Genomic DNA, 55,906 nt, shown 5'->3' on the forward strand with positions numbered 1-55,906 from the left:
AGCGAGCGCAGGTGCGGGAAGACGCCGTCCTCCAGGCCGGTGAGGAAGACGACCGGGAACTCCAGCCCCTTGGCGGTGTGGAGGGTCATCAGGGTCACGACGCCCTGGTGGTCGGGGTCGTCGGACGGGATCTGGTCAGCGTCCGCGACGAGGGCCACCTGCTCCAGGAAGCCCGCGAGGGTCGGGCGTGCCTCCTCGTCCTCCGCGTCCGCGGCGGCAGCCGCGGTCTCAACCCGCTCGGTGTACTCCCGGGCCACGCTGACCAGCTCCTGAAGGTTCTCCACCCGGCCGGCGTCCTGCGGGTCGAGGCTCTCCTCCAGCTCGGTGAGGTATCCGCTGCGCTGCAGCAGCGCCTCGAGGACCTCCTCGGGCGGCGCGGTCGCGGCGAGCTCACGCGCGGAGTCGAGCAGCGCGACGAAGTCCTTGATGGAGTTGGCCGCCCGCGTGGAGACGCCGATCGCCTCGTCGACGCGGGCCAGCGCGGCGCCGAACGAGATCCGCTCACGGGACGCCAGGGCCTCCACGCACGCCTCGGCCCGCTCGCCGATGCCGCGGCGCGGCGTGTTGAGGATGCGCCTGATGTTCACCGTGTCGTCGGGGTTGGCCACCGCCCGCAGGTACGCCAGCGCGTCGCGGACCTCCTTGCGCTCGTAGAAGCGCACCCCGCCGACCACCTTGTAGGGCAGCCCGAACCGGATGAACACCTCTTCGAAGACGCGGGACTGGGCGTTGGTGCGGTAGAAGACCGCCACGTCGGCGGGGCGGAACCCGTGGTCGTCGCAGAGCCGGTCGACCTCGCGCGCCACCCAGTCGGCCTCGGCGTGCTCGGTGTCGGCGACGTACCCGACGATCTGCTCGCCCGCGCCCTCCTCGCTCCACAACCGCTTCGGCTTGCGCTCGGTGTTGCGGTCGATGACCGCGTTGGCCGCGGACAGGATGGTCTGGGTGGAGCGGTAGTTCTGCTCCAGCAGGATGGTCCGCGCGTCGGGGTAGTCGCGCTCGAACTCCAGGATGTTGCGGATGGTCGCGCCGCGGAACGCGTAGATCGACTGGTCGGCGTCACCGACGACGCACAGCTCGCCGGTCTCCCCCACAAGCTCTTTGATCAGTACGTACTGCGCATGGTTGGTGTCCTGGTACTCGTCGACGAGGACGTGCCGGAAGCGCCGCCGGTAGGCGTCGGCCACCAGCGGGTGCTTCTTGAGCAGGTCGACGGTCCGCATGATCAGGTCGTCGAAGTCGAGCGCCTGCGCCTCACCCAGCCGCTGCTGGTACAGCGCGTACGCCTCGGCCACGGTGCGCTGCTGCGGGCCGGCGGCCTGAGCCGCCGCCGTCTCCGGGTCGATCAGCTCGTTCTTGAGGTTGGACACCTGCGCGGCCAGGCCGCGGGCGGGGAACCGCTTCGGGTCCAGGTCGAGCTCGCGGGCGACCAGCGTCATCAGACGGCGGGAGTCGTCGGCGTCGTAGATGGAGAACGTGCTCTTCAGACCGGCGTGCTCGTGCTCGGCGCGCAGGATCCGGACGCAGGCGGAGTGGAACGTCGACACCCACATCAGGCGGGCGCGGCCGCCGACCAGCGCGGCGACCCGCTCCTTCATCTCGCCGGCGGCCTTGTTGGTGAACGTGATCGCGAGAATCTCACCGGGATGCACGTCGCCGTCCGCGAGCAGGTACGCGATCCGGTTGGTGAGCACCCTCGTCTTGCCCGACCCGGCACCGGCGACGATGAGCAGGGGCGCGCCCCGATGGGTGACGGCAGCCCGCTGCGGCTCATTGAGCCCGTCGAGCAGGTGCTTCGGATCACGGCTGGGGCTCCGGTGGGCGCCGCGCGCGGGGACGTCGGGCTGGGCCGGAACCTGGGGGTACTCAAAGAGGGCATGCATCGCCAGGCGAGTCTATGCCGGGGATGCGACGAAGCCGACGCGACAGGCTCCTGTCGGGTGACCGAATGCCCGAACCTTCCGGATCATGGGAAGGGGGCTGCCTGCCCCGATATGGCCGTGGCATACTCGGCATCGTGAGTTTGCAGGCGCGGTACTACTTTTTTTACGGCTCCGGGAATCCGGCAGCCGTAGGTCGCGCCTGAGCAAGACCTACCGACGCCCCGGGTTCCGAAGCCCGGGGCGTTTTTCGTTCCGGGACGGGCACGGAGCCCATACCGAGAATGGATGACAGAGATGGCAGCGATCACCGTGGACGCAACGAACGACAGCGCCGACGCGCCCGAGACCGAGTCGCCCGACACGCACATCGCGTCCCTGCGTACCCGCATCGACGAGATCGACGAGGCGATCATCCAGCTGTGGCAGGAGCGCGCCGCCCTGTCGCAGGAGGTCGGCAAGACCCGCGTCGCCTCCGGGGGTACCCGCCTCGTCCTCGCCCGCGAGCGGCAGATCCTCGATCGCTTCCGCTCGGTCCTCGGTGAGGACGGCGTCCAGCTCGCCCTGCTCATCCTCCGCGCCGGCCGGGGACCGCTGTAGCGGTTGCGCAGCACCGAACGACACTTGAGCTACCTGGCGTGATCGTTGTGGCCGCCCGCCGGACACGGCGGGGGCCGCGCCCGACGTAGCATCGGTTGCCGTGACCTTTCCCCCATCGGCCCGGCCGCTGCCCGACGTCGAACGCGTGCTGTGTGTTCTCGCCCACCCCGACGACGTCGACTTCGGCTCCGCCGGCACCGTGGCCCGCTGGGTAGAAGAGGGCCTGGACGTGGCGTACCTGCTGGTCACCCGCGGTGACGCCGGCGGCTTCGACGACACGCCGCGGGAGAAGATGCCGGTACTGCGCGAGGCCGAGCAGCGCGCCGCCGCGGCCGCCGTCGGGGTCAAGCAGGTGGAGTTCCTGGACGGGTACGCGGACGGCACGGTCACCCCGTCGCTGCAACTGCGCCGCGACATCACGGCGGCGATCCGCCGGTACCGGCCCGACCGGATCCTGACCAGCTCGCCGCTGCGCCGTTGGGAGCGGCTCGCCGGGCCGAGCCACCCGGACCACCTGGCGGTCGGCGAGGCCACCACCTGCGCCGTGTACCCGGACTCGCGCAACCCGTTCGCCTTCGAAGAGCTGCTGCGCGATCAGAACCTGCAGGCCTGGACGGTGCGCGAGGTGTGGTACTCGGGCGGCCCCGACCCGGACCACGCCGTCGACATCACCGACGTGTTCGACCGCAAGGTGGCCGCCCTGCGGGCGCACGCCTCGCAGGTCAGCCACCTCGACGGGTTCGAGGCCATGCTGCGGGACCGCCACGCCACCATGGCGCGGTCGCTCGGCCTGCCCGAGGGCCGCTACGCCGAGGCGTTCACCATCATCCGTACCGAGTAGGACCTCGTAGATCCTGGACACCCGGCGGGGCCATGACACCGCCAGGTGTCCAGGGTCCCGTTACACCAGGCGACGGTCGGCCGCCCAGCGCGACAGCTCGTACCGGTTGGACATCTGGAGCTTGCGCAGCACGTTCGACACGTGCGTCTCGACCGTCTTGATCGAGATGTACAGCTCCTTGGCGATCTCCTTGTACGCGTACCCGCGCGCCAGCAGCCGCAACACCTCGCGCTCCCGGTTCGTGAGCTGATCCAGCTCCGGGTCGGTGAGCTGCGCCTCGGGGCGGGCCGAGAAGGCGTCCAGCACGAACCCGGCCAGCCGGGGGCTGAACACCGCGTCGCCGTCGGCCACCCGGCGCACCGCCGCGGCCAACTCCTCCGGCGAGATCGTCTTCGTCACGTACCCGCGCGCGCCGGCCCGGATCAGCCCTATCACGTCCTCGGCGGCGTCGGAGACGGACAGTGCGAGGAACCGGATCTGCGGGTGGGTACGCCGCATCGCCTCCAGCACCGCCCGGCCGCCGCCGTCGGGCATGTGCACGTCGAGCAGGACCACGTCCGGCTCGGCCTGCACGATCCGGGTGACGGCCTCGGCGACCGTACCGGCCTCCCCGACCACGTCGACGTGGACGCCGAGCTCCGCCCGGACCCCGGCCCGGAACATCGCGTGGTCGTCGACCAGGAAGACCTTCAGGCGCGCCTGCTCCTGCTCGTTCATGAAACCTTGTCCTTCTCCTCGGCCGGGCTCCATCCGGGAGTCGGCATGAACAGGCGTACCTCGGTGCCGCTGCCCGGCTCGCTGCGAATCTCGGCCCGGCCGCCGTGCCGCTTCATCCGCCCGATGATCGATCCGCGTACGCCGTGCCGGTCTTCATCGACGCCACCGGGGTCGAAGCCGACCCCGCGGTCGCGGACGAACACACTGGCCTGCTCCGGCTCCACCTCGGCGTACAACGACACCGAGGACACCTTGGCATGCCTGCCGGCGTTCACCATCGCCTCGCGGCCCGCGGCGACCAGCGCGCGGATCCGGTCGTCCACGTCCCGGTCGCCCACGACGACCACCTCGACCGCGATCGAGTACGTGTCCTCGACCTCCGCCGCGGCCTCCTCCAGCGCGGCGCCGAAGCGCTCGGCCGGCGAGGCGGTCGACTTGTACAGCCAGCCGCGCAGCGTCCGCTCCTGCGCCCGCGCCAGCCGCAGCACGCTCTTGGGGTCTTCGGCCCCGCGCTGGATCAGCGCGAGCGTGTGCAGCACCTGGTCGTGGATCATCGCGGCGACCTCGGCGCGCTCCTGTTCCCGGATGCGGGCCTCGCGCTCGGTCCGCAGCTGGCCGAACATCCGCCACAGCAGCGGCGCCAGCGCGAGCCCGGCACCGGCCAGCGCCAGCATCGCGAACAGCAGGCCGTTGCCGAGGGCCGACAGCTCCGCGCCGGAGACGACGGCGACGGTACCGACGATGCCGGCGACCACCAGCGCGCCGCCACCGATCAGCCGCAGCAGGAAGCCGCGCCGGTCGCCCTCCTCCAGGACCACCCCGAGCCAGGGTGCCTGCGGCACGGTCGCGGTCCAGCGCTCCCGCCGCTTGGGGTCGGACTGCTGCCAGATGATGCCGACGCCGACCGCCACGATCGCGACCAGCCAGCCGATCACCGATTTCACGCCGTTCATCCCGGACAGCGCCTGTACCAGCAGGATGCCCAGCCCGAGCGCGATGAACGGGATCGCCTGGCGGCGGTCGCGCCGGCTCAGCTGCTGACCGGGCTGAGGCGGCAGCACCGCCCAGAAGGCCGCGTAGAGCAGGGCGCCGAGGCCGCTGAAGCTGGCAAGGACGACGAACGCGACGCGCACCAGGGTCACGGACGCGTTGAGGTGCGCAGCGATACCGGCGGCGACCCCGGCGGCGACCCGGCGGTCGGTGACCCGGTACAGGCGACGGGCCGCGACGGGCGTGGGCATCGGCGACATCCTCAATGAACGGGGTGGGGCTTGTCGATCGTCACACGCCGTGGCCTCCGCTGACCACCGGATCAATCCCTGGCCTGTGAACTCAGGGTCAGGTCAGGGTCGATTCCTGAGGTGACTAAGCCGGTGCCGGCGGCACGATCGTGGCATGACCGAGAAGCCTGCCGGGAACGGGCCAACCGATCCGACCCCCGACGAGACGCCGCAGCACGCCGAAGAGCAGCCGCCGCGGGACGATACGGTACGACTGCCCGACGACACGATGCCGCTGCCCCAGGACACCGCCGAGAGCGCGGCAGGAACGGCCGGGACCGGTGCGGCCGGGAGCGACGATGCCGGCACCGCCCGGAGCGCGGAGCCCGAGCGGCCCGAAAGCGTGCCGCCAGCTGGCAGCGTGCCACCGCCGGGGAGTGTGCCGCCCCCCGGCGGCTTCCCGCCGCCGTCGGGGAGCTTCTTCCCCCCGCCGCAGCCGACCGGTGGAGCCTTCGCGACCAAGTACGGCCTGATCCGCCCGCGGCAGGGCCGCTGGTTCGCCGGCGTGGCCGCCGGGATCGGCCGCGCCACCAACACCGACCCGGTGCTGTGGCGGGTGCTGCTCGGCGTGATGACGCTCTTCGGCGGCATCGGCCTCCTGGTGTACCTGCTCGGCTGGCTGCTCATCCCGGCCGAGGGTGACACCGCCTCGGCGGCGGAGGCGCTGATCGGCCGCGGTCAGTCCAGCACCTCGGCGGCCGTGACCCTGGGCCTCGCGGTACTCGCCGTGATCATGTTCCTCGTCGCCTTCTCGGACAACGTCCGCACCTCCCTGCTGGGCGCGGCAGTCATCCTCGGCGTGGCGGTACTCGTGTCGCGCGGCAGCAACCTCTTCGGCCGCCCGGCGAACACGCCACCGCCGCCGGCGGGTCCGCCGTCACCGGGGCCCGGCGGACCGCTCCCGCCGTTTGCCGCGCCGTCGACCGGCGGCCCGTCGGCCGCGCCGACGACGGTGTTCCCCACGACGTCGTTCCCGGCCGGCGACGCCCCCACCGCGCCGTTCGCCCGTACCACCACCGAGTCCGGTACGACCGAGGCGCCGGCCGGCGGCTACCGGCCACCGTTCGCCCCGCACGGCCCGTACGCGAGCAGCAGCCCGTACGCCCAGTCGATGGGGTACCCGCCGCCGCCCGCAACGCAGTACCCGGGGCTGGGCCAGCCCGTCCCGCCCCCGAAGCCCCCGAAGCCGCCGCGCGAGCGCTCCCGGCTGGGCCGGGTGGTCCTGTCGCTGGTCTGCCTCGCGCTGGGCGTACTGGCGATCCTCGACATCAGCCAGGGTGACTTCCCGGTTGCGGCCTACGTGGCGGTCCCGCTCGGGATCGTCGGGCTCGGCCTGGTCGTCGGCGCCTGGCTCGGCCGGGCCCGCTGGCTGATCCTCCCCGGCCTGGCGTTGACGGTCGCGCTGGTCGTCGTCACCGGCGCGGAGCACTGGAACGCCTCACACGTCGGCATCCCTCGCGGTGACGTGACCTGGGCACCGGTGAACGCGTCCGAGGTGACCCAGACCTACCGGACCGACGCCGGCAACGCGACGCTCGACCTGTCGCACGTCGACTTCCGCGACCACGACCTGGCGGTCGACGTCCGCGCCGACGTCGGCAACCTGGTGGTCATCCTGCCGCCCGCCGTCGACGTGGACGTCACCGCGATCGTCGACGTCGGCAGCGCGAGCGTGCTGGGCCAGAACTGGAGCGGCATGGGCAACAGCAGCCGCTCGGTCAGCGACAACGGCGCGGACGGTCCCGGGGGCGGAAAGCTGCACCTGACGGCGGCCGTCAATCTGGGCAAGTTGGAGGTACAACGATGAAGGCACACCGGACCGACGGGCTGTCGCTCGCCTTCGGCCTCGTATTCCTGGCGGCGGTCGGCTGGTGGTTCTTCGGCCGTACCGTCGACCTGGCCCTCCCCCAGCTCGGCTGGTTCCTGGCCGCCGCTCTGATCATCTTCGGGGTGCTCGGGCTGTTCGGGGCGTTGCGGTCCGACTCCGGGCGCAAGGCGCACCAGGACGCGCGAGGAGACGAGGAGGGTCCTTCACAGTGAGCTGAGCGGCTCAGACCCGGCGCTCCGCCGAACAGGCGAATATGCTGGCCGACGAGACCAGGCACCGATCCGCACCCCGTCGCGGGGTGCGGATCGGTCGGTGATTACTTCAGGAGCCGACCTTGACGCAGTTCCCAGCACTTCCCGTGTCCGGCGGATCGCGGCGCCCGATCCAGGTCGGGCCGCGCGCCGCCCGGGTGCTCGCCGCCGAACTGGCCCGCCACGGCGGCCCCAAGACAGGGCTGCTGGTCGGCGCCGACGCCGGCTCGGCCGCCCTCGCGGCGGCGATCGAGGCCCTGCTGCCCGACGACCGGCTCACGGTCGTCGCGGCCGACCAGACGGCCGCCACCGCGCTCCGTACCCACCTCGCCGGCCAGGGCCGGTGGGTGGAGGAACGGGTACGGGTCGCCGAGTCCCTCGGTGAGGCCGACCCGGCCGACGTGGTGATCCTCGCCGAGGCGCTGTCCGGTACCGCCGAGGAGACCCGGACGCGGCTCGAAGAGCTGGTCAAGACCATGAACTCGGGCGGCGTCCTGTCACTGGTCGTGCCGGCAACCACGCTGCCCAGCGGTGCGGCGGACGAGATCGAGCGGCAGGCGGCGCTGTACGGCGTCGGCCACGACCTGGTGCTGCGCAACATCCCGCCGGTACGCGTGCACCGGCTCCGCTACAGCGCGGCCGACCAGGCGGTGGTGGAGCGGATGCTGCCGGCGTACCGGTCCTCCAGCGTGTCGCTGACCCGGGGGATGAACATCGACTCCAACGGCGTCGCGGCGGCCGGCATCGCGCTCGGCCTGGCCGCGCTCGCCAAGGCCGCCCGGCCCAAGTCCAAGCTGTGGATGGTGCCCGCGCTGGCTGCGGCGCCGGTCGCGGCGTTCTTCCGCGACCCGCAGCGCGACACCCCCGAGGACCCGAAGGCGATCGTGGCCGCCAGCGACGGCAAGGTCCTGTCGGTGGAGCGGCTGCGCGACGAGCGCTTCGGCGACGGCGAGTTCCTGCGGATCGCGGTCTTCCTGTCCGTACTGGACGTGCACGTCAACCGTTCACCGGTGGCCGGGCGGGTGCTCGAGCACTTCGTCGAGGACGGCGGGTACGCGGCCGCCATGAAGGCCGCCGCCGAGCACAACGTCGCCGCCTACACGGTGCTCGACACCGCGTACGGGAAGGTCGTGGTGGCCCAGCGGACCGGGCTGATCGCCCGCCGCATCGTGCAGCGCGCGCCGGTCGGGTCGCTGCTGGCCCGCGGCGAGCGGTTCGGGCTGATCCGCTTCGGCTCGCGTACCGATGTCTACCTGCCCGCCGACCGGGCCACGCCGGAGGTCGGCCCGTCCGACCGGGTCGTCGGCGGGGTGACCGTGATCGCGCGCTGGCGCTGATACGCAAAACCCCTGGGCCGGTCTACGACCGGCCCAGGGGTCCAGGGCTTGGAACAGAACTACGCCGAGCGCTGGCGCAGCCACACCAGCGGGCCGCTGACCAGGTAGGCCATCACGATGCCGGCGAACGTCAACCGGTAGTCGATCAGGGCGCTGACCACCGGCAGCACCAGCAGCCACGGGGGCAGGCGCAGCAGGCGGGCCAGCTTCGCGTACGGGAAGCTGGAGACCATCGCCAGAGCGAGCAGCGCGACCACGCCGACCCGCACCGAGGCCGGGATCGCCGGCTCGATGAGCGTACCGAGGGCCAGCACCGCCGCGACCATGGTCGTCGGCACGCCGCAGAAGAACCTGCCGTCCTTCGGCGAGACGTTGAACCGGGCCAGCCGGATCGCGGCGCACACCGCGACCAGCGCACACGCCGGTACGGCCAGCCAGGCGGGCGCCGACCCGCCGAGCCACGCGTACACGACGACCGGCGCCGCGATGCCGAACGAGCACATGTCGGCCAGGGAGTCCATCTGCGCCCCGAACGGGCTGGAGACGCCCAGCTTGCGGGCGAGCGCACCGTCGAGGCCGTCGAACGCGACGCAGGCGATCAGGCACAGCGCCGCCCACTTCGCGCTGACGCCGTTGACGGCCAGGAAGATGGCCGACATGCCGAGCACAAGGCTGCCGACCGTGCAGGCGTTGACGAGAACGAACCGGATCCGCCGGGCCAGCGTCGGGTCACCGGGCAGGAGCGGGATCGCCAGCCCGTCGGCCGGGGCCGCGCTCGCCGGCGACGACTCCGGGCTCTGCAGCGCAACCGCGGCAGCCGCCGGCACGACGACGGCCGGCGCGACGACGGAAGCGGCCGGCAGGACGACGGAAGCGGCCGGCGCGATGGCCGGGGCTACCGATACGGTCCTCGCCCGGCGACGCAGGCGGACCTGGCCGGTTCGGCGGCCGTCGGCGGCGCGGTGCTCCGGCAGGATGAGCGTCGTCGCGCCCGACGCCGACTCGGTGCGCCGGTGGCCTGGACGGCCGACCAGAAGCACCTGCCGGGCAAGCGAGCCGCTGCGACGCAGCCTGCCGGCCCATCCGCGGCCTGCGGGCCGCGGGCTGTCGATCGTGCGACGCCGACGCCAGGGGGCTTGCGGCACCTAAATCCTCCACTGCAGGAACGGGGTTCCCACCCGTGCGGTTTGCGGCCTACACCATCGCATACGGAAGCGGGAATTGGCGACGCTCGACGCCGGAACTTTCTCCGCTTCTCGCCACACAAGGGGTGAACAGGACAAATCTTCACTACCGATTGTAACGATCTACGCTACCCATGGTCCAGCGTAGCGACCGCCGTCGTTATTCCCGGCCGGTCGCGGGCCGGTCACAGGTCATTGACGGAGATGCTCGCTAATGACCGTTTTTGCAGTTCGTGTCAAACGAAGATCGTCCAACTCCTGCGGCGAAAACCAGGCGGCCTCCGCCGTGGAGCCGCCGGCCCCCTCCGTGACTCGAGGCGGCGTCGGGTCATCGACCATGACTCGATAGTGCACCCGTACGACGTGCCAGTCGATCGGGTAGCCCTCCGGCCCGACGGCGGCCGGGTTGTGGCCGCTCGACAGGCCCAGCAGCCCGGCGATCCGGCCACGCTGGTCGGCCTCCTCGGCCAGCTCCCGCAGCAGTCCGGCGGTGGGGGACTCGCCGAAGTCCGTGCCTCCCCCGGGCAGGTGCCACTCCCCCGCACCGGGATATCCCGGTGCGATCCGGGTCAGCAGGACCCACCCGCTGGCATCGGTGACCAGCCCGTACGCCCCGAACCGCTGCACCGTGTGCGGTGGCGGAGGCGGGCCCTCGACCGCCTGCAGCGGTACGGCCTCGGCCTGCTCGGCGGACACCCACTCGACCCGGCCGGGCAGTTCGCCGCCCGTGATCCGTACGTCGAAGAGCAGCCGGTCGTTGTGCGTCTCCCGGTCCGGCTCCCGGACCACGTCGGTGACCGCCTCGCGCAGCCCGGTCACGGCGACGGTCAGCCCGGTCTCCTCGGCCAGCGCGCGCGTCACCGCGTCGACCGGGTGCTCACCCTGCCGCACGGCCCCACCGGGCAGTTGCAGGACCCCCTCCGGAGTCCGGCACATCAGGATCCGCCCGTCGTCCAGGCAGACCCCGTACGCGCCGACCCGCCGCCCCCGCGTCGTTTCCCCCACGCGGCCGACGCTACCCGGCGACGGCGTGGCGCCGACGCGAACCGGCCACAGCGCCGACTACCCGGCGACGGCGCCCAGCCCGGCCCGGTGCAGCGCCTCGACGGTCACCTCGGTGCACGGCAGGCCGGCCAGCTCGTCGGGGGCGAACCAGCAGGCCCGGTCGGTCGAGCCGCCGGCGTCCAGTACCCGCGGCGGGGTAGGCACCGGCACCTGTACCCGGTAGAAGGCGCGTACCCCGTGCCAGTCGATCGGGTACCCCTCCGGGCCGAGCGACGCGGCGTCCCGGTGGCTCGCCACACCCAGCAGCTCGACCAGGTGACCACGCTGGCCGGTCTCCTCGACCAGCTCCCGCAGCAGGGCGACGCCGGGCTGCTCGCCGTAGTCGGTGCCACCGCCGGGCAGGTGCCAGTTGCCGCCGCCCGGGTACCCCGGCGCGACGCGGGTCAGCAGCACCTGGCCGTCCGGGTCGGTCGCCACCGCGTACGCGGCGAAGCGCTGGGCCCGGTGCAGGCCGTCCGGGCCGGGCACGGCGTAGAACGAGGGCAGCTCCGGCGGCCCGTCCGGGCGCAGGTCGATCGGGGCCGGCGGCAGGTCCAGGGCCATCGCGGTGAACGGGCGCAGCGGCAGCGCGGCGGCCTCCTCCACGCTGAACCAGCGCGCCAGGTCGGTCGGCTGGCCCACCCGATCGCGCAGCGCGCCGCCCCGGATCGACACCTCATAGAGCAGCCGGTCGGTGTGCAGCACGATGCCGCGGCTGGGTAGCGCGCGCATGTCGGCGAGCACGTCGCGCAGCCGGGTGACCGTGACCGACAGGCCGGTCTCGGCGGCGGTCTCGCGCACCACCGTGTCGAGGGGGTGCTCGCCGTGGTCGACCGCACCGCCGGGCAGGGACCAGGCGCCGGGCGTACCGGACCGGGTCGATGCCCGCACGAGAAGGACCCGATCCAACGAATCGGTACATAAGGCGTAGGCCGCGATCTTGCGGAGGGGCTCCAGTGCGGGCGTCACGGCGAAAATTCTGTCCGAAATATGTTACCTATCGGCGACCACTGTCGGATTGCTGACAGTCGCTGGACAGAACGTCTCAGGGGCGGCATCAGGGAGGGGCCAGGGTCGACGATCCGGGGCTCACCCGAGGCGCGACGGGCCGGTCGCAGGGCACCGTAGAGGCATGACTGAGACGTACCGCAAGCTCTACCGCTCCCGTACCGACCGGATGGTCGCCGGCGTCTGCGGCGGCATCGCCGAGTACTCGAACATGGACCCGTCCATCGTCCGGGTGCTGTTCGTGGTCCTCGCGTTCTTCACCGGCGGCGCCGCGCTGCTGGCGTACCCGATCCTGTGGCTGGTCGTACCGGAGCCGCCGCAGCAGCCCGCGGCCTGGACCCCGCCGGCGCCCACCGCCCCGCCGGCCGCCTGACGCGGCCGGGTGGGGTCACTCCCACTCGATGGTGCCCGGGGGTTTGCTGGTGATGTCGAGGACGACCCGGTTGACCTCCGGCACCTCATTGGTGATCCGCGTCGAGATCCGGGCGAGGACGTCGTAGGACAGCCGCGACCAGTCGGCCGTCATGGCGTCCTCGCTCGAGACCGGGCGCAGCACGATCGGGTGCCCGTACGTGCGGCCGTCGCCCTGGACGCCCACGCTGCGCACGTCGGCCAGCAGCACGACCGGGACCTGCCAGATCTGGCGGTCGAGGCCGGCCGCGGTGAGCTCCTCGCGGGCGATCCGGTCGGCGGCGCGCAGCACCTCCAGGCGGTCCCGGGTGACCTCACCGATGATCCGGATCGACAGGCCGGGGCCCGGGAACGGGTGGCGCTGCACGATCTCCTCGGGCAGCCCGAGCGCGGTGCCGATCGCCCGTACCTCGTCCTTGAACAGGGTGCGCAGCGGCTCGATGAGCGTGAACTTCAGGTCCTCGGGCAGCCCGCCGACGTTGTGGTGGCTCTTGATGTTGGCCGTACCGGTGCCGCCGCCGGACTCCACGACGTCCGGGTACAGGGTCCCCTGTACCAGGAACTCGACGTCGTGCTCGGCCGCGACCTCCCGGGCCGCCTGCTCGAAGACGCGGATGAACTCGCGCCCGACGATCTTGCGCTTCTGCTCCGGGTCGGTGACCCCGGCGAGTGCGTCCAGGAACCGGTCGGTCGCGTCGACCACCTTGAGCTTGATGCCGGTGGCGGCCACGTAGTCCTGCTCGACCTGCTCGGCCTCGCCCGCCCGCAGCAGGCCGTGGTCGACGAAGACGCAGGTGAGCTGGTCACCGACGGCCTTGTGGACCAGCGCGGCGGCGACCGCCGAGTCGACCCCGCCGGAGAGCCCGCAGATCACCTGCTTGTCACCGACCTGCTTGCGGATCGCCCTGACCTGCTCGTCGATGATCTCCTCGTTGGTCCACGTCGGCTCGAGCCCCGCGATGCCGGTCAGGAAGCGGCGCAGGATCTCCTGGCCGTGAGGCGTGTGCGCGACCTCCGGGTGGAACTGCACGCCGGCCAGGCGCCGCTCGGTGTCCTCGAACGCCGCGACCCGGGCGCCGGGCGACCCGGCCGTGACGGCGAACCCGGGCGGCGCGGCCGAGACGCTGTCGCCGTGGCTCATCCACACCGACTGGTCGGCGGGCAGGTCGGTGAGCAGTACGCCGCCGTCCTCCGCGACCGTCAGCGGGGTGCCGCCGAACTCGCGCAGCCCGGTGTGGGCGACCTCGCCGCCGAGCGCCCGGGCCATGGCCTGGAAGCCGTAGCAGATGCCGAAGACCGGCACCCCCGTGTCGAACAGGGCCGGGTCCACCTGCGGCGCGCCCTCTTCGTACACGCTCGACGGGCCACCGGAGAGGATGATCGCGGCCGGCTTGCGGGCCATCATCTGCTCCACCGGCATCGAGTGCGGCACCAACTCGGAGTAGACGTTGGCCTCGCGGACGCGACGGGCGATCAACTGGGCGTACTGGGCTCCGAAGTCGACGACGAGAACCGGCGGCGGCGTGCTCATGAGCCGAGCCTATCCGCCGCGGGGCGGGTTCCCCCCGGTCGGGGCGGCTCAGCGGGCCCCCGCAAACGGTCCTGCCCGGTGAGCCTGCACACACCTCTCACGGCGGAGCGTGCTTCGCGGGCGGCGGCGGCGCCGGAGGGGCCGGCTCCGGCGGGGCCGGATCGGGCGGGGCCGGCGGGGCTGTCTGGGCCGGCGCAGGCGGAGCCGGCGGGGGCATCGCCGTGGGCGGCGCGGCCCACGGCGGCACGCTCGCGACCGGCTCGCCCGGGTACGCCTCCTCGTCGTGTACGCCCAGGTCACCGCTTTCGAGGACGTCGTCGGGCAGCCGCAACGCCATCACCCTTCCGAGTACCGAGAGAATCGCGAATGTCAGCAGCGCGTCCCACGCGATGACCGTCACCGCGGCGCCCGCCTGCAGCGCCAACTGGCGGGGGTGGCCGTACAGCGCACCGGCCGCGGCGACCGCGGTCGACCCGTCCGGCCGGAGGTACACCGCCATCGCGGGGTCGGCGAGCAGACCGACCAGCAGGCCGCCGGTCAGGCCCGCGACGCCGTGGGTGTGGAAGACCCCGAGCGTGTCGTCGACCCGGCGGAAGAGGCCCAGCCGGTTGAGCCTGTTCCAGGACAGCCAGACCACGACCGACGCGACGAGGCCGGTGACGAGCGCGCCCCAGCCGTTGACGAAGCCCGCGGCCGGGGTGATCGCCACCAGGCCCGTGATCATGCCGTTGACCGCGCCCAGGAAGGTGGGCTTGCGCTGCGGGCCGGCGGCCATGTCCAGCAGCAGCCAGGTCAGCAGCGCGACGGCGGCGGAGAGGTTGGTGTTGAGGACCGCCGCGGCCGCGTTCGCGCCGCCGAAGTACATGTCGCCGCCGTTGAAGCCGTTCCAACCCAGCCACAGGATGCCGGCGCCGGCGGCCACCATGGGCAGGTTGTTGGGCAGCGGTCGGGCCCGGTCGCCGGCCAGCCGGGGACCGATCACCGCGGCCGCGGTGAAGCCGGTGGTACCGGCGGCCAGGTGGATCACGTACCCGCCGCTGTAGTCGAGCGCGCCGGCGTGGGCCCACCAGCCGCCGCCCCACAGCAGGAACGCGTTGACCGAGTACACCAGGCCCGACCACAGCGGTACGAACACCAGCCACGCCCGGAAGCTCATCCGGCCCAGCACCGACCCCAGGAACAGCAGCGGGGTGATCGCGGCGAACGCGAAGTGGAAGTAGGCGAGCGTGGACTTCGGGTACCGGAAGTCGGGCATCGCGCCGTCGAGCAGAGGGATGTGGGCCCTGCCCTGCATCGACCCGGGGTCGAGGATCGGGCGCGGTACGCCCACGACGTGGCCCAGCACGCCCGGTCCCAGCCGCAGCGGCCGCCCGAACGCCATGCTGAACTCGTAGAGGACCCACGCGACGAGCACCAGCGCGAACCCGGCGAACGCCATGAGCATCGTGTTGACGACCCACTTGCGCTGCACCAGGCCGCCGTACAGGAGCACCAGACCCGGGATGCTCATGAGGCCGACCAGGGTGGCGGCGATCAACTGCCAGGCGTTGTCGCCCGGACTGAGCCAGGCGGGATAGGGATCCACCGGTGCCCCCAGGGTGGATCGGTGGGACTCCCCTGAAGCCTGACTATCGGGTATTTCGGGCGAATTTCGTCCGAGTTACGAACCCTGGCATTCCTGGACACCCTGGGATTCCCGGACCCCGCGACCCCACGGCAAGCGCCGGGTGTCCGCCGGCCGCGAGGATTAGCGCAGCGCGGCCGGTGCGGCCGCCGGTACGGCCGGCTGCCGGGGTGCGACCGGCGCGACCGGCCGGTACTCCGATCCCAGCGGCGGCCGCGGGTCGGCCTCGCCCTTGTTGGGCCACATCGACATCGCCCGCTCGGCCTGGGCGGTGATCGTCAGCGAGGGGTTCACGCCGAGGTTCGCGCTCACCGCCGCACCGTCGACAACATGCAGCCCATCGTGGCCGAAGACGCGATGGTACGGATCGATCACCCCGTGCTCGGCGTCGGCGCCGATCGGCGAACCGCCCAGGATGTGCGCGGTCATCGGGATGTTGAACACCTCGCCCCAGGAGCCGCCGGCCACGCCGTCGATCTCCTCGGCGAGCAGTCGCGTCGCCTCGTTGCCGGCCGGGATCCAGGTCGGGTTGGGCGCGCCGTGGCCCTGCGTGGTGGTCAGCCGCTTGCGCCCCAGCCAGCCCCGCTTGTAGTGGGTCTGCAGCGAGTTGTCCAGCGACTGCATGACCAGCGCGATGACCGTCTTCTCCGACCACTTGCGCACCGACAGCGCCCGTAGGTGCTTGATCGGGCGCGTGAAGAACACCCGCCACCAGCGCAGCATCCGGTGCGGCCCGCCGTCGGTGAGCACGGTCTGCAGCAGCCCCATCGCGTTGGAGCCCTTGCCGTACCGGACCGGCTCGATGTGCGTACTCGCGTCGGGGTGGAACGAGCTGGTGATCGCGACGCCGTCGGTGTAGTCGGCGTCCGTCCGGAACGTCCGGGCGCCCAGGATCGCCTCGGAGTTGGTACGCGTCAGCGCACCCACCCGCGGCGACAGGTTCGGCAGCGCACCGGCCGCCTTCGAGCGGTGCAGCACCCGCTGGGTACCGAGCGCCCCGGCCGCGAAGATCACCTGGTCGGCCTCGAAGGTACGGCGCTTCCAGGACCGCCCGGTGCGGTGGGTGGTGATGACATAGCCCCCCTGCGCAGCCGGGCGCACCACGTCGACCGTGGTCAGCGGGTACACCTCGGCACCGCCCTGCTCGGCCAGGTACAGGTAGTTCTTGACCAGCGTGTTCTTGGCGTTGAACCGGCAGCCGGTCATGCAGGCGCCGCAGTGGATACAGCTGTTGCGGACCGGTCCGGCGCCGCCGAAGTACGGGTCGACGCCGGGCTGCCCGAAGTAGACGCCGACGGGGGTCGGGTGGAACGTGTCCTCCACGCCCATCCGCACGGCCACCCGCTTCATCGCCTCGTCGGCCCGCGTCATGCGGTTGTACGTGACCACCCCGAGCATCCGCTCGGCCTGGTCGTAGTGGGGGGCCAACTCCCGCTCCCAGTCGGTGATGCCGGCCCACTGGGGGTCGCGATAGAACGGCGGCAGCGGCCGGTACAGCGTGTTGGCGTAGACCAGCGAACCGCCGCCGACCCCGGCTCCGGAGAGGACGAGCACGTCGCGGAGCAGGTTGATGCGCTGGATGCCATAGCAGCCCAGCGCCGGGGCCCACAGGAACTGGCGCGAACGCCACGACGTCTTGGGGAACTCGTCGTCGGCGAAGCGGCGGCCGGCCTCCAGCACGGCGACCTTGTACCCCTTCTCGACCAGTCTCAACGCGGACACACTGCCGCCGAAGCCGGAGCCGATAATCACCACGTCGTAACGCATGCCACATAGTTACTCACGAGTCACTTTTATGGAAGACCCCGAGTTTTCCTGGTCACCGCCAAGATCCAGATAGTGGGATCCGGGACGGCTCGGGTCGATCGGTATATCGATGAACTCGTTGGTGTACAGTCGGCCGCGCTCGTCCGGCGGCGTCCATACGGGACGGTCGGTCCTCCCGACGGGGTGCCGCGCGAGCGCGTGCGATTGATCACACCTGGTCGGTACGGGGCCGGCCTCAAATGCCACGCACCGCCCATACCACCACTTCGGTCGATGCCGGGACCGCGAAGTAGGCCCGTATGGGTGAGCCGGGCTGCAGGCCACACCGGTACCGTGCTGCCTGCTCGCCGCTTTGCGCGTGGGCGCAGGCAGGGCCGCTTGTTGCACACCGGCCCGGATCGGGCCTTTCGCGGGGGGATGCGCAGGATGACGGGAGCACACGACCCGACTGGTGCCGAGGGCGGGCCGTCGCCGGCGCCCTCCCCGGCGGGCGCGCACCCGGCCCCGCCGGAACGCCCCGGTCCGTCGGCGCCGCACCTCGCGTACCCGCCGCCCGGCTACCCCTCGGGGCCCTACCCTGCCGCGCCACCGCTGAGCGCGCCGCCGTTCACCGCGCCGCCGCTGAGCGCGCCGCCATTCGCCGCCGCGGTACCCGCGACCGCCGCGCCCGCGCGTCGCGGTCCACTCGCGATCGTCGCGTTCGGACTGATCGTCCTGCTGCTGATCGTCGTCGCCGCCCAGACCTTCGTGCTGATCCGGCTCGACAACCGCCTCGACAGGACCGTCGCGTCGACGACGCGGGCCGACGGGAACAGCAACGGGCGGATCCGGGGGCTGGAAGGCCGGGTCGTCGAGCTCGAGCGGCAGGCCGGCAAGTCGCTCGACGCCGCCGCCGTCGCGGCGCAGGTCTCCCCCAGCGTGTTCCGGGTGATCGCCGGCGACTCCTCGGGTACGGCGTTCGCGATCGGGCGGGAACCCTCCGGCGGCGGCACCGACCTGCTGACGAACTTCCACGTGGTGGAGAGCCTCTACAACAGCGGCGGTCGCGACGTGGCGCTCGAGCGCGACAACAAGCGGTACTCCGCGAAGATCGTCAAGGTGGGCGACGGCGGCAAGGACATCGCGCTGCTGCACACCACCGAGAAGTTCTCGCGGCTGCAGCCGTCGAAGGCCACCATCGCGTCCGGGCAGCCCGTCGTCGTGATCGGGGCCCCGCTCGGCCTCGAGGACACCGTCACCACCGGCGTGGTCAGCGCACTGCGTACCACCGCCGACGGTCCGGTCATCCAGTTCTCTGCGCCGATCAACCCGGGCAACTCCGGCGGCCCGGTCGTCGACGCGCAGAAGCAGGTCGTCGGGATCGCCACGGCGAAGGCGAGCAGGGCCGAGGGCATCGGCCTGGCCATCCCGATCTCCATCGCCTGCGACACGTTCGCCGTCTGCTGACGCGCGCCGCACGTACCCCACCCGCTCCGCTCATCTGCAAACCCCGGTGGACCACCCCCGGCGGGATCCTGGAGGACGAATGACACACCCCGACGGCACTCCGGACGCGGAGCGCCAGCCCAACCCCGGCAGCACGGCCGACGCCACGGTGGCGTTCCCCGAACAGGGTGGCGCTCAGCCGGCCACCCAGGGCCAGTACGGCTGGGTCCCTGCCCAGCCCGCGCCGGCTCAGCCCGCGGCCGCGCCGGCACCCACGGCCACGCCGACGATCGCGGTGCCGGCCCAGCCCGCGGCGCCCGACTCGCCGCTGTACCAGCCCACGGTGGCCGAGCCGACGTACCAGCCCACGGCCGCCGAGACACCGCTGTACCAGCCGTTCTCGGCGCCGCCGGTCTCCGGTACCCCGTACGGGCAGTCGGCGCCCGCCTGGGGGCAGCAGCCCTACCCGACCGGGCCCGCGTTCACCCCGCCGCTGCCCGGCTCCACCACGCCCAGGGCCAAGCGCGGCCCGCTGGTACCGATCCTCGCGGTGCTGTCGGCCGTGCTGTTCCTGAGCACCGCCGGCCTGGGGGTCCTGTTCGCCGTCGAGCACGGCGCGAAGAGCCGGACCGAGAAGACGCTCAGCCAGCGGACCTCGACGCTGGCCGCCAAGAGCTCCGAGCTGGACCGGACCCGCTCCGACCTCCAGCGGGCCAACGACGAGCTGAGCCGGGCCAAGACGGACCTGAGCGGCTCGAAGAACCAGGCCGACGAGCTGAAGCGCCAGAAGGCCGTCATCTCGAAGTGCTTCACCCTGCTGGGCGAGCTGGGACAGGCCGCAGAAGCGGGCGACCGGGCGACCGTGACCAAGAAGCAGGCCGAGGTCCAGACCGCCTGCCGCGAGGCCGACCGGTACCTCGAGTAGCCCGAGAAACGCGAGAGGGGGTACCCGCCGTGGCGGGTACCCCCTCTTTCGTCCGCAGATCTAGCGGTCGAGGACCAGGCCGACCTTCTGGAACTCCTTGAGGTCGCGGTACCCGCACTTGGCCATCGCCCGGCGCAGGCCGCCGAACAGGTTGAGCACACCCTCGGGGTCGTCGGACGGACCGAACAGCACCCGCTCCAGGCTCCCCATCGGCTCCTCCGCGCCGCCGAACGAACCGCGCGGCAGCTTCGGGTGGCTGGCGGCCGAAACCCACCAGGCCCCACCGGCCGGCGCGTTCTCCGAGCGGGTCAGCGGCTCGCCGAGCATCACCGCGTCGGCACCGCAGCCGATCGCCCGCGCGATGTCACCGGAGGTCGTGATGTCACCGTCGGCGATGATGTGCACGTACCGGCCGCCGGTCTCGTCCAGGTAGTCCCGGCGTGCCGCGGCCGCGTCGGCGATCGCGCTCGCCATCGGCACCCGGATGCCGAGCACCCGGTCGGTGGTGGACCACTGGTCCCCGCCGATACCGACGATGACCCCCGCCGCGCCGGTCCGCATGAGGTGCAGCGCGGTCTGGTAGTTGGTGCACCCGCCGACGACGACCGGCAGGTCCAGGTCGGCGATGAACTCCTTGAGGTTGAGCGGCTCGTCGACAGTCGACACGTGCTCGGCCGAGACCAGCGTGCCCTGGATGACCAGGATGTCCACGCCGGCGTCGAGGATCACCGGGGCGAGCGCGAGCGTGTGCTGCGGCGACACGCGTACCGCGACCGTCACGCCGCCGTCGCGGATCTGCTTGACCCGCTCGACGATCAGCTCCGGCTTGATCGGCGCGGAGTACACCTCCTGCAGGCGCCGCGTCGTGGGCTCGTCCCCCTTCAGCCCGGCCAGCTCCTCGAGGACCCGGGTCGGGTCCTCGTAGCGGCACCAGAGCCCCTCCACATTGAGCACGCCGAGGCCGCCGAGGCGGCCGAGCGCGACCGTGGTGGCCGGGCTCATCGTCGCGTCGGACGGGTGCGCCACGCACGGGATTTTGAATTGGTACGCGTCGAGCTGCCACGACGTCGAGACGTCGTCGACGTCCCGGGTACGCCGGGTGGGCACGAGGGCAATGTCGTCGAGGTGGTACCCCCGCTGTGCGGTCTTGCCCAGACCGATCTCGACCGAGTCACGCACTGTGGACTCCAAGTTATGCGCAGAAATGTCAGCGGGAATGGTAGTTGGGAGCCTCGACGGTCATCTGGATGTCGTGCGGGTGGCTCTCCTTGAGTCCCGCCGCGGTGATCCGGATGAGTTCGCCACGCTCGTGCATGGTGGGGATGGTGGTCGCGCCCACGTAGCCCATGGCGGCCCGCAGACCACCCACGAGCTGCTGGGAGACGGCCGACAACAGGCCACGGTACGGCACCTGGCCCTCGATGCCCTCCGGTACGAGCTTGTCGTCGGAGAGCACGTCGTCCTGGAAGTAGCGGTCCTTGGAGTACGACCGGGCCTGTCCCCGCGACTGCATCGCGCCGAGCGAGCCCATGCCCCGGTAGGACTTGTACTGCTTGCCGTTGATGAAGATCAGGTCGCCGGGGCTCTCCTCGCAGCCGGCCAGCAGGCTGCCCAGCATCACGGTGTCGGCGCCGGCCACGATCGCCTTGGCGATGTCCCCGGAGTACTGCATCCCGCCGTCACCGATGACCGGTACGCCGAGCGGGCGGCAGGCCCGGGCGGCCTCCATGATCGCGGTGACCTGCGGAACACCGACACCGGCGACCACCCTGGTGGTACAGATCGAGCCCGGCCCGACGCCGACCTTCACCGCGTCGGCACCCGCCTCGGCCAGGGCCTTGGCACCGGCGTACGTCGCGACGTTGCCGCCGACGATGTCGACGGCGGGCGCCTCCCGCTTGAGGCGGGCGACCATCTCCAGTACCTGCCGGTTGTGGCCGTGGGCGGTGTCGACCATGAGCACGTCGACGCAGGCCTCGATCAGGGTGCGGGCGCGCTTGTACGACTCCTCGCCGACGCCGACGGCCGCGGCGACCCGCAGCCGGCCCGCCTCGTCCTTGGTCGCGTTCGGGAACTGCTCGCTCTTGGTGAAGTCCTTCACCGTGATCAGCCCGCGCAGCGTGCCGGTCTCGTCGACGATCGGCAGCTTCTCCACCTTGTGCTGGCGGAGCAGCCCGAGAGCGGTCGGCTTGTCCACCCCGACCGGGGCGGTGACCAGTGGCATCTTGGTCATGACGTCGCGGACCAGCGCGGTCTTGTCGGTGACGAAGCGCATGTCACGGTTGGTGACGATGCCGACCAGCGCGCCGTCGGTGTCGGTCACCGGTACGCCGGAGATGCGGTAGCGCCCGCACAGCGCGTCCACGTCGCCGATCGTGTCCTCGGGCGAGCAGGTGATCGGGTTGGTGACCATGCCCGCCTCGGAGCGCTTCACGAGGTCGACCTGTTGGGCCTGGTCCTCGATCGCGAGGTTGCGGTGCAGCACACCGATACCACCCTGGCGCGCCATGGCGATCGCCATCCGGGCCTCGGTGACCGTGTCCATCGCGCTGGAGACCAGCGGGATGTGAAGTCGGACATTTCGGGTCAACCGGCTCGAAGTATCGACCTCGCTCGGCACGACGTCGGACTCGGCCGGCAGTAGCAGAACGTCATCGAATGTCAACCCGAGCGGCAACGAACGGCTGTCTAGATCCATGGAGTGATTTCCCAGCTCTCGGTCGGCAGGCGGGTGCATTTATCGTACCCACCGGGCCACCGGCGTCCTGGCGGCGCGTTGCGGTTGGGCCCGCCTCGGCTGCGCTTCCGCGGGGTAAGCCGATCCAGCGAACCTGTGCGGGGGCCGGCACGCGGCCTTGTTCGGGGCTACGGTGAAAGGGTGCAGGACGAGCCCATCGACCCGTTCGCCGGCGACCCCGGCGATCCCAGTGCCGACCTCGACGCGAACGAAGACGGCGAGCCGTTGACCGAGGCGGAACGGCAGGACGTACTGGAGGACCTTGCTGATCTGGAGATCTACCAGGCACTGCTGACCCCGATCGGCGTCCGGGGGCTCGTCATCGAGTGCGAGGACTGCCACGAGCCGCACTACTTCGACTGGGACCTGCTGCGCGCCAACCTTCGTCACCTGCTGACCTCGGGCCGACCCAGGGTGCACGAGCCCGCGTACGACCCCGATCCGGATCACTACGTCACCTGGGAGTACGCCCGCGGCTACGCGGACGGCGTACACGACGCGCTGGCCGACGCCACCGACGACGGCGAGCGCTGACATAGAGCGTTGACGGCGCGCCGGCGGGCCGGTGCCGCTGGAGCGCGCCGTTTAACGGGAGCCGTCGCGGGGTAACGCCCCCGCATGTCAGGACCCGTTAGCTCACCAGGCCGGCGCGGAACGCCGAGGCGACGGCATGAGCCCGGTCGCGCGCGCCCAACTTTCGGAACAGCCGGCGTGCGTGGGTCTTGACGGTGTCCTCCGAGACATACAGGTCCCGGCCGATCTCGGCGTTGCTCTTCCCCTCCGCCATGCCGCGCAGCACCTGCAGCTCACGCTCGGTCAGATCGACCCGCCGGCGGGGTGGCTCGGCCACCGCGTCACCGCGCTGGTGGGGCACCGCCGTCGCGGTACGCAGCGGCATCGCCGCCCCGTTCCCGTCAGCTCCGGGCAGCCCCCTGCCGGGTCCCGCGTTCGACCCGGCGCCGTTCATCGCCACCGGCCGGCTACCGGGGCCGCCGTTCAGCCCGTTGGCGGCCGTCGGCCGCTGGCTGACGGACGGCTGCGTCAGCAGCAACAGCACCGCCTTCGTAACCAACGTCACAGCGTCGGTGTGGTCGGCCCGGATCACCCCCCGGGCGCCGGCCGCGATCGCCGCGGCCGCGTTGCGCGGCTCCTCGATGCCGAAGAAGACGATCGTCGCGCCCGGCGCGGCCAGCAGCGCCCGTCGGGTGAAATCGGCGCTGTCCGGGCGCGCCACCGCCGTATCGACCAGCACAAGCTCCGCGGGCTCCGCGGCGAGCTGTGACACGGCCTCGGTGGCGTTCAAAGCGGTACGAACCGCCGAGCCGACGCCGAGTCTCGACGCCGACGCTCCAATCGCTTGGGCGGCCAAAGGTGTCTTCACACAGACCAGGACCGTACGCAACGTCTCTCCCCTCTCCTTTGAGGGGACCACATATGTGGGCAAATCAGTTCTGCTTTCCCCGGAATCGCCCCTCGCCCCGTACAACGGCGGCAGAGAGCAGAACGCAACGGGGTGGTTTGCAACCCGCGTTTTCGGCAAGTCATCTCAACCGCATGTACGGAAGGAGGGTGCGCATGACGAACGTCGCTCGGCTGCCCGGTCCCATCGCCGATATATGGGATTGGCAGCGCATGGGACTGTGCCGTGGCCGGGACAGCGCCCAGTTCTTCCACCCCGACGGTGAGAGGGGTGCGTCCCGGGGACGCCGGGAGGCTGCCGCGAAGCAGTTGTGCCGCGGCTGCCCGGTACGCGCCGAGTGTGCAGCGCACGCTCTGGCGACCCGCGAACCGTACGGCGTTTGGGGTGGCTTCACCGAGGCCGAACGGCTTCGGCTGCTCGCGACTGGGTGGGAGGACGCGGCCGATCGCCAGCAGGCCCGCGTCGACATAGGCCGACTGGAGGCCCGTCTCGGGCTGCGACCGCCGGCACAGCGGCCGGTCGTACCGGTACCGCCGCCGGCCCGACGGCCGGCCAACAGCCGTGGTCACGGGCCGTCGCGTGACCAGGTCCCGATGCGTGCTCAGCCAGCGGGACGTGGTCAGGCGCCGGGACATGACCAGGCGCCGGGCCGGGGAACGGTGCCCGGACACGCGCCGATACCGGGCCGGGCTCAGCCCCGGCACGTACCCGGCCGGGGTCAGCCGCCCGGTGGTCGTCAGCCCTCGCAGCTACCGCCGCGGACGGTGTTGCCGGTGCCGCGGCCGGGGCTCACACCCCGTCCGGCAGTCGCTCGCTGACGCCCGGCCGGGCGCGCGCTTCAGCTCGCTCCGACTCGTCGATCCAGGAGAAGTGGTAGCCGACATGCCCGATGTCGGGCGCCACTCCTCCTGGATCGGCGGGCCGGGCGGGGTCGACGGGCCGGACACGGTCGACGCGGGACACGGCTCAGGTCACCGTCACGTCGACGTGGTGCCAGCCGGTCGCGCCGTCCGGTTCGGGCGGCCGGCAACGCGGGCGTTTTGACGAGCATGGCCGGCCCGCCCCGAGGGGCGGGCCGGCCGCTGTAATCACCGACCGGTCAGAACCCGGGACCGTGCTGGTGTCCGTGACCGTGGCCCCCGGCCGCCGCCGGCTCGGGCGCGGCGGGCTTCTCCACCACGAGGCTCTCGGTCGTGAGCAGCAGACCCGCGATCGAGGCGGCGTTCGCCACCGCGCTGCGGGTCACCTTCACCGGGTCGACGATGCCGGCCTTGACCAGGTCGACGTACTCGCCCTTCGCGGCGTCGAAGCCGTGGCCCCAGTCCGCGGCGCGTACCCGCTCGACCACGACGTACCCGTCGACGCCGGCGTTCTGGGCGATCCACCGCAGCGGCTCGGCCAGCGCGCGGCGCACGATCTGCACGCCGGCCGCCTCGTCACCGGTCCGGTCGAGGTTGCCGTCCAGCACACCGGTGACCTGTACCAGCGCGGCGCCGCCACCGGGGACGATGCCCTCCTCCACGGCGGCCCTGGTCGCGGAGATCGCGTCCTCGATGCGGTGCTTGCGCTCCTTGAGCTCCACCTCGGTGGCCGCGCCGACCTTGATGACCGCGACGCCGCCGGCGAGCTTCGCGAGTCGCTCGTTCAGCTTCTCGCGGTCCCAGTCGGAGTCGCTCGCCTCGATCTCCTTGCGGAGCTGCTCGACCCGCGCCTGGATGTCGGCGGCGCTGCCGGCACCGTCCACGATCGTCGTGTTGTTGTTGGTGACGACCACGCGGCGGGCCTGGCCGAGCTGCTCCACGCCGATCGAGTCGAGCTTGTACCCGAGTTCGGGCGCGACCAGCTCGCCGCCGGTGAGGATGGCGATGTCCTGCAGCATGGCCTTGCGGCGGTCACCGAACGCCGGCGCCTTGACCGCGACCACCTTGAGGGTCTTGCGGATGGAGTTCACGACCAGGGTCGACAGCGCCTGACCCTCGACATCCTCGGCGATGATCAGCAGCGGCTTGCTGGTCTGGAGGACCTTCTCCAGCAGCGGCAGCAGCTCCTCGATCGCGCTGATCTTCTGGGTCGTGATCAGGATGTACGGGTCTTCGAGGACGGCCTCGCCGGCTTCCGGGTCGGTCTGGAAGTAGGGCGAGATGTAGCCCTTGTCGAACTGCATGCCCTCGGTGACCTCGAGCTCGGTCGCGAGCGTCGAGCCCTCCTCGACCGTGATGACGCCGGTACGGCCGACCTTCTCCATGGCCTCGGCGATCAGGTCGCCGATCGTCGGGTCCTGCGCGGAGATCGTGGCCACCTGGGCGATCTCGTCGCGGCTCGCGACCTCGGCGGCCTTGCCGCGCAGCGCCTCGCCGACGGCGCCGGCCGCCGCGTCGATACCCCGCTTGAGAGCGATCGGGTTGATCCCGGCGGCCACGGCGCGCAGGCCCTCGCGGACCATCGCCTGGGCGAGGACGGTCGCGGTGGTGGTGCCGTCACCCGCGACGTCGTTGGTCTTGGAGGCGACCTCCTTGACCAGCTGTGCGCCGAGGTTCTGGTACGGGTTGGCGAGCTCGACCTCTTTGGCGATCGTCACGCCGTCGTTGGTGATGGTGGGTGTGCCGAACTTCTGCTCAAGGACGACGTTGCGCCCCCTGGGGCCGAGCGTGACCTTGACCGTGTCGGCCAGCGCGTTGACGCCGTGCTCGAGCTGGTGCCGGGCGTCGTCCGCGAAGCTCAGGATCTTCGCCATATGTGGGGTTCCCTTCACGAGCCACCGCCCCGGTGCCGTGCGCGGTCAGCGTCGGCTCCGGGGCGGTGTCCACGGGTGTTAGTGCGTCACTTCTCGATGACAGCGAGGACGTCCCGGGCGGAGAGCACGAGGTACTCCTCGCCGCCCCACTTGACCTCGGTGCCTCCGTACTTGGAGTAGATCACCGTGTCGCCGACCTTCACGTCGACCGGGATCCGGTTGCCCTTGTCGTCGAAACGACCCGGGCCCACAGCGAGGACCGTGCCCTCCTGCGGCTTCTCCTTCGCGGTGTCGGGGATGACGATGCCCGACGCCGTGGTGGTCTCGGCCTCATTCGCCTGGACCAGGATGCGGTCCTCGAGCGGCTTGATCGCAACCTTCGTCGCGGTAGTCACGGGCATACCCTCCTGGGGTATTGAGTTCGTGTCTCGTGCCGCCTGGCGCTTCCGTCGTCGCGGGTGCCGGAAACCCCGGGCTAAGCAGCTGTGTAACTAGCACCCTCACACCGAGAGTGCTAACCGGAGGTTATTCCCCGAGCTAGCACTCCGTCAAGGAGAGTGCCAACGAACCGCTGCCCGGACGGATGTCCCCACGTGGAGGTTACTTAACCATCACCGAGAGTACTGGCCGATGACGGACTTTGTTATCCGGTGCAAGTACGCCGACCCCGGGTAGGGCATCTTCCGCCACGCTCCCGAATAGGACATCGTCGGAGGGAGCCGTCCACAGACGAGGAGGCGATTTTATGCGGGCAACCGTCGGTGACCGACTGCACGTCCACGGGCGTACGGTCGGCGACAGGGACCGGTTCGGGGAAATCATCGAAGTGCGAGGCAGGGACGGCTCTCCGCCGTACCTGGTGCGCTTCCCGGACGGACACGAGAACCTGCTCTACCCCGGTCCGGACTGCGTGGTCGAAACCCGCGAGAACGAGAACGCCTGAGCCGGGGCTCGACACGGCACCGGGCGGTCCGGCCGACCATCGCGGTCGGACCGCCCGGCGTCAACAGCCGAACGACACGACAAGCGACCGGCCGAGCGGCGCGGCCCCCGTGCCCGGCTCCACAATGGCGCGGTGGACTCCGATCAGTTGGCCGCCCTGCTCACCCCCGACGGCGCCGAGGCGCTCCGGGCGGCCATGGAGGTGGCCGACCGCGACCCGCTGGCCGCGTCGTCGGCGCTGCGCTCCCGGTCGATCCCGCCCGAACTGGCCGCCACCGCGCTGACCCAGGCGGTGCTGCGGCGCCGGGCCACCACCAAGTTCGGCGCCGATGCGTCGGCCCTGTACTTCACTCGCGCCGGCCTGGAGCAGGCCACCCGCTCCGAAGTGGCCGCCCGCCGCGCCGCCCGGCTGGCGGCGTCCGGTGCCCGTACGGTCGCCGACCTCGGCTGCGGTATCGGCGCCGACACGATCGCGTTCGCCCGGGCCGGGCTGCGGGTCCTCGCCGTCGACGCCGACCCGGTGACCGCCGCGGTCGCCGCCGCCAACGTGGCCGCGCTGGGGCTGGCCGAGCGGGTGACCGTGGCCGCGCGCACCGCCGAGGAGGTCGCGCTGGACGACGTGGACGCCGTCTTCTGCGACCCGGCCCGGCGTACCACCGCCGGCCGGCGGGTGTTCGACCCGACCGCCTTCTCGCCGCCGTGGGACTTCGTCATCGGGCTCACCGAGCGGGTACCGCGCACGGTGCTCAAGCTTGCGCCCGGCATCGACCACGCGCTCGTACCGGGCGGCGCGGAGGCCGAGTGGGTCTCCGTACGGGGTGACGTCGTCGAGGCCGCGTTCTGGTGCGGTCCGCTGGCCCGGGTTCCGCGCCGGGCCACCCTGCTGCGCGACGGCGAGGTACACGAGCTGACCGGCAGCGGCGAGGAGCGGGCACCGGTCGGTCCGGTGCGGCGCTACCTGTACGACCCGGACGGCGCCGTGGTCCGCGCCCACCTCGTCGCGGAGTTCGCCGCGACCGTGGACGGCACGCTCGCCGACCCCGAGATCGCCTACGTCTACGCCGACAGTCCACTGCCCACCCCGTACGGGCGGTGCCTGGAGGTGTTGGAGGTGCTGCCGTTCTCGCTGAAGCGGCTGCGGTCGGCGCTGCGTACCCGAGGAGTCGGCGCGGTCACGATCGCCAAGCGCGGCTCCGCCGTCGACGTCGAACGGCTGCGCCGCGACCTGCGGCTGTCCGGGGACGCGGAGCTGACCGTCGTGCTCACCCGCGTCGCCGGGGCGCAGACCGCGCTGCTATGCGCCCCGGTGTGAGCCCTGGTGGTGGCGGATCCGGTCGTGCACCTCCCGCCACGCGCCGCAGCCGGCCACCCGCAGCGTGTGCGCCCGCCACGAACGCGGCTCCGGCCGCTGCCCGGTCGCGGCCGGGCGGTGGGTGATCGCCGGCCCCACCGGGGCCAAGGCCGGTCGACCGGAGGGCGCGCTCACCGGCGCGACCGCCGGCCGGCCGGGAGCGGTCGCGATCACGGCCGGCCGGCTACAGCGCGAGTCGGTCCGGTGCACGGTCTCCTTCGCCCAGGCCCGCACCCCGACCAGGAGTAGCGCCGTCGCGGCGACAACGCAGGAAAGCGCCAACGCGTACAGCCGGCGGCTCCGCGTCATGACCAACACCTCCATCGTCGGCCTCACGATAGAAGATCCCGTCGATGTCGACCGTCCCGGGCGGTCAACCGGCCCGGCCGACCCCGGTACCCTGCATTGCGTGGCAGGGCAGGGCACGCCGGCGACCGTACTGCTCGGCCGGCAGAAGGTCGCGCATCAGGTGCACTCGTACCGACATGACCCCCGTAGCGAATCGTATGGCGCGGAGGCCGCCTCTGCTCTCGGCGTGGAGCCGGCGCGGTGCTTCAAGACGCTGGTGGTTACCGTAGACGGCGACCTGACCGTCGCGGTCGTACCGGTGACCGGCTCGCTGGACCTCAAGGCGCTCGCCTCCGCCACCGGCGGTAAGCGCGCCGCCATGGCGGACCCGGCGCTGGCCGAGCGGACGACCGGGTACGTGCGCGGCGGCATCAGCCCGCTCGGTCAGCGCAAGCGGCTGCCCACCGTGGTCGACGCCTCGGCACTGGAGCACGAAACGGTGTACGTGTCAGCCGGCCGCCGCGGGCTGGAGATCGAACTCGCCCCGGCCGAGCTGGTGAGGCTCACCGGCGCCGCCGTGGCGCCCATAGCAGGCTGATCGGGCGAAACACTGCCGTGAGTTCACGTGGTGTCACTGTCTTCTACCACTACTGTCACCTCGAGTTAACCCGGCGACCCTACGTTTCACCTGCCAGAAGGCGTTAACCAAGGAGATCCGATGGCCGAGGTAGTTTCCGCGATCGCGGTGCAGGTCGTCAGCGCCCTGCTCATCTCTCTCATCGCAGCCGCCGCCAAGCGGCTCGTGGGGCAGACCGCCGCCGCCTGACCGTACCGCTCAGCACGATACGCACCACAGACGACGGGTAGATCCGCGCCGCCACCAGGCGGCGCGCCAGCCGTCAGCCGCCTTTCTTCAGCGGTCGACCGGCGTGAAGTCCCAGGAGTGGGCCTTCCGGGCGACGAGATGACCCGGCGGCTCGGGTAGCGCCGCCGGCGTGTTGCGCCACTTCGAGATCATCACGATCCGGCCGTCGGTCGACGAGAACACCTCGGTACCGACGTGCATCGGGTGCGCCTCGAACTCGGGGACGGCCGCCTCGCACACCCAAGACAGCAGGTCGTCGAACCCCTCCGGGTGGGCACGTACCTCCCACATCCGTACGATCACCGCGCTCCCCTCCCCGTCACCGGAACGCCCGGACATTATCCGGTCACCACCGTCAGCGGCATCGCGGAGTCGGCGGGCAGATCCAGCGAGCTCGGCTGGGCACCGGCCGCGACGAGGTGGGAGCCGAGCGCCGCGACCATCGCACCGTTGTCGGTGCACAGCTTCGGCCTCGGTACCCGTACCGTGATCCCGTATTTGGCGGCGCGCTGCTCGGCGACCACGCGCAGCCGCGAGTTGGCCGCCACCCCGCCGCCGATCACGAGCGTCTCCACCCCGGAGGTGCGGCAGGCATCGACCGCCTTGGCCGCGAGCACGTCGCAGACCGCCTCCTGGAAGCTGGCCGCGACGTCGTTCACGGGTACCGGCTCCCCGGCCCGCTGCCGGGCCTCCACCCAGCGCGCGACGGCCGTCTTCAGCCCGGAGAACGAGAAGTCGAACCGGTGCCGCTCCAGATCCCGGGGACCGGTGAGGCCACGCGGGAAGCTGATGCTCGCCGGGTCGCCCTCCCGGGCCGCCCGGTCGATCGGCGGACCGCCGGGGAACGGCAGCCCGAGCAGCCGGGCGACCTTGTCGAACGCCTCCCCCGCCGCGTCGTCGATGGTGTTGCCCAACGGCGTGACGCCACTGGCCAGGTCGTCGACGAGCAGCAGGCTGGAGTGGCCGCCGGAGACCAGCAGCGCGACCGCCGGCTCGGGCAGCGGACCGTGCTCCAGGGTGTCGACGGCGACGTGCGCGGCGAGGTGGTTGACGCCGTAGAGCGGCTTGTCGGCGGCGACGGCGTACGCCTTGGCGGCCGCGACCCCGACCAGCAGCGCGCCGGCCAGGCCGGGCCCGGCGGTCACCGCGATCGCGTCCACGTCGGCGAGGGTGACGCCGGCGGTGTCCAGCGCCCGCTGCATGGTCGGCACCATCGCCTCCAGGTGGGCGCGGCTGGCGACCTCGGGGACGACCCCGCCGAACCGGGCGTGCTCGTCGACGCTGGACGCGATCGCGTCGGCGAGCAGCGTGTGCCCGCGCACGATCCCGACCCCGGTCTCGTCGCAGGAGGTCTCGATGCCGAGAACCAGTGGTTCGGATTTCATGTCGGCTCCTCGCGCAGCATGACCAATGCGTCGGTGTTGCTCGGCTGGTAGTAGCCCTTACGCACCCCGACGGGCTCGAACCCGTAGTCGGCGTACAGCTTCTGGGCCGCCACGTTGTCGACCGCGACCTCCAGCAGCACCCGGTGCGCCCCCCGCTCCCGCGCCCGCGTGAGCAGCGCCTCCAGCAGGACCCGGCCAACGCCCCGGCGCTGCGCGTCCCGGCGTACCGCGATGTTCTGCACCCACGCCTCGTCCGGTGGCGTGACCGCCAGCCCGGCGTAGCCGATGACCCCGTCACCGTCGGTCGCGACGAGGTAGTGGTGGCCCGAGGCCAGCTCGTTCCAGAACATGCTGGCCGTCCAGCGCTCCTCGCCGAACAGGTCCGCCTCGATCGGTAGCAGCTCGTCGATGTGCCACCAGCGCAGCCGCTCGATCTTCACTGGAGTACGGACTTCCGTTGCTGCCCGGGCAGCGTGGCGTCGGGGCGGCGAAGGTACAGCGGGGTGAGCGGCTCGCCCGGTGCCCGGTCGCGGACCCGGTCCGCGGCCAGCGCGGCGAGCGCCTCCGGCACCGGGTAGCGCGGTCCGTCCGCCGCCAGGCCGAGCTCGTACTTCTCGGCGCCCTCCCCGACCGCGCGCCGCGCGCCGGCCGCCGCCGCGCGGGCCGCGACCTCGTCGGGGCGGTCGACGGCCGGGCCGGTGATCCGCTCGCCGTCGGTGTAGACCGCCCAGTACAGCTCCTTGCGCCGGGCGTCGGTGGCGGCCAGCACCGTACCCGGCTGGCCCCAGCCCAGCGCGTCGAGCGAGCAGACGCCGTAGGTCGGGATGCCCAGGCTGTGGCCGAGGGCGGCCGCGGTGACGAGACCGACCCGCAGTCCGGTGAAGGGTCCGGGCCCGAGCCCGGCGACGACCGCCGCCAGTTCGCCCGGCTTGACGCCGGCATCGGCGAGCACGCCCTGGATCGCGGGCGCGAGCAGCTCGCCGTGGGCGCGCGCGTCGACGCTCACCCGGAGCGTCAGGATCTCGACGTCGTCCCGCCGCACCGCGGCGACCGCCGCCGTGACGGCGGGGGTCGCGGAGTCAAGCACCACTACCAGCACGCAGCAACCCTAGTCCGCACCGTGGAGTCAGCGAGCAGCCACCGTCGGGAAGGCGGCCAGCCGGGCCGGCCAGTCGCCGCCGTGCGCCACCAGGTCCACCACCCGTGACTCGTCGTCCCGGCGGTCGATGCGGACCTCCAGGTACGCGTCGACCAACTGCTCGACGAGCCCCTCGCCCCACTCGACCACGGTGACCGCGTCGTCCACCGTCGCGTCCAGGTCAAGATCGTCGACCTCGGCGCGCGGGTCGGGGACGGCGCCCAGCCGGTACGCGTCGACGTGCACCAGCGGCACCCGCCCACCGCGCGCCGGATCGGCCCGGTGCACCCGGGCGATGACGAAGGTCGGGGAGGTGATGTCGCCCCGGACGCCCAGGCCGGCACCGATTCCCTGCACCAGTACGGTCTTGCCGGCGCCCAGCGGCCCGGTCAGCACCACGAGGTCACCGGCGCGCAGCAACCGGGCCAGGCTCTGCCCGTACTCACGCGTGTCCTCGACTCCTGCCAACGCGACTGTCATGCCACCCTCTGCAGAAACGACCCGATTGCCGCGTTGACCTCGTCGGCGTGCTCCAGCAACACCACGTGCCCGCCGTTGGACACGACGACCATCTCGGCGTCGGGCAGCGCCTTGCAGATCTCCTGCGAGTGCGCCAGCGGCGTGAGCACGTCCACGTCGCCGCAGACGACGAGCACCGGCACCTCGCGCAACGCGGCGAGCGCGAGCAGCCGGGCGTGCGTATAGAGCGTACGCAGGTAGCGGGCGATCACCTCGGCGGAGGTCGCCGAGTTCATCGTCTCCACGTACGAGACCAGCGCCGGGCTCGGGCGCTGGGTGCCGAACCCGTATCGCCGGGTCAGCAGCCACGCCAGGTCGGTCCCGGCCCTGCGGGCCCGGTCGACCATCGCCACAGTGATCTTGCCGGCGTTGCGGACCAGCGGCATGAGCGGGTGCCGGAACCTGGCCACCACCTCCGGCAGCCCGAAGGTCACCTGGTCGAGGTTGCCGGCCGAGGTGGAGATCAGAACGACGCCGGCCACCCGCTCGGCGAACAGCCGGGGAGCCTGCTCTGCCAGAGCCATGATCGTCATGCCGCCCATCGAGTGGCCGACGAGCACGATCCGGCCGGTGGGCGCGGTCACCTCGATCACCGACGCCAGCCCGGCGGCGAGCGCCTCCAGGGTGTACTCCCCGTCCTTGAGCCGCCCCGACCGGCCGTGCCCCGGCTGGTCGTAGAAGACCATCCGGTACCTGCCCTCGAAGCCGCGCCGCTGGAAGTGGAACGTGCCCATGTCGAGGCAGAAACCGTGCACGAAGATCACGGTCAGGTCGTCCGGGCCGGTCTCGGACTTCAGTAGCTCCACGTGCAGGTCGATCCCGTCCGGGGTGACGACCGTCAGCTCGTCGTCGTGGGGCAGCTTGCCGAAGGGCTCGTCCGCGAAGGGATCCTCCTGCCGTTGCGTGCGGCGGACCAGCGCCCGCTCGGCGGCCACGCCGGCCGCGATGCCCGCGGCGGCCACCCCGACGATCGCTCCGAAGATCCCGGCGCGCCGCGCAGTCTTCGCTCTAGCCAACCGTGCCCCGCTCCCCGTCGTAGTGTCGCGGCACCCGGGCGCTGCCGAACCGCGTCACGATCTCGTAGTTGATGGTGCCGCACACCCGCGCCCAGTCGTCGGCGGTCGGCTCGCCGTCGTCGCCGGGGCCGAACAGGACCGCCGGATCCCCGGCGGTGACCGGATCGTCGCCGCAGTCGACGACGACCTGGTCCATGCAGACCCGGCCGGCGATGTGGCGCACCCGCCCGCCGATGGCGACCGGCCCGCCGCTGCTCGCCGCGCGGGGCACGCCGTCGGCGTACCCGAACGGAACGACGGCGAGGGTGGTCTCGGTGGGGGTGACGTAGGTGTGGCCGTACGAGACGCCCTGGCCGGCGGCGACCCGCTTGGCGATCATGACGCGGCCCCGCGCGGTCATGGCGGGCCGTAGCCCGAAGTCACGGTCCGGGATCGGGGACAGCCCGTACATCGCGATGCCGGCGCGGACGAGGTCGAAGTGCGCGTCCGGGCGGGTCAGGATGGCCGCGGAGTTGGCGATGTGGCGGACCCGGGGGGTGATCCCGTAGCGCTCCGCCACCGCCAGGGCGGTGTGGAAGTTCGCTAACTGAGCGTCGATCGAGGGGTGGCCCGGCTCGTCGGCGCAGGCGAAGTGGCTCCACACGCCGACCACCTCGACCGCGCCGTCGGCCTGCGCCTTGGCCGCCGACTCGACCAGCGAGGCCCAGTCCGCGGGCAGCGCGCCGCTGCGGCTCAGGCCGGTATCGATCTTGAGGTGCAGCCGGGCCGGGCGGCCCACCCGACGGGCCGCCGCGACCACCTCGGCCAGGCCGGACTGCGACGAGGCAGCCAGGTCGACATCGGCGGCCACCCCGTCGTGCAGGGGCTGGCCGGGGGCGAGTAACCAGGCGAGGACCGGCACGGTGATCCCCGCCGTCCGTAACTGGAGCGCTTCCCAGAGGGTGCATCCGCCGAGCCAGGTCGCCCCGGCCTCGATGGCGGCGCGGGCGACGGGCACCATGCCGTGCCCGTACCCGTCGCCCTTGACCACCGCCATCACGTCGGCAGCCGTGCCGCGCCTGATCAGGGCCAGGTTGTTCCGGACCGCATCAAGATCAACGCGTACCTCCGCCTGCCACATGCCGACCAGAGTAGCGACAGCCGCTGACAAATCCCGCCGACTACGGCTGGTACGAGGCTGCGGGCGCCTCGACGAGCTTGGCGGTGGGGACCGTCACGGTCACCGGCGCGCCGAAGTTGGAGAAGGTGATGTTGTAGAGCATGTCCTTGCCCTGGTCTGCGCCGGGGAACCTCGTGTTGAACTCCGAGACGTACCCCTGGGCGTCGACCTTCGCGGTGAACTCGACCGCGTTCGCCTTGGCGCCCGCGGCCTTGATCAGCCCTTCCAACATCTTCGCGCCACCCGGCGTCGCCGCGGTCACCTTGGCGAGATCGATGGTGCCCTGGTAGGAGTTGGGAGTGGGCGAGGTCACCGTCACGGCACCCTCGAGCATCGCCAGGGCGACGACCGGGTCCGCGACGATCAACATGCCGTGCTCGGCCGGGAACTTGGCGACGACCATGTGCAGGTTCTTGCCACCCAGGTCCTTCACGCCGAGCATGTAGAGGTCCTTCTCGGCGACGACGAGGTGCATCTGCTCCCCGGCGTTGGTGAGGTCGACCGTGCCCATCTTCTTGGTGACGTCGTACGCACCGGTCGTGTCCTCGTCGCCTCCGTCGAGGTTGAACGAGACGTTGACGGCCTTGGTCTTGGTCACGGCGGCGGAGAGCAGTTCGGCGGGCTTCGGTGACGGCGACGCGGCCGGCTTCGCCGTCCCGCCGCTCTTGTCGGCGCTGGACCCGCAGGCGGCCAGCGGCATCAGCAGCGCGGCGGACAGCGCCACGCCCGTAGCGAGCTTGCGAAACATTGGTGTCCTTCAGTTTCCGGGGGTTGGACGGGCAGGCGCCCGACACACTGGGCAGATGCTAGGCGATCTATGTAGCCGAGACCGCCTCGACCCACGGCCCGCGTTCGGATGCACCACATGCCGCTACGTCCGGGCACGGGCCGGAGCGCACCGACCACATAGGACGCTGCCACCGGACCTGACCCGGCGGCGCCGACTACGCCCGGTACGACGCGGCCGGCGCCTCAATGATCTTGGTCTTCGGCACCGCGACCGTCACCGGCGCCCCGAAGTTGGAAAAGCTGATTTTGTACAGCATGTCCGTGCCCTTGTTGGCGCCGGGCAGTTTCGCGATGAACTCCGTGACGTAGCCCTGGGCGTCGACCTTCGCGTTGAACTCGACCGCGTTCGCCTTGGCACCCGCGGCCCTGGTCACCACCTCGACCATCTTCTTGCCGCCGGGCGTGGCCGCGGTCACCTTGGTGAGGTCGATGGTGCCCTGGAAGACGCCGGGGCCGGGCGAGGCGACCGTGACCGCGCCGTCGAGCATCGCCAGGCCGAGGACCGGGTCGGTGAAGACGATCAGGCCGTGCTCGCCGGGGAGCTTCGCGACGACCAGGTGCAGTGTCCTGCCGCTCAGGGCCTTCAGGCCGCTCATGTACATGTCGTTCGCGGTGACGACGAGGTGCATCTTCTCGCCGTTGACATCGCCCTCGACGGTCCCCGTCTTCTTGCTGACGTCGTAGACGCCGCTCATGCCCTCCGTGTCGTCACCCAGCCGGTACGAGACGTTGACGGCCCTGGTCTCGGCCACGGCCGTGGAGAGCAGCTCGGCGGGCCGCTGCGACGGCGACGCGGCCGACTTCGGCTCCGTCCAGGCGGCCTTGGCCGTGCTGGACCCGCAGGCGGCCAGCGGCATCAGGAGCGCGGCGGACAGCGCCGCGGCTGTGGCGAGCTTGCGAAACATGGATGCCCTTCGGTTCCGGATGGACCGGGCAGGCGCCCGGTGCCGGCCGGGCAGGCGCCCGGTGCCGGCCGGGCAGGCGCCCGGCGCAAAGGGCAGATGCTAGGCGGATCTACGCAACAGACACCACCTCGATCGGATGAACGGCGCTATCCGGTACGCCACATCCCGGTGCGGCCGAGCACCGGCCGGAGCGCCCCGACCACATCGGACGCCGTCACCGGACCGGCCTCGGCGGCGTAGCGGCCGGCGAGGCCGTGGGCGTACGCCGCCGCGACCGCCGCCCGCTCCGGCGGCAGGCCGCCCGCCAGCAGTGAACCGAGGAGGCCGGCCAGGACGTCACCGGTGCCGGCGGTGGCGAGCGCCGGCGTCCCGGTCGGGTTGACGTAGGCGCGGCCGTCCGGGGTGGCGACGATGGTGCGGTCGCCCTTGAGCAGGACGACCGCGCCGGTACGCGCGGCCAGCCGCAGCGCCGACCCGACCCGGTCGGCGCCGGGCTCCTCGCCCTCGTTGAGCCGGGCGAACTCCCGGTCGTGCGGGGTGAGTACGGTCGGCGCCCGCCGTTCGCGCAGCTCGTCCACGGAGAGGTCGGTGGCGAGCAGGGTGAGCCCGTCGGCGTCCACGCACACCGGCACCTCCGCCGCCAGCACGGCCCGCAGCTCGCCCGCCGCCCGCTCGTCGGTACCCAGACCGCAGCCGCAGGTCCAGGCCTGTACCCGGCCGGCGTCGGCCACCCGTGGGGTGGGGATGACGGTCGGGTAGTGGAACCGGACCGCGTCCACGGCGGCGCCGGCGTAGCGGACCATGCCGGCCGGCCCCGCGAGGGCACCTCCGGTGGACAGCAACGCCGCGCCGGGGTAGATCGCCGAGCCGGTGGCCACCCCGACCACCCCCCGGGTGTACTTGTCGTCACCCGGCCCCGGCTGCGGCCACCACTCCGCGACGTCGTCGAGGTCGGGTACCCGCAGCGCGGGGTCGTCGCGCAGCCACGGCCCGAGCCCGATGTCGACCAGCTCGACCAGTCCACTGTGTACGGCGCCGTCCCCCACCAGGAGGCCGGGCTTGAGTACGCCGAACGTCACGGTGACGTCGGCGCGGACCGCCTCGCCGGGGACCGCACCGGTGTCGGGGTCGACCCCCGACGGCAGGTCGACCGCGACGACGGCCGGGCGGGCGCCGTCCGCGCCACACGCCCGTACCGCCCGCGCCACGAGCGCCGCCGCGTCCTCGCGCAGGCCGCCGCGACCACCGATGCCGAGGATCCCGTCGACCACCACGTCCACGGTGGACGGCGTCGCGTCGGACACCCGGCCACCGGCCGATTTCAGCGCGGCCAGCCCCTCGGCGTGGGTACGGGCGGGGTTCAGCAGCGCCGCCGTCACTGTCACTCCCCGACGGGCCAGCGCGGCACCCGCGAACAGCGCGTCGCCGCCGTTGTTGCCGGGGCCGACCAGCAGCAGCACCGAGTGGCCGTACCCGCTGCCGTACCGGTCGGCCAGCAGTTCTCCGCAGCGGCGGGCGACCCCGGTCGCGGCCCGCCGCATCAGCGTGCCCGGCGGGAGCGTGGCCATGAGCGCCTCCTCCGCCGCGCGGACGCTCGCCACCCGCCAGGCCGCCCTCATGCGCCTGCTCCCCGCTCGCTCCCCGGCCTCACGCGCCCGCTCCGGGCTCTTCCAACCGCTCCGCGACGACCATCGCGGAGGCGATGCCGCCGTCGTGCGACAGGGAGAGGTGCCAGCGGGTGATGCCCCGCTCCTTGGCCACCGCCGCGACCGTGCCGGAGACGGTCAGCCAGGGCCGGCCGTCGGGGTCGGTGACGATCTCGCAGTCGTGCCAGTGCAGGCCGGCGGGGGCGCCCAGCGCCTTCGCGACCGCCTCCTTGGCGGCGAACCGCGCCGCGAGCGACTCCGGCGAGCGGGGGTTACCCGAGGGGGTCTTCAGCTCGTCGGAGGTGAAGAGCCGGTCCGCGAGCAGTGGCGTACGGGCCAGCGCGCGGGCGAACCGCTCCACGAGGACGACGTCGATGCCGACAGCAACGATCACAGGTACCACCCTGGCATGCCCGCCCGGCTCTTGGACACTCGGCGGGCATATGAACCCACCAAGTGCCCAAGATCGCGGAGGGCACCTACTCGACGGTGACCGACTTCGCGAGGTTGCGGGGCTGGTCGACGTCGTGGCCGCGGGCGGAGGCGATCTCGCACGCGAGTACCTGCAGCGGCACCGTGGTGACCAGCGGCGCGAGCAGCGTCGGCGTCGGCGGCACGACGATCAGGTGGTCGGCGTACCGGGCGACCCCGTCGTCACCCTCCTCGGCGATGACGACGGTACGGGCGCCGCGCGCGCGTACCTCCTGGATGTTGGAGATGACCTTGTCGCGCAGCACGCCCCGGCCGCGCGCCGACGGGACCACGCACACCACCGGGGTGCCCTGGTCGATCAGCGCGATCGGGCCGTGCTTGAGCTCGCCGGCGGCGAACCCCTCGGCGTGCATGTACGCCAGCTCCTTGAGCTTGAGCGCGCCCTCCAGGGCCACCGGGTACCCGACGTGCCGTCCGATGAACAGCACCGACTTGGCCTCGGCGAGGTCGCGGGCCAGTTCGCGGACCGGCTCCATCTGCTCCAGGACGCGGTCCACCTTGGACGGCGTGCCGCGCAGCTGCTCGACGACGGCGGCCACCTCGTCGGCGTACATCACGCCGCGCACCTGGGCCAGGTGCAGGCCGACCAGGTAGCACGCGGCGAGCTGGGTCAGGAACGCCTTGGTGGACGCGACCGCGATCTCCGGCCCGCCGTGGGTGTAGAGCACCGCGTCGGACTCGCGCGGGATGGTCGAGCCGTTGGTGTTGCAGATGGCCAGTACCCGGGCCTTCTGCTGCTTGGCGTGGCGCAGCGCCATCAGCGTGTCCATCGTCTCGCCGGACTGCGAGATCGCCACGACCAGCGTGGAGCGGTCCAGTACCGGGTCGCGGTAGCGGAACTCGCTGGCCAGCTCCACCTCGCACGGGATGCGGGTCCAGTGCTCGATGGCGTACTTGGCGACCATGCCGGCGTGGTAGGCGGTGCCGCAGGCCACGATGAAGACCTTGTCGACGTCGCGCAGGTCCTGGTCGGTGAGGCGGACCTCGTCCAGGGTGATCTCGCCGGTCTCGGCCAGCCGGCCGCGCAGCGTGTCCGCGATCGCCTGCGGCTGCTCGGCGATCTCCTTGAGCATGAAGTAGTCGTAGCCGCCCTTCTCGGCGGCCTTGGCGTCCCAGTCGATGTGGTAGTCGAGGCCCTCGGCGGCGTTGCCCTCGAAGTCCGTGATCTCGATGCCCTCGCCCGTGATCAGGACGACCTGGTCCTGGCCCAGCTCGACCGCCTCACGGGTGTGCTCGATGAACGCGCTGACGTCGCTGGCGAGGTAGTTCTCCCCGACGCCGCGGCCGACGACGAGCGGGGAGTTGCGGCGGGCGCCGACGACCGCGCCGGGCGCCCGTACGTCCACGGCGAGCAGGGTGAACGCGCCCTCGAGCTGCCGGCAGACCCGGCGCATCGCCTCGGCCAGCCGGGCCTCCGCGGTCGCGCCGTCCACCGTGGTCAGCTCCTCGGCCAGCAGGTGGGCCACGCACTCGGTGTCGGTGTCGCTGGCGAACTCGACGCCCCGCGACTCCAGCTCGGCGCGCAGCTTGCCGAAGTTCTCGATGATTCCGTTGTGGATGACCGCCACCCGGCCGTCGGACGAGCGGTGCGGGTGCGCGTTGCGGTCGGTGGGCCCGCCATGGGTGGCCCATCGGGTGTGACCGATCCCCGTGGTGCCCTCGTCGAGGCCGGCGATCGCGTCGTCGGCCAGCGCCTTCTCCAGGTTGGCCAGCTTGCCCGCCCGCTTCTCGGTCAGCAGCTCACCGTTGACGACGGCGACCCCGGCCGAGTCGTAACCGCGGTACTCCAGACGGCGCAGGCCGTCGAGCACGATTCCCAGCGCCGGTCGACAGCCGGCGTAACCCACGATCCCGCACATGGTCGAAGACATTAGCAGGGTTCCGCGCAGAAGCGGTGAGTGAAACAGATACTTTCGATCACGTAACGTGCGTGTTTGACAGGCCGGCGGGGCGGGAGCCCACGCCGGCCTGCGGATATACGGCCGCGGTCAGCTCAGCGAGGTACGGATCGTGGCGCCACCGTCGATGACGAGCGTCTGACCGGTGATCCAGGACGACCGGTCACCGGCGAGGAACCCGATCGCCTCGGCGATGTCCGCCGGCTCGCCGATCCGGGCCAGCGGCAGGTGCGCCTTGAGCTGCTCCTCGTAGTTCTCCCACAGGGCACGGGCCAGGTGGGTACGCACGATGCCCGGCGCCACCGCGTTCACCCGTACCTTCGGTGCCAGCTCGGCGGCGAACTGGCGGGTCAGGTGGATGACCGCCGCCTTCGTGGCGTTGTAGTAGCCGATCCCTGGCTCGGTCAGCAGCCCGCCGACGGACGCCACGTTGACGATCGAGCCGCCGTGCTCGGCCATCGACGCCTTCCACACCAGCTGGGTCCACAGCACGATGCCGAACTGGTTGAGCCGCACGGTCTTCTCGGCCCGCTCCGCGTCCAGGTCGACCAGCGGGCCGAAGTACGGGTTGGTACCGGCGTTGTTGACCAGTACGTCGACCCGGCCGAACCGGGCCATCGCGGCGTCGACGCAGGCCGCGGCCTGATCGGGCTCGGCGGCGTGGGCGGCGTGGGCCAGCACGCCGACGTCCGGGTACGCCCGCGTCAGCTCCGCCGCGACCTCGTCGAGCGCCTCCTGCTTGCGGGAGGTCAGCACGACGTTGCAGCCCTCGGAGGCCAGCAGCTCCGCGGTGGCCTTGCCGATGCCCCGGGACGCCCCGGTCACGATCGCGGTACGGGCGGACTGTTCGGCCATGGCGCCTCCTTGTACGGTGCGGGTCACGCCGAGACGGTACTACCCGTCGGTAGCGTCGGTGCCGACGGCGTCAGGCCGCCGGGCTCGCCTCCCGCACCGCCGCCACGATGAGCTCCGCCGCCTGCTGCGCGGCCTCCTCGGTCGACGCCTCGACCATCACCCGTACCAGCGGCTCGGTGCCGGACGGCCGCAGCAGCACCCGGCCGGTGCCGCCCAGCTCCGCCTCCACCGCCTTCGCCACGTCGAGCACGGACGGCGCGGACGACGCCATCGCGCGGTCGCCCACCCGTACGTTGATCAGCACCTGCGGCAGCCGCCGTACGACCGACGCGAGCTGCGCCAGCGGCTTACCGGTCTCCGCCATGCGCGCCATCAACTGGAGGGCGGTGAGGATCCCGTCGCCGGTGGTGGCGTACTTCGGCAGCACGATGTGTCCGCTCTGCTCACCGCCCAGGGCGAGGCCGCGGGCGCGCAGCTCCTCCAGCACGTACCGGTCGCCGACCTTCGTCTGGGTCAGGTTGATCCCGGCGTCGGCCATCGCGAGCTTCAGGCCGAGATTGCTCATCACCGTGGCCACGAGCGTGTTCTCGGTGAGCGTGCCGGCGTCCCGCATCGCCACGGCGAGGATGCCCATGATCTGGTCGCCGTCCACGTCGTCGCCGTCGGCGGTGACCGCGAGGCACCGGTCGGCGTCGCCGTCGTGCGCGATGCCCAGGTGCGCCCCGTGCTCCAGTACGGCGGCGCGCAGGCCGTCCAGGTGGGTGGAGCCGCAGTTGTCGTTGATGTTGAGACCGTCGGGCTCGGCCGAGATCGCGATGACCTCCGCGCCGGCCTGCTCGTACGCCTCCGGCGCCACCAGCGACGCCGCTCCGTTGGCGCAGTCGACCACGACGCGCAGCCCGTCCAGGCGGTGCGGCACCGACGCGACGAGGTGGTTGATGTAGGCCTCCGGCCCGTCGATCAGGTCGTGCACCCGGCCGACGGCCGCGCCGGTCGGCCGGCGCCACGACCCACCACCACCGCCGCTGACGAGGGCCTCGATCTGGTCCTCCACGTCGTCGGGCAGCTTGTGCCCGCCGGACGCGAAGAGCTTGATCCCGTTGTCGGGCATGGGGTTGTGCGACGCCGACAGCATTACGCCCAGGTCGGCCCGGGTGGCGCCGACGAGGTACGCCACGCCCGGCGTCGGCAGCACATCGACGCGCAGCACGTCGGCACCGGCACTGGCCAGGCCCGCGACCACCGCCGCCTCCAGCATCTCGCCGCTGGCCCGCGGGTCACGCCCGACGATGGCGCGCGGCGGGTGCGTACGGTCCCGCTCGGCGAGGACGTGCGCGGCCGCCTCCGCGATCGACAGCGCGAGCTGCGGGCTCAGGTCCGCGTTGGCGAGACCGCGTACCCCGTCCGTACCAAAGAGCCGACCCATGAACTACCTCCGCCAGAAACGAAACGACCGGGCGCTCCCGAAGGGGTGCGCCCGGTCGTTGTCGAGCATTCGACCGACAAAGAAGGAACGTCAGCGCTTCGAGTACTGAGGCGCCTTGCGGGCCTTCTTCAGACCGTACTTCTTACGCTCGGTCTCGCGCGCGTCACGGGTCAGGAAACCGGCCTTCTTGAGGGCCGGGCGGTCGTCGCTCTCCCACTCGACCAGCGCGCGGGCGATCGCGAGGCGCAGCGCGCCGGCCTGCCCACTGGTGCCGCCACCGCGCAGGTTGGCGTACACGTCGAGGCTCTCGGCCTTCTCGGTCATCACGAGCGGCTCGCGCACCAGCTGCTGGTGCACCTTGCTCGGGAAGTACTTCTCCAGCGGGCGGCCGTTCAGGGTGAACTGGCCGGTGCCCGGCACCAGGCGCACCCGGACGATGGCCTCCTTGCGGCGACCGACGGTCTGGATCGGCCGGTCGGTACGACGCGGCCGGGCGGTCGTGGCGGTCGCGGTGGTCGCGGTGGTCTCGACCGGGGCCTCGGCCGAGGTCTCGACCGGAGTCTCGGTGGCAGCCGGCGCGGCGTCGGCCGGCGAGGGGATGGTGGTCTCGCTCACGTCAGTTCCTTCGCCCGCGCTCACTGCGCGATCTGCTTGATCTCAAACGGCACCGGCTGCTGGGCGGCGTGCGGGTGCTCGGCGCCGGCGTACACCTTGAGCTTGGTGATCAGGCGGTTCGCCAGCTTGTTGTGCGGCAGCATGCCCTTGACGGCCAGCTCGATCGCCCGCTCCGGCCGCTTCGTCAGCAGCTCCTCGTAGCCGATCCGCTTGAGGCCGCCCGGGTAGCCGGAGTGGCGGTAGGCCACCTTGGTCTGCCGCTTGTTACCGGTCAGCGCGACCTTGCCCGCGTTGATGACGATCACAAAGTCGCCGGTGTCCACGTGCGGTGCGAACGTGGGCTTGTGCTTGCCGCGCAGGAGCGTCGCTACATGGCTAGCGAGCCGGCCCAGCACGACGTCAGAAGCGTCGATGATGTGCCACTGACGCTCGATCTCACCCGGCTTCGGGCTGTACGTACGCACAGGTTTACCTTCGTCTCGTCGGTTGCGGGTGTCGGCCCGGCCAAACAGCCGGCGGCGCCACGACTGGAGCGGGCGCACACCTGACCAGCGTACCCGATTCAGGGGACGCCTCAGCCATTGCACAACAGCCGACCACGATACTCGCAGGCGCGGGTTCGGTCAAAACCGCTGCGGATCTCGGGCATCTGGCGGGGGCACAGGCCCGGCAGGTGCCCGAGATCCGCGAAACGGAACGGTCAGGCGCGGTTCATCGTCCAGGTGACGCCGTTCTGACCCGGCGGCGGACCCAGCTTGAGGGTGGTGCTACCGCACTCGTACGTGCCCTCCCTCAGGATCGGCTGCACGTCGACGCTGCCCGCGGTCTGGTCGCCGGCGCCCTTGTAGTCGCCGAGCTTCGCGCGGTCGACGATCTTGCCCTGTACGGGACTGATCATCTCCACCGTCACCGTCACCGCGCTCCAGTCGCTGGTGCCCGCCGGCCGCCAGACGCCGGTCGGCGTCGCGCTGGCCGGTACCTGCACCGCACCCTTGAGCGTGCCCCCGTACCCGAACTGGCCCTTGATCTCGGTGCCAGCCGCGGTGGTACTGAAGATGATCGGCTTCGCGGCGCCGAAGTCCGCGACGAGCTGGCCGTTGGGTGAGACGTCCAGCAGCACGCCCTCGCCCCCGCTCGCCTGCCCCTGCGCCACACCGGCGTTGAAGCTCATGCTGACAGCGGTCGACCTCCACTTACCGACGACGCACTGGTTGGCGACGCCGGGGGTGGCGGACGCACCGGCGGACGCACCGGTGGACGCTCCGGCCGAAGCGCTGGTGGACGGACCGCCCGAGGCGCCCGCCGAACTGGACGCGCCGGGTGTCGCGGTCCCGTTCGACGTGCAGGCGGCCAGCCCGAGCGCCGCCCCGGCCACGACGACGGCAAGTCTGCTTCTCGGCATCGGTTCCCCTCCCTGTATGAATATGCCGCCGTTATACCCCGTCGTCGGAATCCGCGAACCGCGAACTTCGCGCGGCCGCATTAGCAGGCGGGAAACAAAAGGGACGCAGGCCGGAAACCACGCATCGGCACACTGTCGTGGCATGGGGTACGCGCCGGACCTCGAACCGCTGACCGGGTTCACCGTGGCGGTCACGGCCGACCGCCGCCGCGACGAACTGGCCACGCTGCTGCGGCAGCGGGGAGCCCGCGTGGTGCTGGCCCCCGCCCTGCGCATCGTGCCGGGAGTCGACGGCCCGGAACTGCGCCGGGCGACGCTGGCATGTACCTCCGCGCCCCTGGACGCCGTGGTCGTGACCACCGGTACCGGTCTGCGTGACTGGCTGGCGGCGGCCGAGGACTGGGGCCTGGCCGACCCGCTGCGCTCCCGCCTGGCCACCACCCGGCTGGTGGTACGGGGGCCGGCGGCGCGTACGGCCGTACGGGCCGCCGGGCTGCCCGACGCCTGGTCGCCGGCGTCCGACAGCGACGACGACGTGCTCGACCAGCTGCTCTCGGACGGGGTGGCCGGCAAGCGGATCGCGCTGCAGCTGGACGGCGAACCACAGTCCGAGTTCAGCGCGGCGCTGCGGGCCGCCGGGGCGTACGTCATCGAGGTCCCGGTGTACCGGTGGGCGCCGCCGCTGGACCCCGCTCCCCTGCACCGGCTGGTCGACCTGACCGTGAACCGGCTGGTCGACGCGGTGACGTTCACGTCGGCGCCGGCGGTGGGCTCGCTGCTACGCGCGGCCGGACCGGCCGCCGACGCGGCGCTGCACGCCCTGCGTACCGAGGTCGTGGCCGCCTGCCTGGGTCCGCTGACGGCGGCACCGCTGCGCGACCGGCAGGTACCGGTCCTGCAGCCGCCCCGGGCCCGGCTGTCGGACCTGGTACGGACGCTCACCGACGAACTGCCCCGGCGGTCCCGCACACTCTGTGTCGCCGGCACGTCGATCACGCTCCGCGGGCACGCCGCCGTCGTCAACGGCGTACTGCGCCCGCTGGCACCGGCCCCGATGGCGGTCCTGCGTACGCTCGCCGAGCGGCCGGGGCGCGTGCTCTCGCGTACCGCCCTGCTGCGCGCGCTCCCCCGCGGCGCCGACGAGCACGCCGTGGAGATGGCGGTGGCCCGGCTGCGGGCCGGGATCGGCGGCAGCGGGTACGTGCAGACCGTGGTCAAGCGCGGCTACCGCCTGCGCGTCGACTGACGAACCTAGGCCGACCATCCGAAGTGGTCGATCGGGCCGCCGCCGCTGCCCAACCGCCACCGCGCCGCGCCCCAGATCGCGCGGCCGACGAACTCCTTGGCCCGCGTGACCGCGGTGGGTGGGTCGTCACCCGACGCGAGCCGCGCGGCGATCGCCGTGGCGAACGCGGCGCCGCTGCCGTACCGGTTGGGCGCGGTCAGCCGGGGCGCGTGCAGCATGCGTACCGAACCGTCCGCCCACATCGCATCCACCGCCTCGCTACCGACGACGAGGTCGCCCCCGGTGACGACCACGTACCGGGGACCGCCGGCCGCCAACTGGCTGGCCGCCCCGGCCATGTCCGCGGGGGTCGCCACCTGCCAGCCCAGCAGCGCCGAGGCCTCCTCCCGGTTCGGGGTGGCGACCAGGGCGTACGGCAGCAACCGCTCCATCGCGACGGCCAGCCCCTTGCGCTGGCCCTCGGCCGCGGTGAGCACCGGGTCCACGACCAGGTTGGGTAGCGCGCCCGCGCGGGCCCGCGCGGTCACGGCGCCGCACGCGTCCGGGGTGACGAACGCACCCGTCTTGACCGCCCGCGGCGGCACGTCGTCGAGGACCGCCGTCAACTGGGCGCCCACGACGTTGGCCGGGACCGCGTAGAGGTCCTGGATGCCCCTCGTGTTCCGGGCGAAGACCGAGGTCACCACGGACGTGCCGTACACCCGCAGGGCCGACAGCGTACGCAGGTCCCCCTGGATGCCGTCGCCGCCGAGCGAGTCCGAGCCACCGACCGCCAGCACCACCGGGGGTGTCATACCGGTGGTGCTACCCCCGATGCCCTCAGTCCCACACCGGCTCGGGCGTCTCGACCACCTCGCCGTCACCGCGGAACACCACGAACCGGTCGAACGACCGGGTGAACCAGCGGTCGTGGGTGACCGCGATGACCGTACCCTCGAAGCCCTTGAGCCCCTCCTCGAGCGCTTCCGCCGAGGCGAGGTCGAGGTTGTCGGTCGGCTCGTCCAGCAGCAGCAGCGTGGCCCCGGACAGCTCCAGCAGCAGTACCAGGAAGCGGGCCTGCTGGCCGCCGGATAGCGTGTCGAAGCGCTGCTCGGCCTGGGCCGCCAGCTCGTACCGCGACAGGGCCTTCATGGCGCCGTCGCGCGGCAGCCCCGCGCGGTGGTCGTCACCGCGCCACAGGATGTCGACGAGGGCACGGCCGACCAGATCCGGCCGGTCGTGGGTCTGTGAGAAGTGCCCCGGGCGTACCCGCGCACCCAGCCGGGCCTTCCCGGCGTGTGCGACCGGTTCGAGCGGCCGCCCGTCGACCGGCGCGTGGTGGGTGTCGGGCTCGGTGCCGCCGCCGGCCAGCAGGCGGAGGAAGTGCGACTTGCCGGTGCCGTTGGCGCCGAGGACCGCGACCCGGTCGCCGTACCACAGCTCCAGGTCGAACGGGTACGTCAGACCGTCCATCTCCACCTGCTCGCAGACGACCGCGCGCTTGCCGGTGCGGCCGCCGTGCAGCCGCATCCTGATCTCCTGGTCCTTCGGCGGCAGCGGCGGCGGACCGGCCTCCTCGAACTTCTTCAGCCTGGTCTGCGCCGCCTGGTACCGCGACGCCATGTCGGAGTTGTACGCGGCCTTCTGCTTGTACATGAGCATCTGCTCGCGCAGCTTGGCGTGCTCCTCGTCCCAGCGTCGGCGCCGCTCCTCAAGCTTCTCGTGGCGCGCCATCCGCGCCTCGTACCAGGAGGCGAACCCGCCGGGGTGCACCCACGCCGATCCGCCCTCCACCGCGACCACCCGGTCGGCCGTGCGGGCGAGCAGTTCCCGGTCGTGCGAGACGTACAGGACGCTCTTGGCGCTGGAGTTGATCCGCTCCTCCAGCCAACGCTTGCCCGGTACGTCGAGGAAGTTGTCCGGCTCGTCGAGCAGCAGCACCTCGTCGGTGCCGCGCAGCAGCAACTCCAGTGCGAAGCGCTTCTGCTGGCCGCCGGAGAGGGTGCGGACCGGCCGCTGCCTGACGTCCTCCCACGGCCGGTCGAGCACGATGACGCTCACCGTGTCGTAGTGGACCTCGGCGTCGTACCCGCCCGCCTCACCCCAGCCGGCGACCGCCTCCGCGTACGTCATCTGCGCCTTCGTCGCGGCGGAGCTGAACTTGCCGCGCCGCTCCGCGGTGCGCATGGCCGCCTCGGCCCACTCCACCCGGGCGGCGGCGGCCCGCAGCGCGGGCGTACCGAGCCCGAGCGCCAACTCCTCCAGTGTGGTCTGGTCATCGATCATCCCGATGAACTGGCGCATGACGCCCAGACCCCCGGAGCGGGCGATGCCGCCCTCCCGGACCGGCAGGTCGCCGGCGACCATCCGCAGCAGGGTCGTCTTGCCGGCGCCGTTAGGGCCGACCAGAGCGACCTTGGCGCCGTCGCCGACCCGGAACGACACGTCCTCGAACAGCCGTCTGCCATCCGGCAGCGTGTGCCCCACCCCGGCGACGTCGATGTACCCCACGGCTAGGGATTCTGCGGCCTTCAGCCCTCGTTGTCGTCCGAGTTTCGGACACCTCCGGTCACCCGCAGCACCCGGAAACCCTTCTGGCTGGCGTGGCGCTCGACGTTCCACCCGCGCTCGGTCAGCCACCGCTGCAGCGAGTCGGCCCCCAGGTGGCGGCCGACGACAAGCCAGGCGACGCCGTCGTCGGCGAGCCGGGGCAGCCACCGGTCCAGCAGGTCGTGCAGTTCCGCCTTGCCCACCCGGATCGGCGGGTTCGACCAGATCTCGGTGAAACGCAGGTCGTCGGGGATCTCGTCCGGCGTCGCCGCGACGATGTCCAGGCCCAGGTCCTGCGCGTTCTCCCGTACGAGGTCGAGGGCGCGGGTGTTCACGTCGACGGCGTACACCGTGGCCCCGGGCGCCGACGTCGCCAGTACCGCGGCGATCGGCCCGTACCCGCAGCCGAGGTCCAGCAGCGCACCCCCGGTGTCCCGGGCCGGCAGTGGCGCCTTGTGCAGCAGGACGGAGGTACCCGGGTCGAGCCGGCCGGCCGAGAAGACGCCCGCCGAGGAGGCGAGCCGGTACGTCCGGTTGTCCACGTCGAACTCGATGTGCCGCTGTCGCTGCGGCGCCGCCGGTTCGGCCGTGAAATAGTGCTCTCCGCTCACGTACCGCATTCTCCCCCCAGGCGTCCTGCGCGCTCGCGACGGCGTACCGCCCCGGCGCCGCCACGGTGGCGAACGTGGATGCGCATGTCGCGCCGGTGGGGTACGCGAACTGCTCCGGAGGCCGCCAACGTGACCATCCCGGCGTCTCGGAGCGTCGGCTAACCTGTGCGACATGACGAACGGGAGTGAGCCGCGACGAAGGCGCTGGTCGTCGGACTCCTCCCGTCGTGCCGCGGAGGCCCGCCGCGCCGCGGAGGAGGACGACGCCGAGAATCTGCTCTCCGCCTTCCGGCCGGTCCCCTCGGAACGTGACGTCGACAGCTCCGGCAGCGTCCCCGGCGCTCCGCCCGTGTTCGGCTCCCCGCAGGACGACCGCCCACCGTTCGAGGAGGCGCCGCGGCGCGGACGCTCTGAGCCGATCGTGCCGGCCGGGGAGCCGGCGCCACGGCGCAGCTGGCGCCGGTCGGCCGACGCGGAGCGACCTGTCGAGCCCGTACCGGAGCGCGACGACCCCGCATCGGCCGCACCGCCGCGGGCCGAGCCGCCCCTGGACCCGCTGCGCCGGAGCCGGCGGGGCGATCCGGCCACCGCCGGTCCGCCGAGCTGGCCGCCGGTCACGCCGGTCAACCCGGCCGGCCGGGGCCGCCCCGAACGCCCCACCGGCAGCGTCCCCGTCGAACGCCCCACCGGCAGCGTCCCCGTCGAACGCCCCACCGGCAGCGTCCCCGTCGAACGCCCGGCCCCCGAGGAGCAGCGGGGGCGCCGCTTCGGGCTTCCCGGCCGCGGGGGTTCCCGCGACGAACCGGGCGCCGGCCGCTTCCGCGCGGCGCCCGAGCCGCCGTCCCGCGGCTTCGCCGGCCCCGAGCAGGCGCCACAGCCGCCCTCCGGTCGGGCGCGCCCGACCGAGTACAGCCGGCGTCCCGACGACGGTCCCGTGTCGGGTTCGCACGAGTCACCGCCGTACGGCCGGCGGGCGGCTCCCGAACCGCCGGTTGATCGCCGGACCGCCCCCGAAGCGCCGAGCGGCCATCGGGCCGCACCGGAGCCGCCGACGGGCCGGCGCGCGGCAGCAGAGCCACCGACCGGACGCCGCGCCGCACCGGAGCCGAACGACTGGGGCTCCGGGCCGGCGCTCTACGGCGCCCCACCCTCCAGCCACGGCCCGGCGTCCGACCAGCCCACCTGGGCGGTGGACTCCGGCCGTCACACCCGCGCACGGGGACCGGCCGGCGACGCCGGCCCGGCCGGCGTCGACCCGGTACGCCCGGCGCGGGGTGGCGGGCGGCATGAGCGACCCGCCGATCCGGCCGTGGAGCGCGGACGCCACAGCAACCCGCCCGAGGTGGCGCCACCGGCACAGGAGCAGCTCGGCCGGGGACGCCCCGACGGGTACGGCGGCGACCGGTCAGCGGCGTACCAGACCGGCGACCGGGCCGTCCGGGGACGGCGGCGGGCGCCGGAGCCCGACGAGCAGCCGAGCGGCGGGCACCGGCCGGCCGATTTCTCGGCGCGCGCCTCAGTGTCGGTACCGGGCACACCGGCCCCTCCGGCGCCGCCTCCGGTCCGTCCGGTCACCCCACCACCGGTGCCGGCCGCTCCGGGGTCGCCCGGACCGCAGCCGGCCACGCGCGCCTGGCAACCGCGTTCCGTCAGTGTGGATCCGACGGAGACGGCGCTCGGCCGCCCGTCGGCGAACGCGCGGGTCGTACCGGCCGGAAGCGCACGGGTACCGACCGCTGCCCGGATGCCCGCCGCGGCCCCGCCCGGCATGGATCCTCGCGATGCCCAGCGGCCCGCATCGGAGCTCGACGACCTCTGGAGCCCACCGGAGCTTCCGGGGCGCGACAGCCGCCGAGCCACCGAGGACAGCGGCAGGATCCGGCGACGCCCCGAAGACAGTGGCAGCATCCGCCGGCGGAGTCGCGAGGATCGGCGGGTCGAGGAGAAGCGCCCGAGCCCACTCCCCACCACCTGGGTGACGACGGCGCTGATCGTCGTCGGGGTGATCGTTCTCGGGCTGATCGCCACCGGCGGCTATTTCTTGATCAACAGCGGCTCGTCGAGCACCGCGGCCAAGCAGCCGACCAGCGGGGCCGGCGCGGGCAAGACGCGCGACATCTCCAGCCGCGACGTCGACCAGGCGGCCCTGACCGAGCAGGAACTCTTCCCCGGCAAGCAGATCAGCGTGGACGCCGCGAACTACCAGGTACTGAAGACGCAGTCGTCCGACTGCCAGAGCGCCGCGACGGACGACATCGCCAAGCTGCTGGGCGAACTGGACTGCACCCAGGTCGTACGCGGCACCCTCAAGTCACCGGACGGTCAGTTCCTCGTCACTGCGGGCATCTTCAACCTCAAGGACGAGGCGAGCGCCAACAAGGCGTACGAGTCGATCAAGCCGGCGCTGGACGCGCAGAAGGGCCGGTTCACCGGCCTCCCGGCGGGCGACGGCACCGAGGCGATCGTGCGCGCCCCGACCACCCTCGGCTGGCATCCGCTTGGGCACTTCCTCGCGTACGCCATCGTGGCGCGCGCGGACGGCAAGCCCATCGCGGCCGACGACGCCGCCTCGAAGGAGGTCATCTCCGACATCGTCGAGGGGCACCTGCGCGACAGCGTCATCGCCGCCCGTGCCGCGACGCCGGCCGTACCGAAGTAGGCCGTCACTCGTCGGCAGGGACCTCACCCGGGTCCACCAGCGGGGTCGGCACGTCGCGGCGGCGGCGCGTCAGCAGCGCCCGCTCGGCGTACGCATGCGGATCCTGCGGGTACGCCACGGCCACCAACGTCAGCCCGTGCGGCGGCGCCACCGTGACCTCGCTGGCCCGTTCCCTCCTGCTGAGCAGGCTCGCCGGCCACCCGGCGTCGCGCCGCCCCTCCCCGCTCGCGAGCATCGCCCCGACCAGGCTGCGGACCATCGCCTGGCAGAACGCGTCCGCCTGCACGGTCGCGACGAGGACGCCGTCCGGGTCGCGCCGCCAGTCCAGGCGGTCGATCGCCCGTACCGTGGTGGCGTTCTCCTTGCGCCGGCAGAACGCGGCGAAGTCGTGCTCCCCGCGCAGCCCCGCGGCGGCCGCGTTCAGAGCCTCCAGGTCGAGCGGGCGCGGCCAGGCGAGGGTGTCGTGACGGCGTAGCGGATCCGCGCCGTAGGGGGCGTCGGTGACCCGGTACGCGTACCGCCGCGACAGCGCCGAGAAGCGCGCGTCGAAGGTGTCCGGGACGGCGCTCACGGCCGGTACCCGTACGTCCGGCGGCAGCAGGCCGGCCAGACGCCGAAGCAGCGTGCCGGACAGCTTCTCCCAGTCGCTGGCGGGCACGTCGACGTGGCAGACCTGGCCGGTGGCGTGCACCCCGGCGTCCGTACGCCCGGCGACGGTCAGCCCGGTGGCGGCCCCGAAGAGCCGGTCGAGCGCCTCGCTCAGTACACCGGCGACGGTCCGCCGGCCGGGCTGGACGGCCCAGCCGGAGAAGTCGCTACCGTCGTAGGCCACGGCGAGGCGCAGCCGCACAGTATCGGTCACGGTCCCCCTCACCAGGAAGGCAGCAGGCCCGGTCCCCCGCTGTCGGGGCCCGGGCCTGCTGTCGGCACTACCTCAGGACTTGTCAGCCTCGTCCGCCGGCTTCGCGGCCGGGGCCTCGGTCGCCTCCGGAGCCGACGACGGGGTCTCGTCCTCGTCGCCACCGGCGAGCGCCGCGACGGCCTCGGTCTTGGCGGCCTTGCGGGCGGCGGCCTTGGACGGCTTGGCCGGCTCGGCGACGACCAGCTCCTCGACCAGCTCGATGATCGCCATCGGCGCGTTGTCACCCTTGCGCGGGCCGGTCTTGACGATGCGGGTGTAACCACCCGGACGGTTGGCGAACCGCGGCGCGATCTCGTCGAACAGCGTGTAGACCACGTCCTTGTCCTGCACCACGGTGAGCACCTGGCGGCGCGAGTGCAGGTCACCGCGCTTGGCGCGGGTGATCAGCTGCTCGGCCAGCGGGCGCAGCCGCTTGGCCTTGGTCTCGGTGGTCTGGATACGGCCGTGCTTGAACAGCGACGTGGCGAGGTTCGCCAGCATCAACCGCTCGTGCGCGGGGCTGCCGCCGAGGCGGGCACCCTTCGTGGGCGTGGGCATCTTTCGGGCTCCTCAGTAACAATCCGGCGCGGCCGCCCGGCCGCGATAGTGCCGCCGCGGCCGGCTGGCCGGCACTGTAGTACAGCGCGGCCGGCCGGCCGCTGCGGGCAGCGCGTTACAGCTGCTCGGTCTCGCGGTAGTCGTCTGCGTCGTAGTCCACCTCAGCGAAGGAGTCCACGACATGCGCCGGGTCGAACGTCGGGGCCGAGTCCTTCAGCCCCAGGCCCATACCGGCGAGCTTCATCTTGACCTCGTCGATCGACTTCTGCCCGAAATTCCTTATATCGAGCAGGTCGGCCTCGGTGCGCCCGATCAGCTCACCGACCGTGTTGATGCCTTCCCGCTTGAGGCAGTTGTACGACCGGACCGTGAGGTCCAGCTCCTCGATCGGCAGGGCAAGGTCGGCGGCCAGCTGGGCGTCCTGCGGCGACGGACCGATGTCGATACCCTCAGCGGTCTCGTCCAGCTCACGGCACAGGCCGAACAGCTCAACCAGCGTCGAGCCGGCCGAGGCCAGCGCGGTACGCGGGGTGATCGCCGGCTTCGACTCGACGTCGATGATCAGACGGTCGAAGTCGGTCCGCTGCTCGACACGGGTCGCCTCGACCCGGTAGGTCACCTTCAGCACCGGCGAGTAGATCGAGTCGATCGGAATCCGACCGATCTCCTGTCCGGCCTGCTTGTTCTGCGCCGCCGTGACGTAGCCGCGGCCACGCTCGACGGTCAGCTCCATGTCCAGGCGACCCTTGGCGTTCAACGTCGCCAGCTTCAGGTCTGGGTTGTGCACCGAGACGCCGGCCGGGGGCTGGATGTCGCCCGCGGTGACATCGCCGGGGCCCTGCTTGCGCAGGTACATCGAGACCGGCTCGTCGTGCTCGGAGCTGACGACCAGCTCCTTGACGTTCATGACCAGCTCGACCACGTCCTCCTTGACACCGGGGATCGTGGTGAACTCGTGCAGAACGCCGTCGATCTTGATCGACGTGACAGCCGCGCCCGGGATGGACGACAGCAGGGTACGCCGCAGCGAGTTGCCGAGGGTGTACCCGAAGCCGGGCTCGAGCGGTTCGATGGTGAACCGCGAACGGGTTTCGCTGAGCTGCTCTTCCGAGAGGCTCGGCCGCTGAGAGATGAGCACTTGCTTTTCCTCCTACGTCGGGCGCCCGCCATATGACGCCAACGCTTTGTGGGGGGCGGCTGCCCCCCACAACCACTTACTTCGAGTAAAGCTCGACGATCAGCTGTTCCTGGACCTGCGTGTCGATGACCTGACGCGCCGGCAGCGAGTGGACCAGGATCTTCATCTCGCTCGGGATCGCCTCCAGCCACGCCGGAACGGGCCGGCTGCCGGCCTGGGCGGCCGCGACGACGAACGGCGTCATCTCACGCGACTTCTCGCGCACCGAGACGATGTCGTGCTCGCGGACCCGGTAGGACGGGATGTTGACCTTCTTGCCGTTCACGAGGATGTGACCGTGCGTGACCAGCTGACGGGCCATGTCCCGGGAGTGGGCGTACCCGGACCGGTAGACCACGTTGTCCAGCCGCGACTCGAGGATCTGCAGCAGCGCCTCACCGGTCTTGCCCGGCCTGCGCACGGCTTCCTCGTAGTAGCCGCGGAACTGCTTCTCCAGCACGCCGTAGATGCGGCGGGCCTTCTGCTTCTCACGAAGCTGCAGCAGGTACTCGGTCTCCTTCGGCCGGCCACGGCCGTGCTGGCCGGGCGGGAAGGGGCGCGACTCGAACGGGCACTTCGGCCCCTCGCACTTGCTGCCCTTGAGGAACAGCTTCATCTTCTCGCGGCGGCACCGACGGCAATCGGCTCCTGTGTAACGTGCCATCTATCTATCTCCTCAGACCCTCAGACCCGGCGACGCTTCGGCGGACGGCAACCGTTGTGCGGCTGCGGCGTGACGTCCGAGATCTGACCGACCTCGAGGCCGACGGCCTGCAGCGAACGGATGGCGGTCTCGCGACCCGAGCCCGGGCCCTTCACGAAGACGTCGACCTTGCGCATCCCGTGCTCCATCGCCCGGCGCGCGGCGGCCTCAGCGGCCAGCTGCGCGGCGAACGGGGTCGACTTGCGCGAGCCCTTGAAGCCCACCTGGCCGGAGGAGGCCCAGGAGATCACCGCACCGGTGGGGTCGGTGATGGAGACGATCGTGTT

55 protein-coding genes and 1 pseudogene (2 of these 56 only partly in view) are annotated in these 55,906 nt (G+C 72.1%); 15 read left to right on the top strand and 41 right to left on the bottom strand.

Annotated features, from left to right (window positions below; all coding sequences use genetic code 11):
* On the bottom strand, positions 1 to 1,883 hold the 5' portion of the coding sequence (gene pcrA, locus Pme01_RS18680) for a DNA helicase PcrA (protein ID WP_168116253.1). Its footprint begins 520 nt before the window's first position; 1,883 of the gene's 2,403 nt are visible here — the first part of the coding sequence; the start codon lies at positions 1,881 to 1,883; the stop codon falls past the left edge of the window.
* A gap of 294 nt (positions 1,884 to 2,177) precedes the next feature.
* Here pcrA and Pme01_RS18685 point away from each other — a divergent pair, with 294 nt between their 5' ends.
* Entirely contained in the window at positions 2,178 to 2,480 is a 303-nt protein-coding gene (locus tag Pme01_RS18685; RefSeq protein ID WP_203935733.1) for a chorismate mutase, read from the top strand.
* A 100-nt stretch (positions 2,481 to 2,580) separates the two neighbouring features.
* On the top strand, positions 2,581 to 3,321 hold the full coding sequence (locus tag Pme01_RS18690) for a PIG-L deacetylase family protein (RefSeq protein WP_239088319.1): 741 nt from the start codon (positions 2,581 to 2,583) through the stop codon (positions 3,319 to 3,321).
* 60 nt (positions 3,322 to 3,381) lie between these two features.
* Here Pme01_RS18690 and Pme01_RS18695 read toward each other — a convergent pair whose 3' ends face one another.
* On the bottom strand, positions 3,382 to 4,038 hold the full coding sequence (locus Pme01_RS18695; protein WP_168116251.1) for a response regulator: 657 nt from the start codon (positions 4,036 to 4,038) through the stop codon (positions 3,382 to 3,384).
* Positions 4,035 to 5,288 (bottom strand): ATP-binding protein, encoded by a 1,254-nt coding sequence (locus tag Pme01_RS18700; RefSeq protein WP_373315493.1) that lies wholly within the window; start codon positions 5,286 to 5,288, stop codon positions 4,035 to 4,037. Before Pme01_RS18700 ends, Pme01_RS18695 begins: the two co-directional genes overlap by 4 nt.
* Before the next feature lie 145 nt (positions 5,289 to 5,433).
* Between Pme01_RS18700 and Pme01_RS18705 the strand changes: the two genes are divergently transcribed.
* From Pme01_RS18705 to Pme01_RS18715, 3 genes are all read left to right on the top strand, one after another.
* Positions 5,434 to 7,125 carry a PspC domain-containing protein gene (locus Pme01_RS18705; protein WP_239088320.1) on the top strand — a complete coding sequence of 564 codons (1,692 nt, stop codon included), beginning with the start codon at positions 5,434 to 5,436 and terminating at the stop codon, positions 7,123 to 7,125.
* Positions 7,122 to 7,358, top strand: coding sequence for a hypothetical protein (locus Pme01_RS18710; RefSeq protein ID WP_168116249.1), 237 nt, complete (start codon positions 7,122 to 7,124; stop codon positions 7,356 to 7,358). The genes Pme01_RS18705 and Pme01_RS18710 overlap by 4 nt, the downstream gene beginning before the upstream one ends.
* A 122-nt stretch (positions 7,359 to 7,480) precedes the next feature.
* The gene (locus Pme01_RS18715) at positions 7,481 to 8,734 is read left to right on the top strand and encodes a phosphatidylserine decarboxylase (RefSeq protein ID WP_168116248.1); all 1,254 of its coding nucleotides are present in this window, start codon (positions 7,481 to 7,483) and stop codon (positions 8,732 to 8,734) included.
* Positions 8,735 to 8,793: 59 nt separating this feature from the next.
* On the opposite strand, the gene Pme01_RS18720 is transcribed toward Pme01_RS18715, so the two are convergent.
* The 3 genes from Pme01_RS18720 to Pme01_RS18730 form a co-directional block, all read right to left on the bottom strand.
* Positions 8,794 to 9,804, bottom strand: a complete 1,011-nt coding sequence (locus tag Pme01_RS18720; RefSeq protein WP_168116330.1) for a CDP-alcohol phosphatidyltransferase family protein — start codon at positions 9,802 to 9,804, stop codon at positions 8,794 to 8,796.
* A gap of 306 nt (positions 9,805 to 10,110) precedes the next feature.
* Positions 10,111 to 10,923 (bottom strand): NUDIX hydrolase, encoded by an 813-nt coding sequence (locus tag Pme01_RS18725; RefSeq protein ID WP_275408542.1) that lies wholly within the window; start codon positions 10,921 to 10,923, stop codon positions 10,111 to 10,113.
* Positions 10,924 to 10,980: 57 nt separating this feature from the next.
* On the bottom strand, positions 10,981 to 11,931 hold the full coding sequence (locus Pme01_RS18730) for an NUDIX domain-containing protein (RefSeq protein WP_168116247.1): 951 nt from the start codon (positions 11,929 to 11,931) through the stop codon (positions 10,981 to 10,983).
* A gap of 163 nt (positions 11,932 to 12,094) precedes the next feature.
* Between Pme01_RS18730 and Pme01_RS18735 the strand changes: the two genes are divergently transcribed.
* Positions 12,095 to 12,343 (top strand): PspC domain-containing protein, encoded by a 249-nt coding sequence (locus tag Pme01_RS18735; protein WP_168116246.1) that lies wholly within the window; start codon positions 12,095 to 12,097, stop codon positions 12,341 to 12,343.
* A gap of 15 nt (positions 12,344 to 12,358) precedes the next feature.
* Here Pme01_RS18735 and guaA read toward each other — a convergent pair whose 3' ends face one another.
* From guaA to Pme01_RS18750, 3 genes are all read right to left on the bottom strand, one after another.
* Entirely contained in the window at positions 12,359 to 13,912 is a 1,554-nt protein-coding gene (gene guaA / locus Pme01_RS18740; protein ID WP_168116245.1) for a glutamine-hydrolyzing GMP synthase, read from the bottom strand.
* A gap of 97 nt (positions 13,913 to 14,009) precedes the next feature.
* Entirely contained in the window at positions 14,010 to 15,497 is a 1,488-nt protein-coding gene (locus tag Pme01_RS18745; protein WP_203935731.1) for an ammonium transporter, read from the bottom strand.
* Between the two features lie 162 nt (positions 15,498 to 15,659).
* The gene (locus Pme01_RS18750) at positions 15,660 to 17,303 is read right to left on the bottom strand and encodes an FAD-dependent oxidoreductase (RefSeq protein WP_168116244.1); all 1,644 of its coding nucleotides are present in this window, start codon (positions 17,301 to 17,303) and stop codon (positions 15,660 to 15,662) included.
* Between the two features lie 426 nt (positions 17,304 to 17,729).
* Here Pme01_RS18750 and Pme01_RS18755 point away from each other — a divergent pair, with 426 nt between their 5' ends.
* The gene (locus Pme01_RS18755; RefSeq protein WP_203935732.1) at positions 17,730 to 18,749 is read left to right on the top strand and encodes a S1C family serine protease; all 1,020 of its coding nucleotides are present in this window, start codon (positions 17,730 to 17,732) and stop codon (positions 18,747 to 18,749) included.
* Between the two features lie 79 nt (positions 18,750 to 18,828).
* On the top strand, positions 18,829 to 19,653 hold the full coding sequence (locus Pme01_RS18760) for a hypothetical protein (RefSeq protein ID WP_168116243.1): 825 nt from the start codon (positions 18,829 to 18,831) through the stop codon (positions 19,651 to 19,653).
* Positions 19,654 to 19,713: 60 nt separating this feature from the next.
* Here the strand turns inward: Pme01_RS18760 and Pme01_RS18765 are convergent, their stop codons facing one another.
* Together Pme01_RS18765 and guaB are read right to left on the bottom strand one after the other, a co-directional pair.
* The gene (locus Pme01_RS18765) at positions 19,714 to 20,832 is read right to left on the bottom strand and encodes a GuaB3 family IMP dehydrogenase-related protein (protein WP_168116242.1); all 1,119 of its coding nucleotides are present in this window, start codon (positions 20,830 to 20,832) and stop codon (positions 19,714 to 19,716) included.
* A 28-nt stretch (positions 20,833 to 20,860) separates the two neighbouring features.
* Positions 20,861 to 22,351 (bottom strand): IMP dehydrogenase, encoded by a 1,491-nt coding sequence (gene guaB / locus Pme01_RS18770; protein ID WP_168116241.1) that lies wholly within the window; start codon positions 22,349 to 22,351, stop codon positions 20,861 to 20,863.
* A 180-nt stretch (positions 22,352 to 22,531) separates the two neighbouring features.
* On the opposite strand from guaB, the gene Pme01_RS18775 reads away from it, so the two are divergent.
* Positions 22,532 to 22,924 carry a DUF5319 domain-containing protein gene (locus Pme01_RS18775; RefSeq protein WP_168116240.1) on the top strand — a complete coding sequence of 131 codons (393 nt, stop codon included), beginning with the start codon at positions 22,532 to 22,534 and terminating at the stop codon, positions 22,922 to 22,924.
* Positions 22,925 to 23,021: 97 nt separating this feature from the next.
* Here the strand turns inward: Pme01_RS18775 and Pme01_RS31095 are convergent, their stop codons facing one another.
* Complete coding sequence (locus Pme01_RS31095) at positions 23,022 to 23,792, bottom strand: response regulator transcription factor (RefSeq protein WP_168116239.1); 771 nt, start codon at positions 23,790 to 23,792, stop codon at positions 23,022 to 23,024.
* A gap of 173 nt (positions 23,793 to 23,965) precedes the next feature.
* Here Pme01_RS31095 and Pme01_RS18785 point away from each other — a divergent pair.
* Positions 23,966 to 24,331: pseudogene (locus Pme01_RS18785) on the top strand (WhiB family transcriptional regulator); the annotation flags it as partial.
* A gap of 268 nt (positions 24,332 to 24,599) precedes the next feature.
* On the opposite strand, the gene Pme01_RS18790 reads toward Pme01_RS18785, so the two are convergent.
* The 3 genes from Pme01_RS18790 to groES form a co-directional block, all read right to left on the bottom strand.
* A complete protein-coding gene (locus Pme01_RS18790; RefSeq protein ID WP_168116238.1) occupies positions 24,600 to 24,773 on the bottom strand; it encodes a hypothetical protein in 174 nt (57 codons plus the stop codon).
* 136 nt (positions 24,774 to 24,909) lie between these two features.
* Positions 24,910 to 26,544, bottom strand: coding sequence for a chaperonin GroEL (gene groL / locus Pme01_RS18795; protein ID WP_168116237.1), 1,635 nt, complete (start codon positions 26,542 to 26,544; stop codon positions 24,910 to 24,912).
* A gap of 86 nt (positions 26,545 to 26,630) precedes the next feature.
* Complete coding sequence (groES, locus tag Pme01_RS18800; protein WP_505868950.1) at positions 26,631 to 26,939, bottom strand: co-chaperone GroES; 309 nt, start codon at positions 26,937 to 26,939, stop codon at positions 26,631 to 26,633.
* Between the two features lie 350 nt (positions 26,940 to 27,289).
* Here groES and Pme01_RS18805 point away from each other — a divergent pair, with 350 nt between their 5' ends.
* Together Pme01_RS18805 and Pme01_RS18810 are read left to right on the top strand one after the other, a co-directional pair.
* On the top strand, positions 27,290 to 27,487 hold the full coding sequence (locus Pme01_RS18805; protein WP_168116235.1) for a DUF1918 domain-containing protein: 198 nt from the start codon (positions 27,290 to 27,292) through the stop codon (positions 27,485 to 27,487).
* 132 nt (positions 27,488 to 27,619) lie between these two features.
* Entirely contained in the window at positions 27,620 to 28,798 is a 1,179-nt protein-coding gene (locus Pme01_RS18810; protein WP_168116234.1) for a class I SAM-dependent methyltransferase, read from the top strand.
* On the opposite strand, the gene Pme01_RS18815 is transcribed toward Pme01_RS18810, so the two are convergent.
* The gene (locus Pme01_RS18815) at positions 28,781 to 29,146 is read right to left on the bottom strand and encodes a hypothetical protein (RefSeq protein WP_168116233.1); all 366 of its coding nucleotides are present in this window, start codon (positions 29,144 to 29,146) and stop codon (positions 28,781 to 28,783) included. The genes Pme01_RS18810 and Pme01_RS18815 overlap by 18 nt on opposite strands.
* Positions 29,147 to 29,246: 100 nt before the next feature.
* On the opposite strand from Pme01_RS18815, the gene ybaK reads away from it, so the two are divergent.
* The gene (gene ybaK / locus Pme01_RS18820) at positions 29,247 to 29,723 is read left to right on the top strand and encodes a Cys-tRNA(Pro) deacylase (protein ID WP_168116232.1); all 477 of its coding nucleotides are present in this window, start codon (positions 29,247 to 29,249) and stop codon (positions 29,721 to 29,723) included.
* Positions 29,724 to 30,038: 315 nt separating this feature from the next.
* Here ybaK and Pme01_RS18825 read toward each other — a convergent pair whose 3' ends face one another.
* The 17 genes from Pme01_RS18825 to Pme01_RS18905 form a co-directional block, all read right to left on the bottom strand.
* Positions 30,039 to 30,293, bottom strand: a complete 255-nt coding sequence (locus tag Pme01_RS18825) for a hypothetical protein (RefSeq protein ID WP_168116328.1) — start codon at positions 30,291 to 30,293, stop codon at positions 30,039 to 30,041.
* 35 nt (positions 30,294 to 30,328) lie between these two features.
* Entirely contained in the window at positions 30,329 to 31,375 is a 1,047-nt protein-coding gene (gene tsaD, locus Pme01_RS18830) for a tRNA (adenosine(37)-N6)-threonylcarbamoyltransferase complex transferase subunit TsaD (protein ID WP_168116231.1), read from the bottom strand.
* Entirely contained in the window at positions 31,372 to 31,815 is a 444-nt protein-coding gene (gene rimI, locus Pme01_RS18835; RefSeq protein WP_168116230.1) for a ribosomal protein S18-alanine N-acetyltransferase, read from the bottom strand. Before rimI ends, tsaD begins: the two co-directional genes overlap by 4 nt.
* Complete coding sequence (gene tsaB / locus Pme01_RS18840; protein ID WP_168116229.1) at positions 31,812 to 32,474, bottom strand: tRNA (adenosine(37)-N6)-threonylcarbamoyltransferase complex dimerization subunit type 1 TsaB; 663 nt, start codon at positions 32,472 to 32,474, stop codon at positions 31,812 to 31,814. The genes rimI and tsaB overlap by 4 nt, the downstream gene beginning before the upstream one ends.
* A 27-nt stretch (positions 32,475 to 32,501) precedes the next feature.
* Positions 32,502 to 32,993, bottom strand: a complete 492-nt coding sequence (tsaE, locus tag Pme01_RS18845; protein ID WP_168116228.1) for a tRNA (adenosine(37)-N6)-threonylcarbamoyltransferase complex ATPase subunit type 1 TsaE — start codon at positions 32,991 to 32,993, stop codon at positions 32,502 to 32,504.
* Positions 32,990 to 34,048, bottom strand: coding sequence for an alpha/beta fold hydrolase (locus Pme01_RS18850; protein WP_168116227.1), 1,059 nt, complete (start codon positions 34,046 to 34,048; stop codon positions 32,990 to 32,992). The genes tsaE and Pme01_RS18850 overlap by 4 nt, the downstream gene beginning before the upstream one ends.
* Positions 34,041 to 35,168: an alanine racemase gene (alr, locus tag Pme01_RS18855; protein WP_168116226.1), complete on the bottom strand. Its 1,128-nt coding sequence runs from the start codon at positions 35,166 to 35,168 to the stop codon at positions 34,041 to 34,043. The genes Pme01_RS18850 and alr overlap by 8 nt, the downstream gene beginning before the upstream one ends.
* A gap of 40 nt (positions 35,169 to 35,208) precedes the next feature.
* Entirely contained in the window at positions 35,209 to 35,955 is a 747-nt protein-coding gene (locus tag Pme01_RS18860) for a hypothetical protein (protein WP_168116225.1), read from the bottom strand.
* Between the two features lie 196 nt (positions 35,956 to 36,151).
* On the bottom strand, positions 36,152 to 36,901 hold the full coding sequence (locus Pme01_RS18865) for a hypothetical protein (protein WP_168116224.1): 750 nt from the start codon (positions 36,899 to 36,901) through the stop codon (positions 36,152 to 36,154).
* 146 nt (positions 36,902 to 37,047) lie between these two features.
* Positions 37,048 to 38,520 carry an NAD(P)H-hydrate dehydratase gene (locus Pme01_RS18870; RefSeq protein WP_168116223.1) on the bottom strand — a complete coding sequence of 491 codons (1,473 nt, stop codon included), beginning with the start codon at positions 38,518 to 38,520 and terminating at the stop codon, positions 37,048 to 37,050.
* Between the two features lie 28 nt (positions 38,521 to 38,548).
* A complete protein-coding gene (locus Pme01_RS18875; protein WP_168116222.1) occupies positions 38,549 to 38,941 on the bottom strand; it encodes a holo-ACP synthase in 393 nt (130 codons plus the stop codon).
* An 85-nt stretch (positions 38,942 to 39,026) separates the two neighbouring features.
* On the bottom strand, positions 39,027 to 40,898 hold the full coding sequence (glmS, locus tag Pme01_RS18880) for a glutamine--fructose-6-phosphate transaminase (isomerizing) (RefSeq protein WP_168116221.1): 1,872 nt from the start codon (positions 40,896 to 40,898) through the stop codon (positions 39,027 to 39,029).
* Between the two features lie 129 nt (positions 40,899 to 41,027).
* Positions 41,028 to 41,792 carry an SDR family oxidoreductase gene (locus Pme01_RS18885; RefSeq protein ID WP_168116220.1) on the bottom strand — a complete coding sequence of 255 codons (765 nt, stop codon included), beginning with the start codon at positions 41,790 to 41,792 and terminating at the stop codon, positions 41,028 to 41,030.
* Between the two features lie 70 nt (positions 41,793 to 41,862).
* Positions 41,863 to 43,218: a phosphoglucosamine mutase gene (glmM, locus tag Pme01_RS18890; protein WP_168116219.1), complete on the bottom strand. Its 1,356-nt coding sequence runs from the start codon at positions 43,216 to 43,218 to the stop codon at positions 41,863 to 41,865.
* A gap of 90 nt (positions 43,219 to 43,308) precedes the next feature.
* Positions 43,309 to 43,833 (bottom strand): 30S ribosomal protein S9, encoded by a 525-nt coding sequence (gene rpsI, locus Pme01_RS18895; RefSeq protein WP_168116218.1) that lies wholly within the window; start codon positions 43,831 to 43,833, stop codon positions 43,309 to 43,311.
* Between the two features lie 20 nt (positions 43,834 to 43,853).
* Positions 43,854 to 44,297 (bottom strand): 50S ribosomal protein L13, encoded by a 444-nt coding sequence (rplM, locus tag Pme01_RS18900; protein WP_168116217.1) that lies wholly within the window; start codon positions 44,295 to 44,297, stop codon positions 43,854 to 43,856.
* Between the two features lie 236 nt (positions 44,298 to 44,533).
* Positions 44,534 to 45,235, bottom strand: a complete 702-nt coding sequence (locus Pme01_RS18905) for a hypothetical protein (protein WP_168116216.1) — start codon at positions 45,233 to 45,235, stop codon at positions 44,534 to 44,536.
* A 142-nt stretch (positions 45,236 to 45,377) separates the two neighbouring features.
* Between Pme01_RS18905 and Pme01_RS18910 the strand changes: the two genes are divergently transcribed.
* Complete coding sequence (locus Pme01_RS18910) at positions 45,378 to 46,481, top strand: uroporphyrinogen-III synthase (RefSeq protein ID WP_168116215.1); 1,104 nt, start codon at positions 45,378 to 45,380, stop codon at positions 46,479 to 46,481.
* 5 nt (positions 46,482 to 46,486) lie between these two features.
* On the opposite strand, the gene thiD is transcribed toward Pme01_RS18910, so the two are convergent.
* Genes thiD through Pme01_RS18925 form a run of 3 tightly spaced genes read right to left on the bottom strand, consistent with a single transcriptional unit; the run spans position 46,487 to position 49,621 of the window.
* Positions 46,487 to 47,275 carry a bifunctional hydroxymethylpyrimidine kinase/phosphomethylpyrimidine kinase gene (gene thiD, locus Pme01_RS18915; RefSeq protein WP_168116214.1) on the bottom strand — a complete coding sequence of 263 codons (789 nt, stop codon included), beginning with the start codon at positions 47,273 to 47,275 and terminating at the stop codon, positions 46,487 to 46,489.
* 25 nt (positions 47,276 to 47,300) lie between these two features.
* Complete coding sequence (locus tag Pme01_RS18920) at positions 47,301 to 48,971, bottom strand: ABC-F family ATP-binding cassette domain-containing protein (RefSeq protein WP_168116213.1); 1,671 nt, start codon at positions 48,969 to 48,971, stop codon at positions 47,301 to 47,303.
* A 20-nt stretch (positions 48,972 to 48,991) separates the two neighbouring features.
* Positions 48,992 to 49,621, bottom strand: coding sequence for a class I SAM-dependent methyltransferase (locus Pme01_RS18925; protein ID WP_168116212.1), 630 nt, complete (start codon positions 49,619 to 49,621; stop codon positions 48,992 to 48,994).
* Between the two features lie 172 nt (positions 49,622 to 49,793).
* Between Pme01_RS18925 and Pme01_RS18930 the strand changes: the two genes are divergently transcribed.
* Positions 49,794 to 52,280 (top strand): hypothetical protein, encoded by a 2,487-nt coding sequence (locus tag Pme01_RS18930; protein ID WP_168116211.1) that lies wholly within the window; start codon positions 49,794 to 49,796, stop codon positions 52,278 to 52,280.
* A gap of 4 nt (positions 52,281 to 52,284) precedes the next feature.
* Here Pme01_RS18930 and truA read toward each other — a convergent pair whose 3' ends face one another.
* The 5 genes from truA to rpsK form a co-directional block, all read right to left on the bottom strand.
* Positions 52,285 to 53,142 carry a tRNA pseudouridine(38-40) synthase TruA gene (gene truA, locus Pme01_RS18935; RefSeq protein WP_168116210.1) on the bottom strand — a complete coding sequence of 286 codons (858 nt, stop codon included), beginning with the start codon at positions 53,140 to 53,142 and terminating at the stop codon, positions 52,285 to 52,287.
* 72 nt (positions 53,143 to 53,214) lie between these two features.
* Complete coding sequence (gene rplQ, locus Pme01_RS18940) at positions 53,215 to 53,739, bottom strand: 50S ribosomal protein L17 (RefSeq protein ID WP_168116209.1); 525 nt, start codon at positions 53,737 to 53,739, stop codon at positions 53,215 to 53,217.
* 115 nt (positions 53,740 to 53,854) lie between these two features.
* Positions 53,855 to 54,877 carry a DNA-directed RNA polymerase subunit alpha gene (locus Pme01_RS18945; protein ID WP_168116208.1) on the bottom strand — a complete coding sequence of 341 codons (1,023 nt, stop codon included), beginning with the start codon at positions 54,875 to 54,877 and terminating at the stop codon, positions 53,855 to 53,857.
* Between the two features lie 76 nt (positions 54,878 to 54,953).
* Positions 54,954 to 55,580: a 30S ribosomal protein S4 gene (gene rpsD / locus Pme01_RS18950; RefSeq protein ID WP_168116207.1), complete on the bottom strand. Its 627-nt coding sequence runs from the start codon at positions 55,578 to 55,580 to the stop codon at positions 54,954 to 54,956.
* A gap of 20 nt (positions 55,581 to 55,600) precedes the next feature.
* Positions 55,601 to 55,906, bottom strand: the 3' portion of a protein-coding gene (gene rpsK, locus Pme01_RS18955) for a 30S ribosomal protein S11 (RefSeq protein ID WP_168075507.1). It continues 105 nt past the right edge of the window; 306 of the gene's 411 nt are visible here — the last part of the coding sequence; its start codon lies beyond the right edge, outside the window — the gene reads right to left on this strand; the stop codon is at positions 55,601 to 55,603.

The sequence above is a fragment of the Planosporangium mesophilum genome, assembly GCF_016863255.1.
GTDB classification, from domain to species: domain Bacteria; phylum Actinomycetota; class Actinomycetes; order Mycobacteriales; family Micromonosporaceae; genus Planosporangium; species Planosporangium mesophilum.

Excerpts from the sequence above, each read along its gene's own strand:
- Pme01_RS18705 (WP_239088320.1), top strand. The coding sequence starts at position 5,434 with ATGACCGAGAAGCCTGCCGGGAACGGGCCAACCGATCCGACCCCCGAC.
- rpsD (WP_168116207.1), bottom strand. The coding sequence starts at position 55,580 with ATGGCACGTTACACAGGAGCCGATTGCCGTCGGTGCCGCCGCGAGAAG.
- thiD (WP_168116214.1), bottom strand. The coding sequence starts at position 47,275 with ATGACACCCCCGGTGGTGCTGGCGGTCGGTGGCTCGGACTCGCTCGGC.
- Pme01_RS18885 (WP_168116220.1), bottom strand. The coding sequence starts at position 41,792 with ATGGCCGAACAGTCCGCCCGTACCGCGATCGTGACCGGGGCGTCCCGG.
- Pme01_RS18860 (WP_168116225.1), bottom strand. The coding sequence starts at position 35,955 with ATGTTTCGCAAGCTCGCTACGGGCGTGGCGCTGTCCGCCGCGCTGCTG.
- Pme01_RS18750 (WP_168116244.1), bottom strand. The coding sequence starts at position 17,303 with ATGCGTTACGACGTGGTGATTATCGGCTCCGGCTTCGGCGGCAGTGTG.
- Pme01_RS18695 (WP_168116251.1), bottom strand. The coding sequence starts at position 4,038 with ATGAACGAGCAGGAGCAGGCGCGCCTGAAGGTCTTCCTGGTCGACGAC.
- rplQ (WP_168116209.1), bottom strand. The coding sequence starts at position 53,739 with ATGCCCACGCCCACGAAGGGTGCCCGCCTCGGCGGCAGCCCCGCGCAC.
- Pme01_RS18735 (WP_168116246.1), top strand. The coding sequence starts at position 12,095 with ATGACTGAGACGTACCGCAAGCTCTACCGCTCCCGTACCGACCGGATG.
- Pme01_RS18905 (WP_168116216.1), bottom strand. The coding sequence starts at position 45,235 with ATGCCGAGAAGCAGACTTGCCGTCGTCGTGGCCGGGGCGGCGCTCGGG.
- Pme01_RS18760 (WP_168116243.1), top strand. The coding sequence starts at position 18,829 with ATGACACACCCCGACGGCACTCCGGACGCGGAGCGCCAGCCCAACCCC.
- glmM (WP_168116219.1), bottom strand. The coding sequence starts at position 43,218 with ATGGGTCGGCTCTTTGGTACGGACGGGGTACGCGGTCTCGCCAACGCG.
- Pme01_RS18930 (WP_168116211.1), top strand. The coding sequence starts at position 49,794 with ATGACGAACGGGAGTGAGCCGCGACGAAGGCGCTGGTCGTCGGACTCC.
- tsaD (WP_168116231.1), bottom strand. The coding sequence starts at position 31,375 with ATGAAATCCGAACCACTGGTTCTCGGCATCGAGACCTCCTGCGACGAG.
- guaB (WP_168116241.1), bottom strand. The coding sequence starts at position 22,351 with ATGGATCTAGACAGCCGTTCGTTGCCGCTCGGGTTGACATTCGATGAC.
- Pme01_RS18700 (WP_373315493.1), bottom strand. The coding sequence starts at position 5,288 with ATGTCGCCGATGCCCACGCCCGTCGCGGCCCGTCGCCTGTACCGGGTC.
- Pme01_RS18870 (WP_168116223.1), bottom strand. The coding sequence starts at position 38,520 with ATGAGGGCGGCCTGGCGGGTGGCGAGCGTCCGCGCGGCGGAGGAGGCG.
- Pme01_RS18755 (WP_203935732.1), top strand. The coding sequence starts at position 17,730 with ATGACGGGAGCACACGACCCGACTGGTGCCGAGGGCGGGCCGTCGCCG.
- groL (WP_168116237.1), bottom strand. The coding sequence starts at position 26,544 with ATGGCGAAGATCCTGAGCTTCGCGGACGACGCCCGGCACCAGCTCGAG.
- Pme01_RS18685 (WP_203935733.1), top strand. The coding sequence starts at position 2,178 with ATGGCAGCGATCACCGTGGACGCAACGAACGACAGCGCCGACGCGCCC.
- Pme01_RS18910 (WP_168116215.1), top strand. The coding sequence starts at position 45,378 with ATGGGGTACGCGCCGGACCTCGAACCGCTGACCGGGTTCACCGTGGCG.
- tsaE (WP_168116228.1), bottom strand. The coding sequence starts at position 32,993 with ATGACAGTCGCGTTGGCAGGAGTCGAGGACACGCGTGAGTACGGGCAG.
- Pme01_RS18710 (WP_168116249.1), top strand. The coding sequence starts at position 7,122 with ATGAAGGCACACCGGACCGACGGGCTGTCGCTCGCCTTCGGCCTCGTA.
- Pme01_RS18865 (WP_168116224.1), bottom strand. The coding sequence starts at position 36,901 with ATGTTTCGCAAGCTCGCCACAGCCGCGGCGCTGTCCGCCGCGCTCCTG.
- alr (WP_168116226.1), bottom strand. The coding sequence starts at position 35,168 with ATGTGGCAGGCGGAGGTACGCGTTGATCTTGATGCGGTCCGGAACAAC.
- guaA (WP_168116245.1), bottom strand. The coding sequence starts at position 13,912 with ATGAGCACGCCGCCGCCGGTTCTCGTCGTCGACTTCGGAGCCCAGTAC.
- glmS (WP_168116221.1), bottom strand. The coding sequence starts at position 40,898 with ATGTGCGGGATCGTGGGTTACGCCGGCTGTCGACCGGCGCTGGGAATC.
- Pme01_RS18805 (WP_168116235.1), top strand. The coding sequence starts at position 27,290 with ATGCGGGCAACCGTCGGTGACCGACTGCACGTCCACGGGCGTACGGTC.
- Pme01_RS18815 (WP_168116233.1), bottom strand. The coding sequence starts at position 29,146 with ATGACGCGGAGCCGCCGGCTGTACGCGTTGGCGCTTTCCTGCGTTGTC.